We start from the raw sequence: 57,671 nt of genomic DNA, 5'->3' as shown, positions 1-57,671 counted from the left end.
AAGAAAAGGTCAACCTCAATGGTGGTGCCATCGCCCTTGGTCACCCACTAGGATGCTCCGGTGCCCGAATCTCAACCACCCTCATCAATCTGATGGAGCATCAAGATGTTCAGTTTGGTCTTGCGACCATGTGTATCGGCTTAGGTCAGGGAATCGCTACCGTCTTCGAACGGATTGAGTAAGTTCCTGTTATTATTAACAAGCCCGCATTTGCGGGCTTTTTTTGATCTATACCCACTATGCGTAATAAACATAGATAAAATGATTAACTTTCATTTTATTCATAATTGTTTCAGGTCTACACTCATAACCAATTAAGACGCTTGTATAATTTGGAGCATCCCAATGTTTAAGGCACTAGTTCTAAACCAAGAAGAGAAAAAAACCATCGCAACTATCGAGCAGTTGGACGACAGCCATCTTCCTGAAGGTGATGTTCTGATTGATGTCGATTACTCTTCCCTGAACTACAAAGACGGCTTGGCCATCACAGGTAAAGGTAAGATCATCCGTAACTTCCCTATGGTGCCGGGTATTGACCTTGCTGGTACTGTCGTCAGCTCTGAAGATAACCGCTACCAGATCGGTGACAAAGTAGTTCTGACTGGCTGGGGTGTGGGTGAAAACCATTGGGGCGGCATGGCACAACGTGCTCGCCTAAAAGCTGATTGGCTGGTTCCACTACCAACAGGTTTTGACAGTAAGAAAGCGATGATGGTAGGTACCGCTGGTTTCACCGCTATGCTATGTGTGCAAGCGCTACTTGATGCAGATGTTAAACCTGAATCAGGTGAAATTCTTGTAACCGGAGCCAGTGGTGGTGTCGGCTCAGTCGCTGTTACTCTACTCGCACAACTAGGCTACAAAGTAGCAGCGGTAACTGGCCGCATAGAGCAGAACGGTCCGCTATTAGAGAAGCTAGGTGCGAGCCGCATTATTGACCGCACCGAATTCGAAGAACCAGCCCGTCCGCTTGAAAAGCAAATTTGGGCAGGTGCCGTCGATACGGTAGGTAGCAAAGTCTTAGCGAAAGTACTGGCACAGATGGACTACAACAGCGCAGTTGCAGCATGTGGTCTAGCAGGCGGTTTTGATCTGCCAACAACGGTTATGCCATTTATCTTGCGTAATGTCCGTCTGCAGGGTATTGACTCGGTAATGTGTCCAACAGAAAAGCGTATCGCGGCTTGGGAAAAGCTGGTTGAATTGTTGCCAGAGAGTTTCTACCAGCAAGCCTGTACCGAAGTTGAACTCGACGAAGCGCCTAAATATGCTGACGATATTACCAACGGTCAAGTAACCGGTCGTGTTGTGATCAAGCTGTAATTTTCCACGACAATATCGCAAGAAAAAGCCGGGATTAATCCCGGCTTTTTTGTACCTGTTTGTATATTCAGCCCAGCCCCATGTCATCAATTCGCTTGGCGATCAAACGGCTGCACTCCTCTTTTACAATCGCCCGCAACCACTCCTGGGCAGGCGAATGCTCACAGCGAGGGTGCCAGATCATTGAATAATCAAACGGCGTAAAGGCAAACGGCAATGGTTTCACAGCCAAGTCATAACGTTCAGCAACCAAATAGGCCAAATCGGCCGGGACAGTAATGATCAGCGGCATGGTATCGACAATGGCCAAAGCTGCCTCAAGGTGGTACGCCCGCAACACCATTTTACGCTTGGGCTGCCCCACCAAGGATTGCTCTATCAATGCCTTCACACCATCACTGATCGCAATCATCGCATGGGGATACGCCAAGTAATCCGCAAGGCTCATGTCGACATTGGCTAACGGGTGTTGCTTCGAGAGCAGGCACAACACACCGACCCGGCCGAGTATTTCGCTGCGCAGCGGCTCAACGGGTCCGGTTGGTCGGCATATGGCCAAGTCTGCCCCTTCATAGGTGAGCTGATCCGCCAACCGGTCATGCTGTAGCGGCAGGAACTCGAACGATACCTCCGGTGCCTCCTCGTAAATCCGCGGCAAAGCAAACGGCAAAATGGTCTGCATCGCGTAGTCCGTTGTCGCGATAGTAAAGGTTTGATCGCAGCAACGCGGATCGAACTCAACCGGAGAGAGTAACTGCCGCAGAGACTCCAGCGGATCACCCAATGCCCGATCAAACTCCAATGCCTTTTCGGTCGGGATCAAATGCTGGCCCTGACGGGTAAACAGCGGATCACCCAATAAATCACGCAACCGGCCCAGCACCCGGCTCATCGCCGACTGACTGAGGTTCAAACGGCTTGCGGCCTTGCTGACACTGCTTTCTTCTATCAGTACCCGCAACGCCACTAGCAAATTCAAATCACGGCGATAGATGTCTTCTAATTCCACAATGCGCTACCTTGGGAGGAGGTTTGGTATTATTCTATCGTGCAGATAAAAAAAATCCCGCTATAAAAGCGGGGAAGCCCAAGAAAACTGGGGGAGTGTAGTAGATATGCAATGTTAGCGTTCTTCTTCCTCGAGCTCGGGAGAATTGGTTAGCTCGAGCCAAAGTCCTAGCGCGGCGGCAATCAAACCTCCAAGCGCCATAAAGCTGGTGTTATCGGGCGCACGTAGCATCAGTGAGCAAAACGTGATGAAGCACAGTACGCTGTAAATAGTCAGGCGATCCATCTGAGTCAACATAAGTCCCTCCTAATCCTTCAGAAGATAAACGTTAATGACTTGTTAATCACGTTACACGTTTTGTTTTGATTTGCCAACACTTATTGATTAATTCTTGCCCATAAGTATGATCACAGTCTTCAACAGAAAATGTAGATGCTATGACCGCTATTTTTGACAATCCCACCCACAGTTTGGAAGCAGAAGGGCTTCGCTGCCCAGAGCCTGTGATGATGGTGCGTAAAACCGTAAGGAAAATGGCCGAAGGCGATACCCTGCTCGTCACTGCCGATGACCCTTCAACAACAAGGGATATTCCCAGTTTTTGCCGATTCATGGATCACACCTTAATCGCAGCCGAAACAGAAAGCCTTCCTTACCGTTATCTGATCAGAAAAGGCACCAACTGACCCCGATTAAAAAAGGCAGCTCGATGAGCTGCCTTTTTACTATTCAGATACCAGCTAATCGCTAATCATCATTTCGGTAAGAGTCACGCAATTGTCGGTTGGCCTTCTCAAGCTCGTGGCGCAAATCGCGGATCTCCTTTTTCATCGGTAACACATAGCGCAAGCGCACCAAAGCATCCACCGACAGGTAAGTCGTCACAATAGCTCCGACCACCATCGGTACCCACATGTCAGTCAGCACCATACCAAGAATGTTCAGCGCCAACGCAAAGTTGAATAACCAGAATTGACTCTGGGGTGATATTGCAAGAAAACGGTTCATAACCCCCTCCTGTACAGCGACAACCGTCCATAAGTTCTGATTTCAACATATCACGCTAACGTTCCCGACTCTGCTGCTAGGTTCACACTTTAATCCCTTGCTATCAAAGCGTCATATGGGCTTGTGAATAAGAACATAGATCCCGTCCGTTTCACGTGAAACACGCATTTGCCCGTTACATGCCAAACGCTGCAGCCAGTGCCAAGCCGAAAAACAAGGATGCAGTAATTTTACGGATCAGGCCCAACGGCATGCGCTCTGCAGACAGTTTACCGATCAACACCACTGGTACATTCGCCAACAACATACCTATGGTCGTTCCCAGTACAACCCACACCAGAGCATCGCTGTATTTGGCTCCCAGCATGGTGGTCGCCACTTGGGTTTTGTCACCAATTTCAGCAATAAAGAACGCAATAAAGCTGGCCACGAACGGGCCACGGTTCGACACGGCTTCGTCGTCATCCAATTTATCGGGGATCAGAATCCAACCGGCCATGGCGACAAAGCTCACCACCAAGACCCACTTGAGCACTTCAGGGGTTAGATAATCTGCCACTACAACGCCAAGCCAAGCGGCCAAGGCATGATTGGCAATGGTAGCAAAGAAAATTGCTAGAATGATGGGAATAGGTTTACGGTAGCGACTGGCCAGCAGCAATGACAACAATTGGGTTTTATCACCAATTTCCGCCAAGGCAACAGAAGTAATAGAGATAGCTAAAACACTCACGACATGCTCTTTGGGGCGAGGAAAATAACAAAAAACCACAGGTAAACGTGCACGCCCCACCCCGGTTCATGCTGGTTTACCGATGGTCTCGCCAAACTCACTAGTAGGATATACGTGAGTCACAAACGCCATGAAGATTTTGCTTCAATTATGTTGACGTTTATCTTGTCAGAACAAGAGGCTACTCCCCAAAGGAGCAGCAATTCTACACACAGTCCTTTGTAATCACAAGGCGCAAAAAAGGAGCCGCATGGGCTCCTTTTTTGCCAATCACTAAATGACCAGATATTAACCTTGCGGTGATAAAACGATCTCTACACGGCGATTTTGTGCACGGCCCTGCTCATTATCATTCGACGCAATAGGGTGCGACTCACCCATACCTTTGGTCACGAGACGATTGCTTGCTACACCGCCACGCAGTAGCTCATTGCTTACTTCACTGGCACGTACCTGTGAAAGACGAAGGTTATAAGAGGCAGCACCAGTGCTATCGGTAAAACCATACACGTTAAGCATGGTTTCATCATATTCTTTAGCAACTAACGCCACATTAGACAACGCCGTCTTTGCTTGGCCACTTAATGCCGTGTCATCTACACCAAAGGTGATAGTGTTTGGCATGTTAAGTACAATGTTATCGCCATCACGAGTTACGCTGATCCCGGTTGATTGCAATTGCTTACGCAGTTCAGCTTCCTGCACATCCATGTAGTAACCAATTCCGCCACCCAGCGCAGCACCCGAAGCTGCACCGATCAGGGCACCTTTCCCTCGGTCACTCTTGCTAGAAGAAGCCACGCCGATCGCCGCACCGGCAACAGCGCCAATGAGAGAGCCACTGGTCGCTTTTGCTGTTTGCTCTTCACCGGTATACGGGTTAGTCGTTGAACACCCAGTCGCCACCACAGCAGTTGCCGTAGCAAACACCAAGTTACGCATCCACTTGCTAGACTTAGCGCGATTAGTCAAATCCATATTGTTTACCTTTAGTCTTCTCGGCTATATGCCGATGTAATTGTGTGCAGCTTCTTTATAGCTCAAAGCTATTTCATTGGCGCCAGCATTGTATCTGTCTGCCAGCAGCAGATATCAGAACAATGTCAAAAAATCCGTTTGCCCTATCAGATCAGGCCTATTAATTTAAGCAAATTAAACAAAGATGACCAAAAAATATGCACTAGCCCTACTCGCTTAAGTGCTGCCGAGGTATACTGGATAGTTACTAAAAATCTCTCAATCCATTAATCACGCGAAGCTGACAATGCAGAAATACGATATTAAAACCTTTCAGGGCATGATCCTCGCGCTGCAGGATTACTGGGGCCAACAAGGTTGTACTATTGTGCAACCTCTGGACATGGAAGTCGGTGCAGGTACCTCTCACCCAATGACATGTCTTCGTGCTTTGGGTCCAGAACCAATTGCAGCGGCGTATGTACAGCCATCTCGCCGTCCTACCGACGGTCGCTACGGCGAAAACCCAAACCGCCTTCAGCACTACTACCAGTTCCAGGTGATCATCAAACCATCACCGGATAACATCCAGGAGCTATACCTAGGCTCGCTGGAAGCATTGGGCATCGACACCCAAATTCACGATATCCGCTTTGTAGAAGATAACTGGGAAAACCCAACATTGGGTGCCTGGGGTCTTGGCTGGGAAGTGTGGTTGAACGGTATGGAAGTGACTCAGTTTACTTACTTCCAACAAGTCGGCGGCCTTGAGTGTAAGCCGGTAACCGGTGAGATCACTTACGGTATCGAACGCTTGGCGATGTACATCCAGGGCGTTGACTCTGTGTACGATTTGGTTTGGACCGACGGCCCGCTAGGTAAAGTTACCTACGGTGACATCTTCCACCAGAACGAGGTGGAACAGTCTACATACAACTTCGAACATGCTGATGTTGATTTCCTATTCACCTTCTTCGACCAGTGCGAAAAAGAGTGTAAAGAACTGCTAGAGCTTGAGACGCCACTGTCGCTACCAGCATACGAGCGAATTCTGAAAGCCGGTCATGCCTTCAACTTACTTGATGCGCGTAAAGCCATCTCGGTTACCGAGCGCCAGCGCTACATCCTGCGTATTCGTAACCTGACCAAACAAGTTGCAGAAGCCTACTACGCATCTCGTGAAGCCCTAGGCTTCCCTATGTGTAAAACAAACAAGTAAGGATACGGCATGAGCGATATGAATTTCCTGATTGAACTCGGTACCGAAGAGCTACCACCAACGGCTCTACGTACCCTTGCCGAAGCGTTTGCAACTAACTTCGAATCTGAGCTACAAACTGCCGACCTTGCTCACCAAGGTGTGAAATGGTTTGCCGCTCCTCGCCGCTTGGCACTGAAGGTTTCAGCGCTAGCCGCTGGGCAGCCGGATAAAGTCGTCGAAAAACGTGGTCCTGCAGTTACAGCGGCATTCGATGCTGACGGTAACCCGACCAAAGCCGCTCAAGGTTGGGCGCGCGGTAATGGGATCACTGTTGACCAAGCTGAACGCTTGAAGACCGATAAAGGTGAATGGCTACTTTACAAGCAAGAAGTCAAAGGCAAGCCAGCGCAACAGTTGCTTTGCGATCTTGCTGCTGCAGCCCTGTCCAAGCTTCCTATCCCTAAACCGATGCGCTGGGGTGACAAAGAAACCCAGTTTATCCGTCCGGTTAAAACACTCACCATGCTGTTGGGAGAAGAGCTGATCCCTGGCACGATTCTGGGTGTTGAGTCTGCACGCGTGATCCGCGGTCACCGCTTCATGGGTGAGGCTGAGTTTACTATCGACAATGCTGACCAATACCCAGCGCTTCTTGAAGAGCGCGGTATGGTGATGGCTGATTACGAAGCGCGTAAAGCTATCATCCTTGAGGGTGCACAAAAAGCCGCTGAAGAAGTTGGTGGTATTGCCGATCTCGAAAACGACCTGGTTGAAGAAGTCACTTCTTTGGTTGAATGGCCAGTGGTTCTGACTGCCTCGTTCGAACAAGACTTTTTGAATGTACCTTCTGAAGCCTTGGTTTACACCATGAAAGGTGATCAGAAGTACTTCCCGGTCTACGATGCAGACGGTAACCTTCTACCGAAGTTTATCTTCGTGTCGAATATCATTTCGAAAGACCCAAGCCAGATCATCAGCGGTAACGAGAAAGTGGTTCGCCCTCGCCTAGCGGATGCAGAGTTCTTCTTCAATACTGACCGTAAGCGACCGTTGATCGAACGCCTGTCTGAACTTGACGGTGTTTTGTTCCAGAAGCAACTAGGCTCTCTGCGCGACAAGACAGACCGTATCACCGCCCTGGCTGGCTACATTGCCCAGCAAATCGGTGGTGATGTCGAGCATGCTGAACGTGCAGGCTTGCTGTCTAAATGTGACTTGATGACCTCAATGGTATTTGAGTTCACCGACACCCAAGGTGTGATGGGCATGCACTATGCACGCCACGACGGTGAAGCGGAAGAAGTCGCTGTTGCACTGAATGAACAGTACATGCCTCGCTTTGCCGGTGATGACCTACCAAGCAGTAATGTCTCTGCTGCCGTTGCGATGGCTGATAAGCTAGATACCTTAGTGGGTATCTTCGGTATCGGTCAGGCACCAAAAGGGAGTGACCCATTTGCCCTTCGCCGTGCCGCATTGGGTATCCTGCGTATCATCGTAGAAAAAGGTTACAACCTCGACCTTATCGATCTGATTGGTAAAGCGCGCGAACTGCTGGCTGACAAACTTACCAACCAAAACGTCGAAGCTGAAGTTATCGACTTCATGCTTGGCCGTTTCCGTGCTTGGTACCAAGACGAAGGCCACAGTGTTGATGTGATCCAGGCAGTATTGGCACGACGCCCTACCCAGCCGGCTGACTTCGACAAGCGTGTTAAAGCCGTTAGCCACTTCCGTTCGCTTGATGCCGCAGAGTCACTGGCAGCAGCAAACAAGCGTGTAGGCAATATCCTGGCGAAGTTCGATGGCGAATTATCCGCTGAAATCAACCGTGAGCTTTTGGTTGAAGACGCTGAAAAAGCATTGGCAGAAAACGTTGAAACCATGCTGGCTTCACTAACGCCAATCTTCGACAACGGTGACTATCAGCAAGCACTATCTGAACTAGCGACCCTACGTGAAGCCGTGGATGCTTTCTTTGATAACGTTATGGTTATGGCTGATGATGAGCAACTGAAAGTGAACCGCCTAACGATGCTTAACCTGCTTCGTAACGAGTTCCTTAAAGTCGCAGATATCTCGCTTCTGCAAAAGTAATATCGCTTTACCAACAGATATTCTTTGCTAGAGCCCCAGTTTCTACTGGGGCTTTTTTTATGTCGGTTTCAAAACAAGATTGTGCTTATCTCCCCGCCATCTCATCCACAAATAAAGACCTCCAGCCAATCCCATCGTTGCTGCAACTTGGTGGTTTCACGTGAAACAGGCTTCACCACAAAATGAAAATCAAATACTCCCTCTTTGTTTCACGTGGAACATTAAACTAATACCATCAGTTCAACTTCCCCAACTACCGCGTATAAACAAGCGTCAGTAAAGGTTATATGAGTGATTAAGCTAGAGCAGGAAAATCAGGTATTACAAAGGGTTTAATAAAATACGTTGTTAAGGTATGTTGACGAACAGCACAACATAAACCATAACCATATCGAATAAGATAAATACAGCACACCGAGGTCAGACGTAAAGATGGAGTTTTCTACATTTGGTGACAAGTTCGCCCGCTACTCAGGTATCACCCAGTTGATGGATGATTTGAACGACGGATTACGCAACCCCGATGCCATCATGCTCGGCGGGGGTAACCCAGCCCAGATCCCTGAAATGGTAGAGTACTTCAACCAGCTCTGTAGCCAAATGGCCACCACCGGTGAGCTTACCCAGGCACTGACCAATTACGACGGACCACAAGGCAAAAATGTATTCATCAACGCCCTCGCCAAATTGCTCAGCTCACGCTATGGCTGGGACATCAGCGCCAAAAATATTGCCCTGACCAACGGTAGCCAAAGTGCCTTCTTTAACTTGTTCAATCTACTCGCTGGTAAATTCGAGAACGGTAAAAAGAAAAAAATCTTATTGCCACTGGCACCGGAATACATCGGTTACGGTGACTCCGGCCTGAGTGATGATATGTTTATTTCATACAAACCGGAAATCAGCCTGCTTGATAACGGATTGTTCAAATACCATGTCGACTTCAACCACTTGGTGGTCGATGACAGTATTGGGGCTATCTGTGCCTCACGTCCTACCAACCCTACCGGCAATGTCTTGACCGACGGTGAAATCCAGCACCTAGATCAGCTTGCACGCGAGCATGACATCCCACTGATCATTGACAATGCCTATGGCATGCCATTTCCCGATATCATTTTTGAAGAGGTCACCCCACTTTGGAATGACAACACTATCTTGTGTATGAGCCTGTCCAAGCTTGGGTTGCCCGGTGTACGTTGCGGTATTGTGGTCGCCAAAGAAGAGATAGCGACGGCTATTGCCAATATGAACGGAGTGCTCAGCCTAGCACCTGGTAGCGTCGGCCCTGCCCTTGGCTATAAGATGATTGAGCAGAACGATTTGATGCGACTAAGTGAAGACGTCATAAAACCTTTCTACTTACGTAAGTCCAAGCATGCCGTGGAAATGCTGCAACAAGCCATTACTGACCCTAGATTCAGGATCCACAAACCGGAAGGGGCAATGTTCCTGTGGCTATGGTTCGAGGATTTGCCCATCAATACCATTGAACTATACCGCCGACTCAAGGCCCGTGGTGTGCTGATTGTTCCCGGCGAGTACTTCTTTATTGGCTTGGATGAAGACTGGCAACATGGCCATGAATGCCTGCGGATGAATTATGTTCAAGAAGATGATGTGATGCGAAGAGGCATCGACATTATTGCTGAAGAAGTAGAAAAAGCGTATCAAGGACTCTGATGAGCTAGCCCTCCCTCTCGAGGAATACTCACACAAGACAGGCTACCTAAGGTAGCCTGTTTTTATTTATCCGTCCGTATCAACAAGACCGCGTTAGACCATCAGCTTGTAACACCCTACCCATAAGCTATCGCCTACGTTCAAACTTTAATTGATATGGTTTTATCAGAGAGGTAACAGGCTGGATGCCAACACAGTTTCACGTGAAACATAGAAAGGCTGGTTCGCTACCGATTCAATGCAGGATAAGTTGTCACTAACAAGGAATACAAAAAAGGCCAGCACCATGGCTGACCTTTCACTTCTCTATGGGCTAATCAGGAGCAGTCCCGATCACTCGCCTTCTAACAGACGGCTGCCGTTAATCGCTATCTTGCGAGGCTTTTGCTCTTCAGGGATCTCACGTTCGAGGTCAATATGAAGTAGGCCATTTTCCATTTCGGCTCCAACGACTTTTACGTAGTCGGCCAACTGGAATTTACGCTCAAAGTCGCGCTCGGCGATACCTTGATAAAGGTACTGACGCTCAGTATCACCTGTGGCTTCACGGGTACCACGGACAATCAGTTTGTTTTGTTGCTGGGTGATATCCAGATGCTCATCAGCAAAGCCGGCCACTGCCATAGTAATGCGGTAATGGTTCTCGTCTTGTTGCTCAATGTTATACGGTGGGTAGCCAGCGTTGGCATTCGTTGCTGATTTTTCCATTTGGTTGAACAGACGATCAAAGCCGATAGCAGAGCGGTATAGAGGAGTGAAATCTAGGTTTCGCATATAGTTTATCCTTCTTTAGAAGCAATAGAATTTACGATTGAATTGTCGAAGTGGCTTTCCTTTTGCGGACAAGCCGGTTGCAGGCCCAACCTGTGGCACCATGCTCTTCATTAATAGATATAGGGGTGACCAAATGTCATTCCAACCCCTATCGCAAAAATTATTTTTGTTTCCTCTCCGCCTCGCCTAAACACTAACCTTGGACGTATATCGGCCACTATGTACTTACCACGCAACCAGAGTTCCAAAAAAAACGCCGCACGAATGTGCGGCGCTTTCAATCTTGCTCATGCGAGTGGATATTAGATATCCAAGTTTGCATTCAGGGCGTTAGCTTCAATAAAGTTACGACGAGGCTCTACATGATCACCCATCAAAGTCGTAAACAATTCATCGGCTGCAACCGCATCGTTGATGTTTACCTGCATCATGCGACGGGTTTCTGGATCCATAGTGGTTTCCCACAACTGATCTGGGTTCATCTCGCCTAGACCTTTGTATCGCTGTAGAGAAAGACCACGGCGTGACTCTTTTATCAACCAGTCTAGCGCTTCTTTGAAGCTGGTGACCGGCTGCTTGCGTTCACCACGCTGAACATAGGCAGACTCGTCAAGTAACTCAAACAACGCTTCAGATAAATCCGCTAGCTTGCTGTACTCTTTCGAGTTAAGCAAATCAGCACTCAGCAAGTATTCATGTTCAACACCATGGGTACGAACGATAACTTTCGGCAACCACAGGCCGCTTTCCTCATCGCGCACAACCTCGAAGCTGTACTGGCTCTCACCAGATTGCTTAGCATTCAGTGCAAGGATCAGTGCTTTCACCCAACCTTCAACATCGCTTTCGCTGTTAAGCATCTCGGCAGACAAACGTGGTTGATAGATAAACTCATTGAGCATCAGTATCGGGTAGCGACGGCTCATGCGCTCAACCAGTTTGGTGGCACCGTTGAATTGCTTAACCAACGTTTCAAGAGCTTCACCAGAAATCGCAGGTGCATCTTCTGAAGTAAACAGTGCTGCGTTGTCCAATGCCAGGGTCACCTGGTACTGACCCATATCTTCGTCATCCTGGATGTATTGCTCTTGCTTACCCTTCTTCACTTTGTACAGTGGAGGCTGGGCAATATAGATGTGGCCACGCTCGATAAGCTCTGGCATTTGACGATAGAAGAACGTCAGCAACAGCGTACGGATGTGGGAACCATCGACATCAGCATCTGTCATGATGATGATGTTGTGGTAACGCAGTTTATCCGGGTTGTACTCGTCGCGACCGATACCACAGCCCATTGCCGTAATGAGCGTTGCAACTTCCTGAGAAGACAGCATCTTATCGAAGCGTGCTTTCTCAACGTTCAGGATCTTACCTTTAAGCGGTAGGATAGCCTGGTTCTTACGGTTACGACCCTGCTTGGCACTACCGCCCGCAGAGTCACCCTCCACTATGTATAGTTCAGAGAGGGCTGGATCTTTTTCCTGACAATCGGCTAGTTTGCCCGGTAGGCCGGCGAGATCGAGCGCGCCTTTACGACGAGTCATTTCACGCGCTTTACGCGCCGCTTCACGGGCACGAGAGGCGTCGATAATCTTAGAACAAACGGTCTTGGCATCTGCTGGGTTTTCCAGAAGGAATTCACTCAGCTTCTCACCCATGGTTGATTCAACGGCCGGCTTAACTTCACTCGATACCAGCTTGTCTTTGGTCTGGCTTGAGAACTTAGGATCCGGCACTTTCACCGACACAACCGCCGTCAGGCCTTCACGGGCATCGTCACCCGATGTCGCCGTTTTGGCTTTCTTCGAATAACCTTCTTTGTCCATGAAGTTATTCAAGGTACGGGTCAACGCACCACGGAAACCTGCCAGGTGGGTACCACCATCACGCTGTGGGATATTGTTGGTGAAACAGTAAATGTTTTCCTGGAAGCCATCATTCCACTGCATCGCCACTTCAACACCGATACCGTCTTCACGGGTGAAATCAAAGTGGAATACTTTCGGGTGGATAGGCGTTTTATTGCGGTTCAAGTGCTCAACAAAGGCACGGATACCACCTTCGTACATGAAGTGATCTTGCTTGTCTTCTTCACGCTCGTCGATCAGACGGATAGACACACCTGAATTCAGGAAAGACAGTTCACGTAGGCGTTTGGCCAGAATTTCATAATGGAATTCGATGTTTGTGAAGGTTTCAGCACTTGGCCAGAAACGGATGCGGGTACCGGTTTTGTCGGTATCGGCAATCACACCTAGAGGTGCTTCAGGCTCACCATGACGGTAAATCTGCTGGTGTACAGCACCACCGCGGTTAATCGTCAGTTCCACTTTTTCAGACAGGGCGTTCACCACTGACACACCTACCCCGTGCAGACCACCGGATACCTTGTAGGAGTTGTCATCGAACTTACCACCGGCGTGAAGTACCGTCATGATAACTTCCGCTGCCGACACGCCTTCTTCAGGGTGCAATTCAGTCGGGATACCACGACCATCATCACTGACAGATACAGATCCATCTTCGTGGATGGTGACAATGATATCTTCACAGTGGCCAGCAAGAGCTTCATCGATAGAGTTATCGACTACCTCAAATACCATGTGGTGCAAGCCTGTACCGTCATCGGTATCGCCAATATACATCCCTGGGCGCTTACGTACCGCATCAAGGCCCTTAAGTACCTTGATACTTGATGAATCGTAGTTGTTGGACATTGAGTTACTCTCGCTTAAATTATCCTGCGGTTATTTTACCGTGTTCCACATGAAACATCTTGCCATTTTCATCATGCATTTCTGCTATTTGCTCAATGCTGATTGCACTGATAAAAACTTGCGCCCCGGTCTCTTTCAACCGCTGCGCCAACAGTGCCCGACGATGGCTATCCAGCTCGGAAGCAAAATCATCAATTAAATATATACACTGCTTACCCGTTGCTTCGGTCAGGTGCAATCCTTGCGCGAGGCGCAAAGCACACACCATCAGCTTGAGCTGACCTCGGGAAAGCACATCCTCTACTGGGGTGCCGGCCACTTTCACTCGCAAGTCCGCTTTGTGCGGCCCGCTGGCGGTGTAACCCAATTGGCTATCCCGTTCAAAATTACGCTGAAGCAGTTCAGCATAAGGGGTGTCTTTTTCCCAACCTCGGTAGTACCCGAGTTGGATATCAAATTCCGGCAAAAAGATTTCGCAGATCTCTTTGGCTTTGAGCTTTACGGCATCAAGATAGTCATGGCGCCATTGCGAAATCTGTTCCGCCAAAACACTGAGCTCCTGATCCCAGTAGCTCAATTCACGATAATACCGAGCGGTTTTGAGCAAGGCATTGCGCTGTTTGGTTAACCGTTTTACTCGCATCCAGGCATGGTAGAACTGCGGTTCCACGTGAAACACGCCCCAATCAATAAAGGCGCGGCGGAACTTCGGTCCACCAATCAATAAGTCAAAGCCTTCCGGCGTGATTAGTTGCAAAGGCAGCAGTTGGGCCAATTGGGCTAACTTTTGGTTCCCTTCACCACCAATTTTAAGCTCGGTGGTGCCATCACGCTTCTTGTTGATGCCAACAGGTAGTTCGATAGCTGAAGGGGATTGCAACCGGCCATGGACAAACAGCTGTTGCTGCTCATGACGGATCACCCTGCCTGTCAGGTGACTGCGGAACGAACGGCCATGGCCGAGGTAGTGGATCGCTTCTAAAACACTGGTCTTGCCGCTGCCATTGGCCCCAACAAGAAAATTGAAGCCTGGCGACAACAACAAGTCACAGGCTTCAATGTTTCGAAAATCTTTGACGATCAGGCGTGTTAGCGACATGACCCTACAGCCTAATTGGCATCACCACATACATGGCTTCGCCGCTGGCACTGTCTTCCAGCAAGGCACTGGCATTGGCATCGGTCAGCGACCAGCGTACCTGCTCACATTTAAGAGTATTAAGTACATCAAGCACATAACTAACGTTGAAACCAATTTCGAGTGCTTCGCCCTGGTAGTCGACGTCCAAAAACTCTTCGGCTTCTTCCTGCTCAGGGTTATTGGCAGTAATGCGCATCTCACCCGGAGAAAGGTTCACTCTCACGCCGCGGAACTTTTCATTCGATAAGATAGCAGCACGGGAGAAAGCCTTACGCAATTCGTCACAGCTCGCCTCGACCACCTTATTGCTGTTCTGCGGCATCACGCGGCGGTAATCAGGGAAGCGACCATCAACCAGCTTGGAAGTGAAGATATAGTTATTCACTTCGGCACGGATATTGGAATGACCAATTTGCAGACGGATCTCTTCATCAGGGCTATCGAGCAGACGCATCAGCTCCATGACCCCTTTACGTGGGACAATGATCTGCTTGGCTGGCAACACATCATTTGTCGCCACTGCACACACTGCCATTCGGTGGCCATCGGTAGCTACCGAACGCAATTGCTGGCCATCTGTTTCAAACAGCATACCATTTAGATAGTAACGGACATCCTGATGAGCCATCGAAAATTGGGTGCTATCGATAAGCTGCCGCATCTGGCCTTGAGGCAGGGTAATTTCTACTTCACTCTGCCAATCTTCGATATTTGGAAAATCTGCCGCAGGCAGTACTGATAGCGTATAGCGGCTACGGCCAGAGCGGATGATGGCGCGATCACCTTCGAGGGAGACAGAGATATTGGCACTGTCTGGCAAGCCACGGCAAATATCTAGGAATTTGCGCGACGGGACGGTTACAGCCCCCTCTTCAACATCCCCTTCCAGGGCCAGCTTGGCAATCATCTCAACTTCAAGGTCGGTACCCGTCATAGACAGGCAACCCTGCTCAACAACCAACAGAATATTACCGAGGATAGGCAATGAAGGGCGGCTCCCCAATGCACCAGAGACCTGCTGCAGGGGTTTTAATAGCTGTTCGCGTGCAACTGTAAATTTCATATTAAGATGACAGTGTTCTTATTAGGTTAGAATAATCTTCTTTGATGTCATGGCTTTCCTCACGCAGCTGCTCAATCTTGCGGCATGCGTGTAGCACCGTTGTATGATCCCGGCCACCAAAGGCATCACCGATCTCCGGCAAGCTATGGTTGGTCAACTCTTTTGCCAAAGCCATCGCCATCTGGCGCGGGCGTGCAACCGAGCGGGAGCGGCGCTTGGATAGCATATCAGCCATCTTAATTTTATAGTACTCGGCCACGGTCTTTTGAATATTATCGATCGTGACCAGTTTTTCCTGCAAGGCCAGCAAATCTCGCAGCGCCTCACGGACAAAATCAATCGTGATTGCACGGCCGGTAAAGTTGGCATTGGCGATCACGCGGTTTAGAGCCCCTTCCAACTCACGGACATTGGAGCGCAGACGTTTGGCAATGAAGAATGCAACTTCATCCGCCAACCGGATATTGTGGTCTTCAGCCTTTTTCATCAAGATCGCGACGCGGGTTTCCAACTCCGGTGGCTCAATAGCGACCGTCAGGCCCCAGCCAAAACGCGATTTAAGGCGATCCTCAACCCCGTTAATCTCACGCGGGTAACGGTCAGAGGTCAGGATAATCTGCTGGTTACCTTCTAGTAGTGCATTAAAGGTGTGGAAGAACTCTTCCTGCGAACGCTCCTTGTTAGCAAAGAACTGAATATCATCGATTAAAAGTGCATCGACGCTACGGTAGTAACGCTTGAATTCTTCGATGGCATTGTTCTGCAGCGCCTTAACCATATCCTGAACAAAACGCTCAGAGTGCATGTACACCACTTTGGCGTTGGGCTTACGGTCGGCAATGGCATTGCCAACGGCATGCAACAAGTGGGTTTTACCCAAACCGGTTCCACCGTAGAGGAACAGCGGGTTGTACGCAGCCCCCGGATTATCAGCCACCTGTCGACAAGCAGCCAAACCCAACTGATTCGATTTACCCTCAACAAAGTTGTTGAAATTATGCTTAGGGTTCACGTTTGAACGGTAACCAGACTGCGACTCGGGCTGCACCGGCGACGGCGCAGGCTCCCAGGTACGCGAAGGCGTATCGTCTACAACTTTCGGCGCCGGTGCCGCTACGACAGCAGCAGGAGCCGGTGTCAGGGTCGGCGGAGGCGAAACCCGCTGTGGCGACGGCGCGATAACACGGCGGCTACCCACCTCAAACCGCAGGATCGGCAAATCGTTACCGCAGAACTCATTGAGCAGGCGGTTGATGTTGTTGAGGTACTTATCACGGACCCAATCCAGCACGAAGCGGTTGGGCGCAAACAAGGTCAACGTATTGTCGCTCAACTCGGCTTGAAGCGGTCGAACCCACATACTGAATTCTGTTGCAGGGAGTTCTTCTTGAAGGCGTTGAAGGCACTGCAACCAAAGCGAAGATGACAAGCTCGACTCCACACTGAATAACTAAACACTAAAAGGGATGCAATTTTATACCTGCTGGCTCAGGATCGCCAGCAAAGAGATCGCAGATCAAGTGAATAAGATCTGACTTATTCACATGGATCGCACAATTATACTCGCGATCACCACAATTTTACCCCTGCTTACCCACAAATCCATAAACAATGCCCATTCACAGGCATTACGAAAGGTTATTTAAAATAACCCTAAGTTATTTAAAGAAACCTATTATTAACAGATAGGATAATTCCCACAGAACATCATCACAGCAACCTGAGGAGTAAACAGGATGAAAAGCTGGGTAACAACTTCATTGACTGCAATCGCCCTAACCTTGTCGGTTAGCCAAGCCGCGATGGCTGCCACCGATGTAAAAGTAGGAATGTCAGGACGCTATTTCCCTTTTACTTTTGTTAAGCAAGATCAGCTACAAGGCTTTGAGGTCGATCTGTGGAACGAGATCGGCAAACGCAATGACTACAATGTCGAGTTTGTTACCGCTAACTTCTCTGGTTTGTTCGGATTATTAGAAACAGGTCGAATCGACACTATCTCCAATCAAATCACTATGACCGATGAGCGTAAGGCTAAGTATCTGTTCTCGCAGCCTTATGTCGTCGATGGGGCACAGTTAGTCGTGCGTAAGGGCAATGACGCCATCTCTGGCACAGCCGACCTATCCGGCAAAACCGTTGGGGTAAACCTGGGCTCAAACTATGAGCAGCTCCTGCGCAAACTGGATATCGATGGCAACATCAAGATAAAAACCTACGACACCGGCATCGAACACGACGTCGCCCTGGGCCGCACTGATGCCTTCGTGATGGACCGTCTGTCATCGCTTGAACTCATCAAGAAGGCTAACCTACCACTGGAATTGGCCGGTGAACCGTTCGAGACCATCGAGAATGCCTGGCCGTTCGTACAAGGTGAGAAAGGTGAAAAGCTGCGTGACGAAGTGAACGTAGCACTCGATGCGATGCGCGAAGACGGTACCCTCGCCGAGATTTCGATCAAGTGGTTTGATGCCGACATCACCCACTAGTCACACCTGCTATTCTTCATAACAAAAGGCTCACCCTCGGGTGGGTCTTTGTCGCTGAAAAACCACCGTAAAAAGAAGACACCATATGGGTTTTGATTTTGACTACATGCTTTCCCTGATGCCGATCTTGTTCAAATACCTCGGCACCACGATGGGAATGGCACTCTGGGGCTTAGTTTTCGCTCTGATCATCGCATTGGTACTGGCGTTGCTGCGAACTTACCGCATTCCGGTACTCGATCAACTCAGCCAGCTCTATATCAGCTTTTTCCGCGGTACTCCGCTGCTGGTACAGCTCTTCCTGCTCTATTACGGTCTGCCGCAAGTAATGCCGGTCTTTGTTGGTCTCGATGCCTTTACTGCCTCGGTCATTGGCTTGAGCCTGCATTTTGCCGCCTACATGGCCGAAAGTATCCGCGCAGCTATCCTTGGTGTCGACCGCAGTCAACGCGAAGCCAGCCTGTCCATTGGGATGACCGAACTGCAGGCCATGCGCCGGATCATCCTGCCACAGGCTGCACGGGTTGCACTGCCATCATTGATGAACTATTTCATCGACATGATCAAATCAACCTCGTTAGCTTTCACCCTCGGGGTAGCTGAAATCATGGCGATGGCCCAGATGGAGGCCTCTTCCAGTTTTAAGTTTTTCGAGGCATTCCTTGCCGTTGCCCTTATTTACTGGGGTATAGTGCTTGTCCTGACCCGGGTTCAAAACTGGGCAGAAGCCAAACTCAACAGGGCTTATACACGATGATAAAGATTGAAAACCTGACCAAGCGCTTTGGTGATGCAACCATCTTTTCCGGTCTAGATTTAACTATCAGCAAAGGTGAAATCGTCGTCGTGATCGGCCCATCAGGGACCGGCAAGTCGACACTGCTGCGCTGTGTCAATTTTCTTGAAACCGCCGATGAGGGACACCTCACCCTTGGCGATGTCTCGGTCGACAGCCAGCAGGCCGGCCAAAAAGAGGTGCTGGCACTGCGCCGCAAGACCGGGTTTGTATTCCAGAATTACGCCCTCTTTGCTCACCTGACAGCACGACAAAATATCGCAGAGGGCCTGATCACCGTCAAAGGCTGGAACAAACAGGAAGCTCACCAGAAAGCTCAGCAGATCCTTGACGACATTGGCCTTGGCGATAAGGGCGATCATTACCCAGCCGCTCTGTCTGGCGGCCAACAACAACGGGTCGGGATCGGCCGTGCAATGGCACTCGAAGCCGAACTACTGCTGTTTGACGAACCGACATCGGCACTGGATCCCGAGTGGGTCGGTGAGGTATTGAGCTTGATGCAAAAACTAGCCACCCGGCACCAGACGATGCTGGTGGTTACCCACGAAATGCAATTTGCCCGCGAAGTGGCCGATCGGGTGATCTTTATGGCCGATGGCGGCTTTGTCGAACAAGGCACTCCGGATCAGATCTTCGGTAACCCGCAAGATCCGAGGCTGAAGAAGTTCCTGAGCCAAGTTGGGATCCGTTAAGGATCCTTGCACTCTGGTAAATAGGAAGTATAATTCAGCGCCCGTAGTTTCTACGGGCATAATTATTGACTATTTAAGAGTCAGTGATTACAATTCCGCCTCTTTGATTAGAGGCAACGACTGAAATCAGTCGCTAAACTCTAACCAAACTTAAAAACTGATCAGTTAATTTAAGGTAAAACCCATGAAACGCACTTTTCAACCTTCAGTTCTAAAGCGCAAGCGTAGCCACGGTTTCCGTGCACGCATGGCTACTAAGAACGGTCGCGCAACAATCAACGCTCGTCGCGCTAAAGGCCGTAAGCGTCTTTCTAAGTAATCATCAGATTATTTTGAGTAAGAACGCTTTCTCTCGGGAGTTACGTCTGTTAACTCCCGAACATTACAAAAAAGTCTTCCAGCAAGCTCATCGTGCTGGCTCTCCCCATTTAACTATTCTTGCCCGTAATAACAACCTTGACCATCCGCGTCTTGGCTTGGCTGTCCCGAAGAAACAGATCAAAACTGCCGTTGGCCGTAACAAATTCAAGCGTATCGTGCGCGAGAGTTTCCGCCTGAAGCAACACGATCTGCCTGCTAAGGATTTTGTCGTTATCGCCAAGAAGAGTGCCAGTGAGCTGAGCAACGAAGAACTTTTCAAGCTTTTAGAGAAATTATGGCATCGCCTGTCTCGCCCTTCGCGTGGCTAGTCATCAGACTAGTCCGCTTTTACCAACTAGCAATAAGTCCGCTTATTGGCCCCCGCTGTCGCTTTACCCCTACATGTTCCCAATACGCTATCGAGGCGATAAAAACGCATGGAGCGATAAAAGGTGGTTGGTTCGCAGCGAAACGTCTATTAAGATGTCATCCTTTAACCGACGGTGGTTATGACCCCGTTCCGCCAACCAAGCATAACGACAGAGATAATTAACGATGGATTCCCAACGCAATATTCTGTTAATTGCCCTACTGTTTGTCTCTTTCCTACTGTTCCAACAGTGGAATACTGACAGCAACCCGCAAACGCAGGGTGTAGCGCAACAAGTCAACAACAGTGGTGATGTGCCTTCGCATTCCGCTGATGGTCAGCCTATCACTGACCAAAGCACGTCAAACAACCTAATCACCATTAATACAGATGTACTGGCGCTTACTGTCGATACGCTTGGTGGTGACATCATTGAAGCCAAACTACTGGCCTACGACAACGAATTGGAATCGGAAGACCCATTCGTTCTACTGAAAAACGACCAGAGCCACAGCTACACGGCTCAATCAGGTCTAATTGGTGCCCAGGGTATCGATACATCAGCCGGCCGCGCCCAGCTACAAGCAAGCGCTGACAGCTTCACCCTTAGCGACGACCAAGACGAATTGCGTGTACCGCTAACGTACGAGCAAGATGGTATCAGCTACACCAAAACCTTCATCGTTAAGCGTGACAGCTATGCTGTTGATGTCGAATACAGCATCAACAACCAATCAGACAAGCCAGCCAGCGTGCAAATGTATGCTCAGCTAAAGCAAAACCTGATGGATGACGGTGGTAGTCTAACCATGCCTACCTACCGCGGCGGCGCATACTCAGCTGACAGCGTGAAGTACAAAAAATACAGCTTTGACGATATGCAGGATAAGAACCTTAACCTGACTATCGCCAATCAAGGCTGGGCGGCGATGATGCAGCACTACTTCGTGACAGCATGGATCCCGCGTACAGAAGAAGCCACCAACCTATACACCCGCACCAGTAATGGTCAGGGTTACATTGGTGTGCGTATGCCAACGGCTAACATAGCTCCGGGTAGTGAGCAGTCACTAACGGCTACGCTATGGGTTGGTCCTAAGCTACAAGACCAAATGGCAGCGACAGCTTCTAACCTGAACCTGACTGTCGACTACGGTTGGCTATGGTTTATTGCTAGCCCGCTGCACAGCCTTCTATCATTCATCCAAGGCATTGTGGTGAACTGGGGTCTGGCAATCATTATCCTGACTTTCATTGTTCGTGGTGCGATGTACCCGCTGACTAAAGCGCAGTACACCTCAATGGCGAAAATGCGTATGCTGCAGCCAAAGCTGCAAGCAATGCGTGAACGTCTGGGCGACGACCGCCAGCGCATGAGCCAGGAAATGATGGAACTGTACAAGAAAGAGAAAGTGAACCCGCTGGGTGGCTGTCTACCAATCTTGCTACAGATGCCTATCTTCATTGCGCTTTACTGGTCACTGATGGAATCAGTTGAACTACGTCATACGCCATTCTTCGGTTGGATCCACGACCTATCAGCTCAGGACCCGTACTACATCCTGCCGATCCTGATGGGTGCGACCATGTTCATGATCCAGAAGATGAGCCCGACGACGGTTACTGATCCGATGCAGCAGAAGATCATGACCTTCATGCCGGTGATGTTCACCTTCTTCTTCCTGTTCTTCCCATCGGGTCTAGTTCTTTACTGGCTAGTATCTAACGTCGTAACGCTTATCCAGCAGACGTTGATTTACCGCTCGCTGGAGAAGAAAGGCCTGCATAGCAAATAATGCAGCTCTGATGAGAAGGAAAAGGCGGCCTACGGGCCGCCTTTTTTATTATCCCAATTCCAAACGCTTGCCATTGCTGGGCAATCGCCACTACTCTGTTTACAATTGCAACGTATTTATCAAGCTAAGCCAAAATTATGACTGAACATACAGATACCATTGTTGCCCAAGCCACCCCTCCGGGACGTGGCGGCGTCGGGATCATCCGCGTCTCGGGCCCGAAAGCCAAAGAGGTCACCCTTGCCGTTGCCGGCCGTGAGCTCAAACCGCGCTATGCCGAATACCTATCGTTCAAAAATGAAGATGGCACAGCATTGGATCAGGGTATAGCTTTGTTCTTCAAGGGCCCGAATTCCTTTACCGGTGAAGATGTCCTTGAGCTTCAGGGCCATGGCGGTCCGGTACTGATGGATATGATGATCCGCCGTATCTTGGAAGTCGATGGCATCCGTGCCGCGCGCCCGGGGGAATTCTCCGAGCGTGCGTTCATGAATGACAAACTCGACCTGGCGCAAGCTGAGGCGATTGCCGACCTGATTGATGCAAGTTCAGAGGAAGCGGCAAAAAGTGCCTTTAAATCGCTTCAGGGTGCCTTCTCGGCCCGCGTTAATGAATTAGTTGAAGCCCTTATCCACCTGCGCATCTACGTCGAAGCTGCGATTGACTTCCCGGAAGAAGAAATCGACTTCCTGTCCGACGGCAAGGTCTCCGGTGATCTAAATGGCATTATCAGCCGATTAGATGCAGTAAGACGCGAAGCCAACCAGGGCGCAATTATGCGTGAAGGGATGAAGGTCGTGATTGCAGGCCGTCCAAACGCCGGTAAATCAAGCCTGCTTAACGCCCTTTCGGGCAAGGACAGCGCCATTGTTACCGATATTGCCGGTACGACCCGCGACGTACTGCGCGAGCACATCCACATCGATGGCATGCCACTGCATATCATCGATACCGCCGGCTTGCGTGAGGCCTCTGACGAGGTAGAGCGCATTGGTATTGAGCGGGCCTGGGAAGAAATCCAGCAGGCCGACCGCGTGCTGTTCATGGTCGATAGCACCACCACTGATGCCACTGACCCGGCGGAGATCTGGCCGGAGTTCGTCGAACGTTTACCGCAAGGATTGGGCATTACCGTGATCCGTAACAAGGCTGAGCTGACCGGGGAAAACACCGGGATCTGCCACGTTAACAATCCTACCCTTATCCGCCTGTCTGCCCGTACCGGTGAAGGGGTTGATCCGCTACGTGAACACCTCAAGGAGTGCATGGGCTTTGCCGGTACGACCGAAGGTGGCTTTATGGCCCGCCGTCGCCACCTTGACGCCCTGGAGCGCGCTGCCAACAACCTGGAAACAGGCAAAGAGCAGTTGGAAGGTTTCATGGCTGGAGAAATCCTTGCTGAGGAACTCCGCCTTGCCCAGCAGCACCTGAGTGAAATTACCGGTGAATTTACTTCCGATGATCTACTCGGCAGGATCTTCACCTCGTTCTGTATCGGCAAATAGCCGATCCCCACTCGCGATCATTTCCACAGCCTGTTTCGGATCCTCGTGACAGGCTGTGTATAAACTGCCGATAAAAGATCCCCTCCACAATAAGATCAAGCTTCCTTCCTACGTCCAAGCCAGTACAATGCTGTGTATAAACCCTTTGTGAATATCTACATGGATTTGAGGACATGAGCCACATAACCCTGATCACCGGCAGCACCCTTGGCGGCGCCGAATACGTTGCCGACCACTTGAGCGATCTGCTGGAACAAGCCGGCCATAGTACCGATATCACCAACCAGCCCGATTTCGGGCAGCTGTCTACCGGTAATATCTGGCTAGTGGTCTGCTCTACCCACGGCGCAGGTGAATATCCCGACAATTTCCAGCCCTTCGCCGAACAACTGCTCAGCCAGCAACCGGATCTCGCCACTTTACACTATGCGGTGATCGGTTTGGGTGATTCTAGCTACGATACCTTCTGTGCAGCAGCCAGGAAAATAGATCAGCAGTTGACAAACCTGGGAGCGATCCGCCTTGGGGAAAGGCTCGAAATTGATGTATCACAGGATCCAGTACCAGAGGATCCTGCAGAACGATGGCTGGAAAACTGGAAAAACAACCTGATTTGAGCAAAAAATAGACAATTTTTTACCCAATTTTTGCCGATCTTTAAACTTTTTTCTGTGGATAACTATAGATCTAAACGGTGATCAACCCATAGTTATCCATTTAATAACTTATCTTCAGATATTCAGCTGTTGATAACTAGCGTTTTTGATCCCAGCTAATCCTTGCGTTGATCCATGCCACTCCACAGCAAATGATCCTACATAACACCATGATCATTAGGATCATTTATCACTTATCCACACGATCGGCGGATCTATATAATAGATCTAACAGAAGATCTATTTAAAAGATCTTATCTATATTCAAAAGCGGTATCCTCCAAGGATCAAATGATCTTCAGGAAAGATTCTCTCCACGACTGAAACAGGATAGAATATTGCTCCTTCGCTCAAAGATAACTCACTGCCAATTTTGAATATCCGAGGTAGTTTCATGTTTTACCAGGAAAATTTTGATGTCATCGTCGTAGGTGGCGGCCATGCAGGGACTGAAGCTGCACTGGCGGCAGCCCGTATGGGACAAAAAACCCTACTGCTGACACACAACATCGATACGTTGGGACAGATGTCATGCAACCCAGCAATCGGCGGGATCGGGAAAGGACACCTGGTTAAAGAAGTTGACGCTCTTGGTGGTTTAATGGCCCGGGCGATCGACAAAGGCGGGATCCAATTCCGCACTTTGAACTCGTCAAAAGGCCCTGCGGTGAGGGCAACACGCGCTCAGGCAGACCGCGCCTTGTACAAGGCTGCTGTGCGTGAAGTGCTGGAAAACCAGCCGAATCTAAAACTATTCCAACAGGCGGTTGATGATCTGATCATCGAAAATGATCGAGTCGTCGGCGCCGTAACCGAAATGGGACTGAAGTTCCGTGCCAAAGCGGTCGTTTTGACCGTAGGGACGTTCCTCGGTGGTAAGATCCACATCGGTCTGGAAAACTACAACGGCGGGCGCGCTGGGGATCCACCGTCGATCACTTTGGCATCACGTTTGCGTGAAATGCCATTCCGTGTTGATCGTCTTAAAACCGGTACACCCCCACGTATTGATGCGCGTAGTGTCGATTTCAGTCAGCTGCAGGCCCAGCATGGTGACAACCCAACACCGCTGTTCTCATTTATGGGGAAAGCCTCGGATCATCCACGCCAGATCCCATGCTTTATTACCCACACCAACGAGAAAACCCACGATGTGATCCGTAATAACCTGGATCGCAGTCCGATGTATTCCGGAGTGATCGAGGGGATCGGCCCGCGTTACTGTCCATCGATCGAAGACAAAGTGATGCGTTTTGCCGACAAGGACAGCCATCAGATCTTCATCGAGCCTGAAGGCCTGACCACCCATGAGCTTTATCCGAACGGTATTTCCACCAGTTTGCCGTTTGATGTTCAGATGCAGATTGTCCGTTCGATGAAAGGCTTCGAGAATGCCGATATCGTCCGTCCGGGTTATGCCATTGAGTATGATTTCTTCGATCCGCGTGATTTGAAGCAGACGTTCGAAACTAAGTTTATCAATGGCTTGTTCTTTGCCGGCCAGATCAACGGCACCACCGGTTATGAAGAGGCAGCGGCTCAAGGCTTGTTGGCCGGGATGAACGCTGCTCTGCTGGCTCAGGATCGTGAAGGTTGGAGCCCGCGTCGTGATCAGGCCTACATGGGCGTATTGATTGACGATTTGTCGACCATGGGGACCAAAGAACCGTACCGTATGTTCACATCTCGTGCTGAATACCGCTTGCTGTTGCGTGAAGACAACGCTGATTTGCGTTTGACTGAAATTGGCCGCGAGTTTGGCCTGGTTGATGATGAGCGCTGGGCGCGTTTCAATCAGAAGCTGGAAAACATCGAACAGGAACGCCAGCGCCTGAAAAATATTTGGGTGAACCCGACTTCGGAAGACGTTGAGTCGGTCAATCAAATCCTCAAGACGCCAATCGCTCGCGAGGCGAGTGGTGAGGACTTGCTGCGTCGTCCGGAAGTGACTTACAACCAGCTTACCGACATTGCGTTGTTTGGTCCGGCCCACGAAGATAGCCAGGCCAGCGAGCAGGTGGAAACCCAAGTTAAGTACCAAGGGTATATCGACCGTCAAAAAGACGAAGTGGAAAAATCTCTGCGCCATGAGAAAACCAAGCTACCGCTGGATGTCGATTACAGCGTAGTCAAAGGCTTGTCGAACGAAGTGATTGCCAAGCTCAATGATGCCAAGCCGGAAACTATCGGTATGGCTTCACGTATTTCAGGCATCACCCCGGCAGCGATTTCTCTGCTTTTGGTATATCTCAAGAAGCAAGGCCTGCTGAAAAAAGGCGAATAGGAGTAATTTGTGAAACAACGTCTGGTGCAACTGATAGCGCAAACTGATCTCACAGTCACAGATCAGCAAATTGACCAGCTAGTCGGCTATGTAGCCATGCTGGATAAATGGAATAAGGCGTATAATCTGACATCGGTACGAGATCCGTATGAGATGTTGGTGAAACATATTATGGATAGTATTGTGGTAAGCCCTCACCTTGTCGGTGAGCGGTTTATCGATGTAGGTACTGGTCCGGGCCTGCCAGGGATCCCTTTGGCGATCATGAACCCGGACAAGCAGTTCACATTATTGGACAGCTTGGGCAAGCGGATCCGTTTCATCCGTCAGGTGATCCATGAACTGAAGATCGACAATGTCACCCCGGTTCAAAGCCGGGTTGAGGAATTCCAGCCTGAAATCGGTTTTGATGCCGTACTCAGCCGTGCCTTTGCCTCAATGAATGATATGGTATCTTGGTGCCACCACCTCCCTGCCAGCAACGGGTGTTTCCTGGCGCTGAAAGGGCAATTCAATCAGCAGGAAGTGACAGAACTACCTGAATGGTGTTCTGTGACGGAAGTCAAATCTTTGCACGTTCCTGAGCTGGAAGGCGAACGCCATCTAGTAGTCTTGACGGCAAAGGATTAAAGGATGAGGTTTTTTTGTGGGAAGAGTCATAGCGGTAGCCAACCAGAAGGGAGGCGTGGGTAAAACCACAACATGTGTCAACTTGGCAGCGTCATTGGCGGCCACGCAACGTAAGGTCTTGGTCATTGACTTGGATCCCCAAGGCAACGCCACCATGGCCAGCGGCGTGGATAAATACCAAGTCGATGCAACGGCTTATGAGCTTCTTGTCGAAGAAACCCCGTTCGACGATGTCGTGATCACCGACACCACTGGCGGCTATCATCTGATAGCTGCTAACGGTGATGTTACGGCGGCAGAAATCAAGTTGATGGAAGTCTTTGCCCGCGAAGTTCGGCTGCGTACAGCCCTCGAAAATGTTCGTGGTAACTATGATTTCATCTTTATTGATTGTCCTCCTGCCTTAAACCTTCTTACAATCAATGCAATGACAGCATCAGATTCTGTTCTGGTACCTATGCAGTGTGAATATTTCGCGCTCGAGGGGCTGACGGCATTGATGGATACCATCAGTAAACTCACCGCTGTCGTCAACAGTGAACTGAAAATTGAGGGATTGCTGCGGACCATGTATGACCCGCGCAACCGGCTGGCGAACGAAGTGTCCCAGCAGCTCAAGAAGCACTTTGGCGACAAGGTCTATCGTACCGTTATCCCGCGCAATGTCCGTCTTGCCGAAGCACCGAGCCATGGTCGACCGGCCATGTACTACGACAAGTATTCGAGCGGTGCCAAAGCCTACTTGGCCTTGGCCGGTGAAATTATCCGCCGTGACGAGCTGGCAGCGAATGCCAGCGCGGTCGATGCATAAAGGTTAACCATGAACATGAATAAACGAGGCTTGGGAAAAGGTCTTGATGCCCTACTGGCCACTAGCTCTGTTGCGGCCACCAAGCTGCAGCAGGCTGATAAAGCACAAACATTGTCGGCTGACGGTAGCCTCAAAGAGTTGGCTATCAGCCAGCTGGTACCAGGCCGCTACCAGCCACGCAAAGATATGTCGGAAGAGGCGCTGGCGGAGCTGGCAGAGTCGATCCGCGCCCAAGGAGTGATCCAGCCGATTGTGGTTAGAGAAACGGCTCCGCAGCAGTACGAGATCATTGCTGGTGAGCGGCGCTGGCGTGCTTCGCGTCAAGCGGGCCTTCAGAAAGTCCCTTGTATTATCAAGGATGTTAACGACAGGGCCACCGTGGCCATTGCCTTGATTGAGAATATCCAACGTGAAGATCTCAACGCGATAGAAGAAGCGCAGGCACTGGAACGGCTGCAGAGTGAGTTTTCACTTACTCACCAGCAGGTCGCCGAAGCGGTGGGCAAGTCCCGTGCAGCGGTATCTAACCTGTTGCGTTTGAACCAGCTAGAAGCGCCGGTTAAGCGCATGGTAGAGCAAAAACAGCTGGAAATGGGCCATGCCCGCGCCATGCTGGCTTTGCCTAATGAGCGCCAACTGGAAGCGGCACAAATAGTTGTAGCCAAGATGTTAACGGTTCGTGATGCCGAACGCTTGGTGAAGAAGATGCTGACGCCGGAACCTGAGCCCAAAGTGGCGGTTGCCAACCCAAAAATCGAAGCGGTAGAAAACCAGCTAAGTGAGCAGTTTGGCACCCAGGTGGCGATTAATCAGCAGAAAAACGGTAAAGGAAAGATCGTTATCAGTTTTGAACAGGCTGACAAACTCCAGCAAATTATTGCAATGTTAGGTCACGAAATGTGATATAAAACGTGCATATTTTGTTGCAAAAATTACAACGACGTGATCAAGTTATTGTGTTGTAAAATCTAACATCTTTTTTTGCTGCGATTAGATTGCATTCAATCTAATGAGCCGTATAATTTTCGCTGTTTTCCCAGCACGTCGTAAGTGCAGTGGAACGTACTCGAGGAACGAATACATGGTATCGGCGCTAGTTCGACCGGGACGCCATTTGGCGAAACGGTTGCTGTTACTACAATCTGGCGTCGTTTTGATAACGGCAATCATGGCAGTTTTTGCTGTCAGTGTTGACTGGGGAATATCTGCATTAATCGGTGGCGGCATCTTTGTGATCGCTAATGCTGTCTTTGCGACCTGTGCGTTTTTGTTCAGCGGTGCCCGTAAGGCCCGGCTGGTCATGGCGTCATTTTTTGGTGGCGAAGTGTTGAAAATCCTCATCACGGTCATCTTGTTTGCCATTGTTTACCTGTATGTCGAGGTGGAACTTGTTCCCCTCAAACTGACCTATTTGCTGGCTCTCGGAGTTAATATCTTTGGGCCGGTTTTATTCATTAACAACAACAAATAGGATGAGTTATGGCTGCGCCAGGTGAAGCGCTAACGCCGTCAGGCTACATCACTCACCACCTGACAAATTTGTCGATTGGTGATGGTGGTTTCTGGACGGTACATATAGATAGCCTGTTTTTCTCAGCCCTGACCGGTCTACTCTTTCTTTGGGTATTCCGTAAGGCTGCGAAAACAGCGACATCAGGAGTTCCTGGGAAACTACAGTGTTTTGTGGAAATGGTAGTAGAGTTCGTTGACGACAACGTCAAGGAAACCTTCCATGGCCGCAACCCGCTGATAGCTCCTTTGGCTCTTACCATTTTCTGCTGGATTTTGCTGATGAACATCATGGACTTAGTGCCAATTGATTTTCTTCCGTATCCTGCTGAACATTGGTTGGGTATTCCTTACCTTAAGGTGGTACCGAGTGCTGATGTCAACATCACCATGTCAATGGCGCTGGGCGTTTTTGCCTTGATGATTTACTACAGCATCAAAGTAAAAGGTCTCGGTGGCTTTGCGAAAGAACTGGCTCTTCACCCGTTCAATCACCCGGTCATGATCCCGTTCAACCTGCTTCTTGAAATTGTTTCGCTACTGGCGAAGCCGCTTTCATTGGGTATGCGTCTGTTCGGTAACATGTTCGCTGGTGAGGTGGTGTTTATCCTAATCGCGGCACTTATGCCGTGGTGGGCACAATGGCTGGGTTCGGTACCGTGGGCAATATTCCACGTTCTAGTCATTACAATTCAAGCATTCGTGTTTATGATGTTGACTATTGTGTACCTGTCTCAGGCACATGAAGACAATCATTAACGATTATTTGTAAATTATTCAATTTTTTACTGGCACTTTAGCCGACAACTATAAACTGGAGATAGTGATGGAAACTTTACTAAGCTTTTCTGCAATTGCCGTGGGCATCATTGTAGGTCTTGCTGCACTGGGTACAGCGATCGGCTTCGCCCTTCTTGGTGGTAAATTCCTTGAAGGTGCTGCACGCCAGCCTGAAATGGCTCCAATGCTACAGGTTAAGATGTTCATCATTGCTGGTCTGCTTGATGCGGTTCCAATGATCGGTATCGTAATCGCTCTACTATTCACATTCGCAAACCCATTCGTTGGCCAGCTAGCTGGTTAATAACACAAAACGAACGGACCCATAGCAACCCTTTTTAAGGAGATGCGTTGTGAATATGAATGCAACTTTGCTGGGTCAGGCTATCGCCTTCTTTATGTTTGTCGTGTTCTGCATGAAATATGTATGGCCACCAATCATGGAAGCGATTGAAGAGCGTCAGAAAAAAATTGCTGACGGTTTGGCAGCCGCTGATCGCGCTGCCAAAGACCTGAACCTAGCGCAGTCAAATGCTTCTGACCAACTGAAAGAAGCAAAACGCACTGCAACTGAAATTGTAGAGCAAGCTAACAAGCGCAAAGCTCAGATTGTCGACGAAGCGAAGGCTGAAGCCCTCGTTGAGCGTGAAAAAATTCTGTCTCAAGGTCTTGCTGAGATCGAGGCAGAACGTAACCGCGCACGCGATGAACTAAGAAAACAAGTTGCAACTCTGGCTGTGATTGGTGCTGAGAAAATCATTGAGCGTACTATCGATAAAGATGCGCACGCTGATCTTCTTAACAAAGTCACTGCAGAACTGTAATTAAAGGGGCAAGCACATGTCGGATATGACTACTATCGCACGCCCCTACGCTAAAGCAGCCTTTGACCTTGCGGTTGAGAAAGGTGAGCTGGCCCAATGGGCGGAAATGCTCTCCTTTGCTGCCGAAGTTACCCGTAATGAAACTATCCAGGATATCTTGGATAGCGGTTACGCGGCGAACAAGCTGACGGAAATTTTCCTGTCGGTATGCGGCGAGCAACTCAACGAAGCCGGCCAGAACCTGATTAAGGTAATGGCCGAGAACGGACGCCTAAAAGCACTTCCTGCTGTATGCAGCGAGTTCCTGCTCTTTAAGAGTGAGCTGGAAAAAACTATCGATGCCACCGTGATTTCTGCGGTTGCCTTGGATGATAGTCAACTTGTTGCCATCAGTGAGAAGCTGGAACAGCGTTTGAGCCGTAAGGTTAAGCTGAATTGCAGTGTAGACGAGACCCTGATTGCTGGGGTCGTGATTAGAGCTGGAGACTTAGTCATCGATAACTCAGTACGCGGCAAGTTAGACCGCCTGAGCGATACTTTGCAGTCTTGATTTGGGGAATTGGAGCATGCAACTTAATTCCACGGAAATTAGCGAACTGATCAAGCAACGTATTGAAAATTTCAACGTTGTAAGTGAAGCGCGTAACGAAGGTACTATCGTGTCGGTAAGCGACGGTATCATTCGTATCCATGGCCTTGCTGATGTGATGCAAGGTGAAATGATTGAATTACCTGGTGGCCGTTATGCACTAGCACTTAACCTTGAGCGTGACTCGGTTGGTGCGGTTGTAATGGGCCCATATGCTGACCTTCAGGAAGGCATGAAAGTAACGGGTACTGGTCGTATTCTTGAAGTACCAGTAGGCCCTGCACTTCTAGGCCGCGTAGTGAATACACTGGGTGAGCCTATTGATGGTAAAGGTCCAATCGAAGCAGAGGTTTACTCTCCTGTTGAAGTGATTGCTCCGGGTGTTATCGACCGTAAATCTGTTGATCAGCCAGTTCAGACTGGTTACAAGGCAGTTGACTCGATGATCCCTATCGGCCGTGGCCAGCGTGAGCTGATCATCGGTGACCGCCAGACGGGTAAAACCGCGATGGCGATCGATGCCATCATCAACCAGAAAAACTCTGGTATTTATTCTGTATATGTCGCTATCGGCCAGAAAGCTTCTACTATCGCAAACGTAGTACGTAAGCTGGAAGAGCACGGTGCACTGGAAAACACTATCATTGTTGTTGCGTCAGCTTCTGAATCAGCAGCACTGCAATACCTAGCGCCTTACGCTGGTTGTGCAATGGGTGAATACTTCCGTGACCGTGGTGAAGATGCACTGATCGTATACGATGACCTGTCTAAGCAGGCTGTTGCTTACCGTCAAATTTCACTATTGCTTAAGCGTCCACCGGGCCGTGAAGCATTCCCTGGTGATGTTTTCTACTTACACTCTCGTCTTCTAGAGCGTGCGTCTCGCGTCAGTGAGCACTACGTAGAAAAATTCACAAACGGTGAAGTGAAAGGTAAAACAGGTTCACTGACTGCGCTTCCAATTATCGAAACGCAAGCAGGTGACGTATCGGCATTCGTACCGACTAACGTTATCTCTATCACCGATGGTCAGATCTTCCTGCAAACAGAGCTGTTCAATGCTGGTATTCGTCCAGCGGTTGATCCAGGTATCTCTGTATCGCGTGTAGGTGGTTCTGCTCAAACTAAAATCATCAAGAAACTGTCTGGTGGTATTCGTACCGCACTGGCACAGTACCGTGAACTTGCAGCATTTGCACAGTTCTCGTCTGACCTTGATGAAGCAACTAAGAAACAGCTTGATCACGGTCAGAAAGTAACTGAGCTGATGAAGCAGAAGCAGTACTCACCGATGTCTGTGTTTGAACAGGCTGTGGTTATCTTTGCTGCGGAAAAAGGCTATTTGAATGATGTTGAGCTGACTAAGCTTGCTGACTTTGAAGCTGCGTTGCTTTCATATGCCAAAGGTCAATTCGCTGAGCTTGTGTCTCAGGTTGATGAAACGGGTGCGTGGAACGATGAAATCGAAGCTCAGTTTGTAAAACTGGTTGAAGATTTCAAAGCGACCCAGACTTGGTAATTGGTTGGTGGTCGCTTGCGATCACCTACTAACGGAGAGTAACGATGGCCGGCGCAAAAGAGATTCGTAACAAGATCGGTAGTGTTAAAAACACTCAGAAGATCACTAAAGCGATGGAGATGGTTGCTGCTTCTAAGATGCGTAAAACGCAAGAAGCAATGGAATCATCACGTCCATACGCACAAACTATGCGCAAAGTGATCGGTCATATCGCCCTTGGTAGTCTTGAGTATAAGCACCCTTATCTCGAGGAGCGTGAAGCCAAGCGCGTGGGTTACATCATTGTTTCTACTGACCGTGGTCTGTGTGGCGGTTTGAACATTAACCTGTTCAAGCAAGTGATGACAGACATTCAAGGTTGGAATGAAAAAGGCGCAGATATTGACCTTGCACTGGTTGGTGCAAAGGCAACTGGCTTTTTCAATAGCTACGGCGGTAACGTACTGGCTCAGGTATCCGGTTTGGGTGACAACCCATCGGTAGATGAGCTGATTGGTACTGTTGGTGTCATGCTGAAGAAATATGATGAAGGCCAACTGGATCGCTTGTACCTGGTGTACAACAAGTTTGTAAACACCATGGTCCAAGAACCAGTGATCGATCAATTGCTGCCTTTGCCTAAGTCAGAAGACGAAGAAATGCAGCGTAACCATTCTTGGGATTACATTTATGAGCCCGAGCCGAAAGCCCTGCTGGATACCCTATTGGTTCGCTATGTCGAATCACAGGTATACCAGGGTGTTGTCGAAAACCTTGCCAGTGAGCAAGCGGCACGAATGGTTGCGATGAAAGCAGCAACAGATAATGCAGGAAATCTGATTGATGAATTGCAGCTTGTGTATAACAAAGCCCGTCAGGCGGCGATTACACAAGAACTGTCAGAAATCGTTTCTGGTGCATCTGCTGTTTAAGGCAAAGAATTAATAAGTTTAGAGGATTAACGATGGCTACAGGTAAGATCGTACAGATCATCGGTGCGGTAGTCGACGTAGAGTTTCCACAGGACTCTGTACCACAGGTATACGACGCCCTACACGTTGATGCGAAAGAAAACGGTACGCTAGTACTGGAAGTTCAGCAGCAGCTTGGTGGTGGTGTTGTTCGTGGTATCGCTATGGGTACTTCTGATGGCTTACGTCGTGGTTTGTCTGTTGAAAATACAGGCCGCCCAATTGAGGTTCCAGTTGGTACTGCAACACTAGGACGTATCATGAACGTTCTGGGTCAGCCAATTGATGAGTGTGGTGAGATCGGTGAGAAAGAGCGCTACTCTATCCACCGTGAAGCACCTAGCTACGAAGATCAATCAAACGAAACCGCACTTCTAGAAACCGGCGTTAAAGTAATCGACTTGATTTGTCCGTTCGCTAAGGGTGGTAAAATCGGTCTATTCGGTGGTGCTGGTGTTGGTAAGACCGTTAACATGATGGAACTTATCAACAACATCGCCCTACAGCACTCTGGCCTATCTGTATTTGCTGGTGTTGGTGAGCGTACGCGTGAAGGTAACGATTTCTACTTTGAGATGCAGGAAGCCGGTGTTGTTAACATCGAGAAACCTGAAGAGTCAAAAGTAGCGATGGTTTACGGTCAGATGAACGAGCCACCAGGTAACCGTCTACGTGTTGCCCTGACTGGTCTAACAATGGCAGAGCGCTTCCGTGATGAAGGCCGTGATGTCCTATTGTTCATCGATAACATCTACCGTTATACCCTTGCAGGTACAGAGGTATCGGCACTACTAGGTCGTATGCCATCTGCGGTAGGTTACCAGCCTACGCTTGCAGAAGAGATGGGTGTACTTCAGGAACGTATCACATCGACCAAATCAGGCTCTATCACGTCTGTTCAGGCCGTTTACGTACCTGCGGATGACTTGACGGATCCATCGCCAGCAACGACGTTTGCTCACTTGGATGCAACGGTTGTACTTTCTCGTCAAATCGCATCGCTTGGTCTATACCCTGCGATCGATCCACTAGACTCAACATCTCGTATGCTTGATCCTCTAGTGGTTGGCCAAGAGCACTACGATATTGCTCGTGGCGTTCAGAGCTTGCTACAGCGTTACAAAGAGCTGAAAGATATCATTGCAATCCTAGGTATGGACGAGCTATCTGAAGAAGATAAGCAGGCTGTATCTCGTGCACGTAAGATTGAGCGTTTCCTAACTCAGCCTTACCACGTTGCTGAAGTCTTTACTGGTGACCCTGGCATCTACGTATCTCTTAAAGAGACGCTACGTAGTTTCAAAGGCATTCTAGCGGGCGAATACGACGATATCCCAGAGCAGGCATTTATGTACTGTGGTGCGATTGAAGACGTGTTGGAAAACGCGAAGAAGCTTTAAGCTGAGTAGGAGGCGACATGGCAGCGATAACCTTCCATCTGGACGTAGTAAGCGCAGAGAAGAAATTATTCTCTGGTCGTGCTGAAGACATTCAGGTGACCGGTAGCGAAGGTGAACTGGGTATTCACGCAGGACACACACCGCTGCTGACCGCTATTACGCCGGGCATGATTCGGATCACTAAACAACATGGCGAGGAAGAAGTTATCTATCTTTCTGGTGGTATGTTGGAAGTTCAGCCTAATACAGTGACTGTATTAGCTGATACCGCGATTCGCGGTGAAGATTTGGATTCAGCGAAAGCGCAAGAAGCGAAACGTCAGGCTGAGGAGCGAATCCATAATCAGCATGGCGATATCGACTTTGCTCAAGCGGCCAGTGACCTAGCTAAAGCGATTGCTCAGCTTCGAGTTATCGAGTTGACGAGAAAAGCGCGCTAAGTAGGCGCATGATGTAAAAAGGCGACCTGAGGGTCGCTTTTTTTATACCTGCTACCCCGGCTGGCGATATGGGCGACGGTTATTTGCCGTGGCAAGAGTGAGTTATTACTCGTAAAAAATTATCTATTTTTCCTGCCGCCTTTGCTGTTGCCATTATACAATGCCCCAAGGTAACTTATTTTATATGCACCAAGAGGACTAATTCATGAGCTTCAGTGCCGTGATTCTCGCCGCGGGAAAGGGAACCCGCATGTACTCCAACCTGCCTAAAGTGCTGCACACTCTAGCGGGCAAACCTATGGCTAAACACGTTATTGATACCTGTGCCGGCCTTGGCGCCAATAATATTCATCTGGTCTATGGCCACGGTGGCGACCAGATGCAGGCTGCCTTGAGCGCAGAGCCGGTTAATTGGGTACTGCAGGCCGAGCAGCTGGGTACGGGTCACGCGGTTAACCAGGCTTGCCCTGGTTTGGCGGACAACGAGAAGGTGCTTATCCTTTACGGCGATGTACCGCTGATCAGCAATGAAACGCTAGAAAATCTGCTTGATGCCCAGCCTGACGGTGGTATCGCCCTGTTGACAGTGGTGCTTGATGACCCGACTGGTTATGGCCGTATCGTGCGTCGCAATGGCCCTGTGGTCGCGATTGTCGAGCAGAAAGATGCATCGGAAGAGCAAAAGCTGATCAAGGAAATCAATACCGGTGTAATGGTTGCCAATGGCGGTGATCTCAAGCGTTGGTTGTCAGCTCTGAAGAATGATAACGCTCAGGGTGAATACTACCTGACCGATATTATCGAGATTGCCCATAACGAAGGCCGCGCGGTAGAAGCGGTACACCCGGTGCGTGCTATCGAAGTTGAAGGCGTCAACAACCGCGTTCAGCTGGCCAGGCTGGAGCGCGCGTTCCAAAGCATGCAAGCAGAACGCTTGCTGGAGCAAGGTGTAATGCTGCGCGATCCGGCCCGTTTTGATTTGCGTGGTGAACTGCAGTGCGGTACTGATATTGAAATAGATGTTAATGTCATTATCGAAGGCAGTGTTTCTCTGGGTAACAACGTGATGATTGGTGCCGGCTCCATCCTTAAAGACTGTGAAATTGATGACAACACCATTATCCGCCCTTATAGCGTGATTGAAGGTGCGACGGTAGGTGAAGACTGTACTGTCGGTCCATTTACCCGTCTGCGTCCAGGTGCTGAGCTGGTGGGTGACTCGCACGTCGGTAACTTCGTTGAAATGAAGAAGTCCCGTTTGGGCAAGGGCTCGAAGGCTAATCACCTGACTTACCTTGGGGATGCTGAGATTGGCGACCGTGTAAACATTGGTGCTGGTACCATTACCTGCAACTATGACGGTGCCAACAAGTTCAAGACCGAGATTGCCGATGACGTGTTTGTTGGCTCAGATACCCAGCTGATTGCCCCGGTAAAAGTGGGTAAAGGCGCCACGATTGGTGCTGGTGCCACAATTAACCGCAATGTTGGTGAAGGCGAGTTGGTGATCACCCGTGCTCCTGCCCGAACCGTTAAAGGCTGGAAGCGTCCAGAGAAGAAGTAATTCTTCCCATCCTCCGATCTGAATGCTCAAAGGCAAGGCTCTGACCTTGCCTTTTTCATGCCTGTAGCGAATATATCTAAAATCTCCCTCTCTTCTTTCGAATAAAAAATTAATTGCACATGGTTGATCAAAAAAGTTTTGATCTGCTAGTATTCCTTTCAAATCGAAACTTATGGTTATCAGTTCGTAAATTCATGTCTAAGCGAAATACCCAACAGCGCCGTCATGCCATTCTCTCTATGGTCAATGAACAGGGCGAAATCAGTGTTGATACACTGGCGAAGCACTTTGCTACTTCAGAAGTCACAGTTCGTAAAGACCTGGCTGCATTGGAAAAGAACGGCCTGCTATTACGACGGTACGGTGGTGCAGTGTCTATTCCTACCGAAATGGTCTGTGAGCCTGAAGAGCAAGTTTCGGTTCGAAAGATGGCGATCGCCAAGGCGGCTGCTTCACGGATCCGTGACCATAACCGAATTATTATCGACAGCGGCAGTACCACAGCCAGCCTGATCAGCCTGCTTAATGATAAGCATGGCCTGATTGTTATGACCAATTCTCTCAATGTAGCCAATGCACTGAACAGCTTGGAAAACGAGCCGACCCTGCTGATGACAGGAGGCACATGGGATCCGCATTCCGAGGCATTCCAAGGCCAAGTGGCTGAATCAGTTTTGCGCTCGTATGACTTTGATCAGCTCTTTATTGGGGCCGATGGCATAGATACTGCACGGGGTACAACTACGTTTAATGAATTGGTGGGCTTGAGCCGGGTAATGGCCGAGGTATCGCGCGAAGTCGTCGTGATGGTTGAGTCGAGCAAGATCGGCCGCAAGATCCCCAACCTTGAGTTGCCGTGGAGCAACATCAGTACATTGATCACTGATGATGGCTTGGACATGGAAGCCAAACAACAGATTGAACAGCATGGCGTGCAGGTGATTTGCGCGGCGGCGGAATAAATTTAGGAGCAAGAAACTATGTGTGGAATTGTTGGTGCAGTAGCACAGCGTGATGTGGCAGAAATTCTGGTTGAAGGGCTACGTCGCCTTGAGTACCGCGGCTATGATTCAGCCGGTGTTGCGGTTGTCGATGGCGAGTCTAACCTGACTCGAGTCCGTCGCTTGGGCAAAGTGCAAGAACTCGCAGATGCCGTTAATTCCCAAGATGTACTGGGCGGTACTGGTATCGCACATACTCGTTGGGCTACTCACGGTGAACCGTCTGAAGCGAATGCCCACCCACACATGTCTGGTGATATCGCTGTTGTACATAACGGAATTATCGAAAACCACGAAGAGCTTCGCGCTACCCTACAAGCACGTGGCTACGTATTTACTTCACAAACAGATACTGAGGTTATTGCTCACCTTGTTGAATGGGAACTTCGTACTTCAGAGTCTCTCGTTGAAGCGCTACAGAAAACCGCGAAGCAACTTGACGGCGCATACGGTACCGTTGCTGTTGATCGTAAAGATCCAAGTCGTATTGTGGTGGCCCGCTCTGGTAGCCCTATCGTAATTGGTTTTGGCGTTGGTGAGAACTTCCTTGCTTCTGACCAACTCGCGTTACTTAGTGTAACGCGTCGCTTTATGTACTTGGAAGAAGGTGATGTTGCTGAGATCACCCGCCGTGACGTCACTGTTTTTGACGCCACTGGTGAGCGTATCGAGCGCGAAATCGTTGAATCAAATGCTGAACACGATGCGGGTGATAAAGGTAAATACCGTCACTTCATGCAGAAAGAGATTTTCGAGCAACCGACGGCCTTGATCAACACCATGGAAGGTCGTATCTCAGAAACGGCGGTGATCACCAATGCGATTGGCGTTAAAGCAGAAGAGATCCTACGTAAAGTTGAACACGTTCAAATTATCGCTTGTGGTACGTCTTACAACTCAGGTATGGCTGCTCGCTACTGGTTCGAATCGCTCGCAGGCGTTAGCTGTGACGTAGAAATCGCATCTGAGTTCCGCTACCGAGATTTTGTCGTTCGTCCAAACAGCCTACTTGTGACTCTTTCCCAATCGGGTGAAACAGCCGATACACTGGCCGCACTTCGCCTAGCGAAAGAGAAAGGTTACATGTCAGCAATGACTATCTGTAATGTTGCTGGCTCTTCTTTGGTTCGTGAATCGGATTTTGCCTTCATGACCCGTGCAGGAACCGAGATCGGCGTTGCGTCAACCAAAGCCTTCACTACCCAACTTGCAGCAATGCTAATGATGGTAACGTCAATGGGTCGCTTACAAGGTCGCATCAATGAAGATAAAGAGGCAGAAATCGTTAAAGCACTGCATGAACTGCCAGCGCATATCGAACAAGCCCTGACGCTTGATAAAGAGATTGAAGCACTGGCACCTGATTTTGCGGACAAACACCACACTCTATTCTTAGGTCGTGGCGAGTTCTACCCTATTGCAATGGAAGCCTCTCTAAAACTGAAAGAGATCTCTTACATCCACGCAGAAGCTTATGCAGCGGGTGAGCTTAAACATGGCCCGTTAGCACTGATTGACGCTGATATGCCGGTTGTTGTTGTTGCCCCAAGCAATGACCTACTAGAAAAGCTAAAATCGAACGTTGAAGAAGTACGTGCACGTGGTGGTCTACTTTACGTCTTCGCCGACCAAGATGCAGGGTTTGAAGCCGATGAAGGTATGAAGATTATCACCATGCCTCACATCAGTGAAATCACTGCACCTATCTATTACACCGTTCCAATGCAGTTGCTGTCTTATCATGTTGCACTGATCAAAGGTACTGATGTCGATCAGCCACGAAACTTAGCTAAGGCTGTCACAGTCGAATAAAAATCAGTCTGTTAGATGACAGCTTAGCTGTTTGTATCAAAAGTGAGAAAAGGCACCTTAGCAGGTGCCTTTTTTATTGGGTCAAGAATGGAGGGTCTACTATCTAGACAGGGCTGATTGATTTCTTTGCGAATTAAAAAAATCAGGCAGTCTGGTTACTATTTGCAAACCAAATTACAACAACACAAATAGTACTTGAACTTAACTTGTTGTTACTTAAGTGATTGTTAAAATTATTTCAAGTTGGCTTATGTTGTGCAATCCAGTAATGAAAGCTAGGCATTATTCATTGTGTGTATTGGAGGTGTGACATGACAGATCCGAAAGCTCAAATCGCTGCCCGTATTAAAGAAGCCAGGGAATGGAAAGGCTTAACCCAGGTCCACATGGCCCAGCAACTCAAGGTCGCACGGCAAACCTATCTGGATTTGGAGACGGGTAAAACCGAGCCCAAGGTGAGGATGCTGTCGGAAATTTCAGCGATCACCGAGCGGCCATTGACTTGGTTCGTGTACGGTGATGAAGGTATTGAAATACTGGAAAGCGAGTATAAAGAAGAGATTGATCGTCTGTTGCAGTATTTTAGTCGTTTACCCCACTCTGCTAGGAACGTTATTTTGCAGCAAAGCATTAATTTGGCGGGATTTATGGCGGAGTATACCCGTGCTCTCACCCAGCGAGATAAGTCGTAATGTGGTCAGTTGTGTGTCGGCGTATGCCGACATAATTGATCAATCAATGTCTTAATTGTTGGTCAGTGAAGGGAGGGAGTCACAGTTTATAAACTTGCCTATTATGTAAACCATTGTTCCTAATGAATAATCATCACATGAATGACATTATGCTCATTAAGGAAGTGAGATACTCCTCCCAGATGTCCCTGCACATCATGAGGAGGTATAGGTATAGGTGAAAAGCTATGGAACAGGCAAAATCGTGGATTGCACAAAGAATTAAGGATGCGCGGGAGTGGAAAGGGATCTCCCAGGTTGCGATGGCTAAGCATCTGGATGTTGCCAGACAAACTTATTTGGATCTCGAGTCGGGAAAAACAGAGCCGAGGATTTCCACTTTGGTGAGAATTGCTGAATTGACCGATCAACCGCTCGGGTGGTTTGTGTTTGATATCCAGCGCCCAGAGATGCAGCATGAGCAGCTAAAATCAGAGTTAATCCAGCTCTCTGCGCTTTATGAAAAACTCTCTGAGCCATTACGCAGTAAACTTTTGGCTTGCCATATTAATCAGCTCAAGATTGTTATTGAACAACTTGCAATGGAAGGTGACAGGAAAAATAAAGCAGCCACGGAGGCTGCCTAGTCATCGTGTTGGATTACCCGTACTTGGTTGCTACTGAGCGAGGAAAAATTGGTAAGCCGGATTGTCTGTTTCGTCTTTCCAACTGTAACCGAGCTCACGCAGGTGGCTGGTAAAGGACAACAAGTCATGCTCTTCCAACTCAAATCCACACAGTACCCTGCCATAATCAGCGCCATGGTTGCGGTAGTTGAACAGGCTGATATTCCAGTGAGTACCCAAGGTATTGAGAAACTTGAGCAGGGCACCGGGATATTCCGGAAACTCAAAACTGTATAGCCGCTCTTTCAATGGCTTGGAAGGCCGGCCTCCAATCATGTAGCGGACATGGACCTTGGCCATTTCGTCATCGGATAAATCGACCACTGGATAGCCGCCCTTGCGTAGGTCGGTAATGATATTGTCGAGTTCTTCTTGTCCTTGTATCAACCTTACCCCGACAAACACATTGGCCAAGCTGTCGTTGTTGTAACGGTAGTTGAACTCGGTAACCGCACGGCCGCCGAGGATGTGGCAGAAATCAAGAAACGCCCCCGGACGCTCGGGGATGGTTACCGCCAGTAAGCCTTCCCGCTTTTCACCCAGTTCGCAACGCTCTGAGACATAGCGTAAGCCGTGGAAGTTGAGGTTGGCCCCTGATAGTACTGCGGCGAGTTGCTTGTTCTTGACCTGGTGGCGTTCGGCAAACTTCTTCAGACCGGCAAGGGACAAGGCGCCAGAAGGTTCGGCGATTGCCCGGGTGTCTTCGAAGATATCTTTGACCGCCGAGCAGATTTCATCGCTGCTGACAGTGATGGTGTCATCGAGGTACTGCTGGCATAGACGGAAGGTCTCATCTCCGATGCGTTTTACCGCAACACCATCGGCAAACATACCGACTTGATCTAGGGTTACCGGCTCTCCGGCATCTAGTGCTGCACGTAGGCAGGCAGAATCTTCAGCTTCGACCCCGATAACTTTGATTTGCGGCATCAGCTGTTTGATCAGTACTGCGACGCCTGCTGCAATCCCCCCGCCACCAACAGGGACAAAGATATAGTCGAGATGACCATTTTGTTGGACCAGCTCAACGCCAATCGTGCCCTGCCCGGCAATCACTGAAGGGTGATCGAAAGGCGGAATGAAGGTATAACCGTGCTGGCTGGCAAGCATTTCTGCATGGGCTTTTGCTTCGTCGAAATTACCGCCGTGCAATACGACCTTTCCGCCGAAACTGCGGACCGCATCCACCTTGATATCTGGGGTGGTGCGCGGCATGACAATCGTCGCCTGTACCCCAAGGTGTTTGCCTGACATCGCTAGACCCTGAGCATGGTTACCTGCCGAAGCGGCAATCACCCCGGCTTGACGCTGGGCCTCAGTAAGTTGGGACATCATGTTATAGGCACCACGTAGCTTAAACGAGTGGACCGGTTGGCGGTCTTCTCGCTTAAGTTGTACGTGGTTGCCGATCCGTGCTGCCAGACGATCCATCGTTTGTAGCGGGGTGACTTGCGCCACCTCATACACAGGAGCACGGAGAATATCGCGAAGGTAATCGGCTCCGCTTAACAGCTCTACATCCTTGGCCTGGGTTACTTCGCTCATCATGTTTTATCCTTCTAGTTTCGATTTATCACGCACAGCCCCTTGGTCGGCGCTGGTGGCGAGGTTGGCGTAGGCACGTAGGGCAAAAGAGACTTCGCGCTGGCGATCTAGCGGCTTCCAACCTCGTTTATCTGTTTGCGCACGGCGACTGGCCAGTGTTGCCTCATCAACCTGGAGGTCGATACTGCGGTTCGGGATATCAATGGCAATGGTGTCGCCATTTTCAATCAAACCGATAGTGCCGCCGCTGGCTGCTTCTGGTGATACGTGGCCGATCGACAAGCCGCTGGTACCGCCGGAGAAACGTCCGTCGGTGATCAGGGCACACTCTTTGCCCAGGCCCATTGATTTGAGGTAAGTGGTTGGGTAGAGCATTTCTTGCATGCCCGGGCCGCCTTTCGGTCCTTCGTAGCGAATAACGACGACATCGCCGGCTTTCACTTTGCCAGCTAAGATGCCTTCCACTGCGGTTTCTTGGCTCTCGAAGACAACAGCCGGGCCGGTAAAGGTCAGGCAGCTCTCATCCACGCCAGCGGTTTTTACGATACAGCCGTTGAGTGCCATGTTGCCGGAAAGCACGGCCAGGCCACCGTCTTGGCTGAAGGCATGTTCTTTGTTGCGGATACAGCCATTTTCGCGGTCGTCATCCAGGCTGTCCCAGCGGCAGTCTTGCGAGAACGCTTGGGTGGTACGGATCCCAGCAGGTCCAGCGCGGAAGAAGGATTTCACTTCCTCTGACTGGGTCTGGACGATATCGTAATGCTTGAAGCTTTCCGAGAATTGCTCACCTAGGATGTTGTAGCAATTATTGTGGAATAAATTGGCGCGATCGAGCTCGGCAAGAATACTGTATACCCCACCCGCACGGTGGACATCTTCCATATGGTATTTCTGGGTTGATGGCGCAACTTTACATAGGTGTGGTACGCGGCGTGACATGCGATCGATGTCTTCCATGGTAAAGTCAATTTCACCTTCCTGTGCAGCCGCTAAGAGATGGAGCACGGTATTGGTCGAGCCGCCCATGGCAATATCGAGGGCCATGGCGTTTTCGAAGGCTTGCTTGGTCGCAATGTTGCGAGGCAATGCGCTTTCATCATCTTGTTCATAGTAGCGTTTGGTAAGCTCAACCACACGTTTACCGGCGTTAATGAACAGCTGCTCGCGATCGGCATGGGTCGCCAGCATCGAGCCATTGCCCGGTTGGCTTAGACCCAGAGCTTCAGTCAGGCAGTTCATCGAGTTAGCAGTGAACATCCCCGAGCATGACCCACAAGTCGGGCAAGCTGAGCGTTCGATCTGCTCGCTTTGCTCGTCAGACACATTAGGATCGGCACCTTGGATCATTGCATCAACCAGATCAAGCTTGAGGATCTGATCCGACAGCTTGGTCTTGCCAGCTTCCATCGGGCCGCCGGAAACAAAGATCACTGGAATATTGAGGCGCAGCGAGGCCATCAGCATCCCGGGGGTGATTTTGTCGCAGTTCGAGATACACACCATGGCATCGGCGCAGTGGGCATTGACCATGTATTCGACCGAGTCGGCGATCAGCTCACGTGACGGCAGCGAGTACAGCATCCCGCCATGGCCCATGGCAATACCATCATCCACAGCAATGGTGTTGAATTCTTTGGCTATACCGCCCGCCGCTTCAATTTCCTTCGCGACTAGCTGGCCCAGATCCTTGAGGTGGACGTGGCCCGGTACAAATTGGGTAAATGAGTTCACCACCGCAATGATCGGCTTGCCGAAATCTTCATCTTTTACGCCGGTGGCACGCCATAGGGCACGGGCACCAGCCATATTGCGGCCGTGGGTGGTGGTGGCGGAACGGTACTTGGGCATAACTAAAATCCTTTTGCTGTATTGCATGGCCGGTGCGGTTTGGTCACCGGCCGCTAAATCAGTATTTACTGGTCGGCAGGGTAAACGTAATCAAGCCAACCCCACTTGTCTTCAGTGGTGCCGTTGAACAGGCCGAAGTAGGCTTCCTGCAGCACCTTGGTCACTGGACCGCGCTTGCCTTCACCTACCGTGATCTGATCGACACTGCGGACCGGGACGATTTCGGCCGCAGTACCCGTCATGAAGATTTCGTCTGCGAGGTATAGGGCTTCGCGGGCAATGTTTTCTTCACGAACTTCATAGCCACGCTCTTTGGCTAGGATCATGATGGTATCGCGGGTGATACCCGGTAAGATCGCACTGGTCGCCGGTGGCGTTGACAAGATACCGTTACGGATGACAAACAGGTTTTCGCCAGCCCCTTCAGACAGGTAGCCATCAACACTTAGAGCGATCCCTTCGGCATAGCCATGGCGACGGGCTTCACCGCCAACCAAGAGGGATGATAGGTAGTTACCGCCGGCTTTTGCCGCGGTTGGGATAGTATTCGGCGCAGCACGGTTCCAGCTTGAAATCATCGCATCGACCCCGTTTTCCAACGCTTCTTCACCTAGGTATGAACCCCAAGGGAAAGCAGCAACCATGACATCCATTTCAGTATCCACCGGTGGGCAGACACCCAGGCCAACATTACCGACATAGGCGAGTGGGCGGATATAAGCGGAATCGAGCTTATTTACCCGCAATGTTTCACGGCATACTTCCATGAGCTCATCGGCGCTATATGGGATTGGGAAGCGGTAGATTTTGGCTGAGTTCTTCAGACGAACCATATGTTCTTTGTGACGGAAGATCGCTGGACCTTTCGGGGTGTTGTAGCAGCGAATACCTTCGAAGACCGAGGTACCGTAGTGCATGGCATGCGTTAGCACATGTACCTTGGCATCACCCCAAGGCATCATTTCACCGTTGAACCAAATAAAATCCGCTGTGTTGGCCATGTTTGTTCCTTCCTTAAAATCTAATCTCGGTTAGCTACGAGTGTGGTTTCTACGGTACGAATATCCCAAAGTTTTTCGATTTGGTTGATCAGCGTCGTTATAGGGCGGTCGCTGTCGACAAGGATTTCGATACTGGCTATTTTGCTTGCGTGGTTTTGGGTTGCATTCACTTGTTTTATCACAAAACCACGGTGACGGATCACACGCAAGATACGTTCTAGTAATACTGGCTTATCATCTGCTTTGATGTCGAGTAAATATCTGTCCATTAAGTATTCTCCAGCATATCTTGATTTGCCGCGCCAGGTGGTACGAGGGGCCACACATTGTCTTCTTCAGAAATCAATACATGGAGTAAGTAAGCTGTCTTGCTAGCCATCATTTCCTTCAGTGCCGGCTCCACATCTTCTTTGCGGGTGATGGTTTTTCCTGGAATATCGAAGGCTTTTGCCAGCATCACAAAGTCAGGGTTGTCATCGAGAATGGTTTCGCTGTGGCGGCCATCAAAGAATAGAGACTGCCACTGGCGCACCATACCCAGACGCTGATTGTTGATCAGTACCATCTTGACTGGGATCTGGCGACGTTTGAGGGTACCTAGTTCCTGGATATTCATCATGAACGAGCCATCGCCAGTGATCAGGATGGATTCATCATCCGGGCGAGATACCTTGGCGCCCATAGCTGCTGGCAGGCCGAATCCCATGGTGCCGAGGCCGGCTGAAGTGATGTAATTCTGTGGCTCTCGGGGCTGCATATGCTGGGCTGCCCACATTTGGTGCTGGCCAACGTCGGTCGAGATCATGGCACTGTCAGGCATCATGTCAGACAGTTGTTTCATGAGCAGCGGGGCATAGATTAAATCGCCAGGATGGTCATAGCGCCACTTGTTTTGTTGGCGCAGGCTGGCGGTATAGTCAACCCAGTCAGTGATATCTTGGCTCAGCTCCAGTTGCGGCAGGATGATATTGATATCACCGCGCAGCGGGGCGTGGGCATGACGTAATTTGTTGAATTCGGCGGCATCGATATCGATATGAATAACCTTGGCGTGAGGTGCAAAGGTATCCAGCTTACCAGTCACCCGGTCATCAAAGCGGGCACCGACGACGATCAGCAGGTCACATTCTTGAACGACCAAGTTGGCGGTTTTGGTGCCGTGCATACCCAGCATGCCTAAGTAGTGCGGGTCGTGGCGCTCAATCGTGCCAAGCCCTTTGAGGGTGCTGACCGACGGCATTGGGTTCATGGTAAGGAAAGTGCGCACGGTGCTGGTGGCTTTGGCTAACTGGACTCCCCCGCCGACGTAAAGGACCGGGTGCTGGCTGGCAGATAATAGCTGCTGGGCGGTGGCGATTTGATCGGCTGAAGCCACTGGGAGTGCTGGAGGGGTGATCGGTGTCAAATCTCCATCTGGTGCCTGCGCGAGCTGGACATCTTTGGCGATATCGACCACCACCGGGCCAGGGCGACCGGCCTTGGCTACTTCAAAAGCCTCGGCAAGGGTCGGGATCAGATCGTCGATATCGGTTACCAGGTAGCTGTGCTTGGCACAGGCCAGTGACATGCCGATCACATCCATTTCCTGGAAGGCATCGGTGCCGATGTGCGAACTGGCCACCTGTCCTGTGATGGCGACAATCGGCACTGAATCTAGGAAGGCATCGGCCAGCCCTGTCATCAGGTTGGTAGCTCCGGGACCTGATGTCGCCATGCATACTGCCACGTCCTGCGTTGCCCTGGCCATACCGATAGCAGCCATGGCAGCACCTTGTTCGTGGCGGCACAGGATGTGCTCGACGCCGCCGTCATAGAGGGCATCATAGATGGGCATGATGGCACCACCTGGATAGCCAAATATCGTTTTGATCCCCTGCTTCTGCAGCGCCGTTACGACTAACTCTGCTCCCGTCATCGCTGCTCTCCCCTGTTTCCTTGCTGCGACATGCTGATTGGTTTGTTGGTTTAATCAGCATGTTTCGTTAAATAGTCCAAAAAAAAGCCCCCTGGCCTGTTGGCTTAGGGGGCTTTCTGCGTTTGTTGTGCTTGTCAGCTAATTTACGCCTGCCCGACCCCCTCGTAGTGAAATAAGCACCACGATGACGTTAATAATGAGTAGGAGGGCGTTGGCCATAAATTGCATTGACTGTCTGTCCGATTTTTATGTTTAGACGTTGTGTTGACCTAGTGGTAACACAGACATCGCTCGCATGACAAGAAAAAACTCAAAATTAATTTGCAATTCGACTGCATAAATAGGCTATTGATGAAACGTGTTTGGTGAAAACATTTAACTTTTTTGTTTGAAATAACAGCAGGATGACTACAAATGAACCTTGCCATTATTCACAGCCGTGCCAGCATCGGGGTGCAGGCCCCTGCTGTCACCGTTGAGGTGCATATCAGCAATGGTATGCCTGCCTTAACATTGGTTGGCTTGCCGGAAACCAGTGTTAAGGAAGCCAAGGACCGAGTGCGCAGTGCCATCGTCAATGCCGGGTTCGAGTTTCCGTCAAGACGGATCACGGTCAATTTGGCACCGGCTGATTTGCCCAAGGAAGGTGGTCGGTTCGATTTGCCTATCGCGCTGGGGATCCTTGCCGCTTCGGAGCAAATACCGGCCAATAAGCTACAAAAATTTGAATTTTTAGGGGAGTTGGCGTTGTCCGGTGAGTTGAGACCAGTCAAGGGCGCCCTGCCCGCGGCCTTGGCTGCCGGGCAGGCCAAGCGTTGCTTGGTAGTACCCGATGGCAATGGCGATCAAGTCGCCTTGGTCGGCAAAGAGTGCCATAAATCGGCACCGAGCTTATTGGCTGTTTGTGCCCATTTGCATGGTCAAGGTGAGCTCGTTCTGGCACAGTCAGCAACCCTCGATGTGGAAGATAGGGGGGTACCAGAGCGGGATATGCAAGATATTATTGGCCAGCAACAGGGCAAGCGAGCACTAGAAATTGCGGCAGCCGGTGGCCATAACTTACTGTTTATTGGTCCGCCAGGGACCGGGAAAACCATGCTGGCCTCCAGGCTATGTGATTTGTTGCCTGCGATGTCTATCGAGGAGGCGATGGAAACGGCGGCGGTGGCTTCGCTGACTCAGCAGCAAATCCATGAAGGTAACTGGCGGCAGCGGCCCTTTCGTACTCCCCATCATTCCAGTTCGATGGCAGCCTTGGTCGGCGGCGGCTCGGTGCCCCGCCCCGGAGAGATCTCCCTTGCCCACAACGGTATCTTATTTTTGGATGAAATGCCGGAATTCGAGCGTAAGGTGCTGGACTCGCTGCGTGAGCCGTTGGAATCCGGTGAGATCGTGATTTCCCGCGCCACCAGTAAGACCAATTTCCCGGCTCGGTTTCAGTTGATTGGTGCCCTGAACCCTAGCCCTACTGGGTTTTATGAAGGTAACCAGTCTCGCACCAATCCCCAAGCCATATTGCGTTACCTCAGCCGGTTGTCAGGCCCGTTGCTGGATCGCTTTGATATGTCGATTGAGATCCCGGCTTTGCCGAGGGGAACCTTAGCCGATGGTGGTGATCGGGGTGAGCCCAGTTCGGTTATCCGTGAGCGGGTGCAAGAAGCGCGTGAGATCATGTTGCAGCGTAATGGTCGGGTCAATGCCTTACTGGGCACCCGCGATCTGGATAAGTTCTGCAAGCTTGAACGGCAAGACGCCGAATTCCTCGAAACAGCCCTGCATCAGCTCGGGTTATCTATTCGTGCCTATCACCGGATCATCAAGGTGGCGAGAACCATCGCCGATCTATCAGGGTGTGAGGTTATTGAGCGTAAGCACCTTGCCGAAGCGTTGGGTTACCGATCGATGGACAGGTTATTGCGTCAGTTGACGGCACAGGCGGTGTAGCGGGAAAGGTGTATCGTTGCAAGGAGGATAGAAAGTAAAAAAGGCCCGTAGGCCTTTTCTTTCATCTATCTGTATGTGCTGGCTTATTTGGTCAGCAGGTAGTTCACCAGTTCGAAGTACTCATCGATAGATTTGACCTTTCCGGCCTCAACCAAGTACTTGTTGTTGACGATGATGGCTGGAACACCGGTCAGGCCGCTGTCCTGGAAGGCTTTGTTGAAGCGGTTTACCATCGAGTTCACGGCAAAGCTGTTGAAAGCGCCATCGAAGTCTTCTGCGCTGACACCTTCATCCAAGAAGATCTGGCGAAGTTCGTTGTCGTTGCGTGGTGGCTTTTGCATGTCATGGACGCGGGCAAATAGCACTGGCGTTATTTTGTCTTCCACACCGAGTACTACAGAGGTGGCGTAGGCCTTGCTCATCGACTTACCCATGTTGCCACCCATGAATGACACATGGTTCTTCTGTAGCTTGGCATTATCCGGCAGGTTTTGTTTCAGCTGTTGGATGATAGGTTCGAAACTATTACAGTGTGGACAGTAGAACGAGAAGAATTCGGTCACGATTGGGCTGCTGGATTTTGGCAGCTCCAATACCTTGTAATATTCCCCTTCAGTAAACTTGGCTGCTTGTACGGATAGCGACAGCAGTGCCACGCTGGCAAAAGTTAGGATTTTCTTAAACATGAATCAAATTACTCCCTTAAATCAAAGCTCTGAAATAACGCGGTTATTTCTCTTATATTGTGATTAGTATTATTACCATTGTGGCATCAGTTGCAATGGCGGCTCATTGAGGGCGGCCAGCTGCTCCTTGAATGCCAAAACTTGGCCTTCCCAGTACTTGGCATCGGAAAACCACGGGAAGGCGTGTGGGAAAGCGGGATCTTCCCAGCGTCGTGCCAACCATGCCATGTAATGTACCATTCTAAGACCGCGCAAAGGCTCGATCAGTTGCAACTGTTTTTGATCAAAATCGGCAAACTCACAATAGGCTTCCAGAATGGTATCCAGCTGGGCCAGTTGGTCGTGGCGATCGCCGTTGAGTAGCATCCACAAATCCTGGACTGCCGGGCCATTGCGAGCATCATCTAAATCGACGAATAGCGGACCATCACGCCAGAGGATATTACCGGGGTGGCAGTCACCGTGCAGGCGGATTGGCTGCCAGTCGGTTTGCCACTGCTGCTCGAGTTCGCGGATCAGGGTATCGAGATCGGAGAAGAAAGCATGCTTGAGGTGATCGGGGATCATTGCCGATTGTTCGAGCACCCGACGAGGCTGATAGAGGTACTCATCAAGCCCGATAGTCGGGCGATGCTGGAATGTCGTACGCTGACCGACTTGGTGGATTCGGCCAAGGAAACGCCCGACCCACTCTAGCTGGTCAAAGTTATCTACTTCGAACTGGCGTCCGCCCACGCTTGGAAACAAGGCTAAACGGTGGTTCTGATTAAATGGATGCAGCGTACGGCCATTAATATTGATCGGTGCGGCAACGGGAATTTCCTGCTCGGCCAGCTCCAGTGTGAACTGGTGCTCTTCATCGATTTGCTCGTTGGTCCAACGCTGGGGGCGATAGAATTTTGTGACATAGCGGGCACCGTCTTCGGCGACAAACTGGTAAACCCGATTCTCATAGCTGTTAAGCGGAAGCAGGCCAGACTCAGCACGGATGCCGATGCTGTCGAGGGCATCAAGCAATAGGTCTGGGTTCAGGTCGGCAAAGTTGAAGCCGTGTTGTTGTGTCATCGTGACTATCCACTAGGTACAGAGTGTACGCAATTATAACATCATAATAAGAAAGGGCCTTTTATGGCCCTTCCTTTACACTATTTTTCATTCCTTTGTTGACGATTGCGTTAGCGCAGCTCGCCGATAAAACGGCTTTCGGTCTGGATTTGGTGACCGTCGTCCTCCCGTGTCAGGGTAAAGGTAATATCGGCAATATTGCCTTGCAGCAAGTATGGATCAATCCCGAGGCTTACTGGCAAGGTGTAAATCTCTCCGGCGGTGACACTGACTTGCTGTGGACCGTACCACTCAACCTCTTCGATACCACTGACCGTGAGTGTATAGCGGGTATCTTGTTGGGTTTTGTTGAGGATTTTGAGGGTATAGGTATTTTCCACCAAGCCTTCGTTGTTGATCCGGAATAGCTGGCTGCGGTCGCGGAGCACATCCAGCCCCATAGGTTGCACTGATGCGAATAGATAGAAGAACAGGCCGATCATCGCCACCATCACACCGCCATAGCCGAGCAACTTTGGTCGCATAACATGGGTGCTATGCCCTTCTAGTTTATGCTCGGTGGTATAGCTGATTAAGCGTTTGTCATAGCCCATCCGCGTCATGGTTTCATCACAAGCATCGACACAGGCACCGCAGTTAATACATTCATATTGCAGACCGTCACGGATATCGATCCCTGTCGGGCAGACCTGTACGCAGAGGTTGCAGTCGATACAGTCACCAAGGCCGAGCGTTTTGGGATCTTTCTTGCGCGGTCTTGGCCCTCGGGATTCACCACGTGCCACATCATAGCCAACGATATAGGTATCTTTGTCGAACATCGCTGACTGGAAGCGAGCGTAGGGACACATGTGGATACAGACTATCGAGCGCATCCAACCGGCGTTAGCATAGGTACAACCGGTAAAGAACAGAACCCAGAAGCCAGCCCAGAAGCTGGTGCCGAGGGAAAAGAAGTCGATCACCAAGGATTTGATGGGCAGGAAATAGCCAACAAAGGTTAGACCGGTCGCAAGGGCAACGGCCAGCCAGGCAATGTGCTTGAGGATTTTACGGCCAATGAGCTTGGCGGTGGGCTTCATGCTGTCTTGCTTGCGGCGTTTGTTTGCTGGGCCCTCGAGTTTTTCTTCGCACCAGATATAGATGAAGGTCCAGACGGTCTGAGGGCAGAAGTAGCCGCACCATACCCGCCCAAGGAAGGTGGTGACAAAAAACAGGGCAAAAGCGGCAATCATGAACAGGATGGCTAGCAAGGTCAGATCTTGGGGCCAAAGGGTGGTACCAAAAAAGTGGAATTGCTGTTGGCCTATGTCGAGCAAGATCGCCTGGCGGTCGCCGAAGGGGATCCACGGTAGCCCCATAAATAGCAGCATCAGCAGCCAGCCCATTCGACGGCGCAGTTGTTGGTATATCCCTTTGGCGGCCCGGACATAAATCCGGTTGCCGGGATTGAAGCGGTCAGCCCCCCCTTTGTGGGTCTTGGGATTAATCGTGGGCGGGGTGACATCCTTAATCTTTATTTTCTCTTGGGTCATGACATTACTTCCTTGGAGGCTGCTTCACAGGCAGCGCGCGGCCAGTACGTTGCCAGCCAATACGTTGTAATCGTAAAGTTGGAATTGGTAAATAAATGTTACCGGCAGAGTATATCCCAGCCTAGAGTATGAATACTCTAGCGAGGTCATAATTTAGGCAACGGATGCCGCAGAGTGTGAGATCTCGGGGGAGAAGTGGCTAATTTAAAGAAGGGAAAGTCTTAGTCGCAAAGAAGGCGAAAATGCTGGGCTTGAGCAGCCCAGCACTGAGATTATTTTAGGATGCCGCGAGCACGCAAGATAGCGGTCTTGAAGTCATCTTCACAATCCTTGGCGATGCCAGGGATCATGTCCTGCTTCTCGCTGTTGCGCATCTTCAGGTGATAGATAAGGATATCGTCAGTCAGATCTTCCAGTTTGCCTTCAAATTTGGCTTCTTGTGCCAGTTTCAGCAAGAATTCAATCAAGTTCATATCTGGTTCTTTGAGCCACTCTGGGTGGATGAGCTCGATCATTTCATTGACGCGATGGGTTTTCATAACAACTCCGCTTAGTAAAGGCTGGTTAACTGTATGGTTATTATTTTTAGTGGGATAACGGTATAACAAAGCACGGACGGATACAAATAGGCGGATACAAATAAAAGGGCAGCCCGAAGGCTGCCCTGAACACGAAGTGTTACTACGCTGCTTTTTCGCTGTCGCTGCTGATGATGTTGGCCTGATGAGGGGCTGGGATCACTGGCAGGGACTGAACTGCGGCTTTGGTTGTTTTGCTTTTTAGCGTTGGGGCGTGCGAGGTACTACGCAGACGGGATGGACTGCGAGGTGTGCTGTACCTGACAAACGAGGCTGGGCGCATGTTTTACCTATTGGTCAGGCGCTTCCGTGGCCAGGGTGAGTATAATATTTTCGCATTTTTATTGTTGGCAGGGCCGTTCCTGTGCGGAAATAAAATGGTGTTTAATTTTCGCGGCGAGAATAGCAACAACCTATCATTAAGTCGAGTGTTATTTGACCGCCGCTAAGATGTTTAACTCTCGTTTTTTACCGGGCCTTACAAGCGAAATGTTACCCGTCTCGTCATCTGTGAAGATAAGCCGTTTATCTGGTTTCACTTTGTGGTCTAATGCAGCCATTACTGGCAATAAGGACCTGTCTGACAAGTAAAGGCAGGACGATAACTACAGCCTCTGGAGGGAGTTAATGGATCACGATCAGCAGCGACGGGTTACCAGCCGTAATTTGTCCTATAAACTGGCAGAGTCTATCGGGCAACAGATCTTGCGCGGAGAAACCGCTCCGGGAGACATCCTACCGGGTGAAGTGGAGTTGGGCGAAATGTACGGTGTCAGCCGGACCGCTATCCGCGAAGCTATCAAAATGCTGGCGGCCAAGGGAATGGTATTGCCCCGCCCGCGTATCGGTACCCGGGTATTACCGAAGCGAAACTGGAATTATCTGGATCAAGATCTGCTGGCTTGGCTTAACTTCGAGCAGCAAAGCGATCTGGTCTCTGAGTTCCAGCGGGTAAGGATATCGCTTGAGCCAGAGGCTGCCGCCCTAACTGCCGTCAATGCCAATGAGACTGATCGTGAAGAATTATGTAGCCTGATGGCAGAGATGCATGCCTTGGGTGAAAAGTTTGACCAAGACCGCTGGGTCGAAGTTGATACTCGCTACCACCAACTGATTTATTTTGCCTCGGGTAATCATTTTATCAGCCCGTTCGGCAACTTGTTCAAAGCGGTGTTCGAAAGCTATTTCAGGGTGATCACTCGGGAGAAGCTGCTCAAGCTGGAACTGCACCAGCAAGTGGTCGACGGCATTATGGCCCACGATCCGGAAGCCGCTAGACAAGCCACCATCGAATTATTGCGCTAAACCGAGAAAACGAAGCTAAGGCTTCGTTTTTTTGTTTGTGCACCAGATCGCTAAGTCAGCCCTTGCGGCAACAGGATGTTCACTGCAATATAAGTATCATTTCATATTGATAGTGCACATTTGACTGTAAAGGTCATGTTTATGCAGCAAAGGAGATGCTCTGATGTCATTATTCCGCAAAAGCTTGGCCAGCCTTGGCATTGGCTCGGCCCGGGTCGATACTGTGCTGCCACAGGGCGTATTGATCCCTGGTGACCCCTTGGCGGTCGATGTGCTGGTACATGGCGGGAAGGTGGAGCAGCAAATCGATAATATTCTCCTGTTTTTGTGTTGCCGCTACGAAGAAGAAGTGGAAACCAGCCGGGGGGATAGTCAGCACCGCAAGGAAAAGATCACCCAAACCTGCCGTTTGGCCGAGTGGTCATTGCCCTACTCGTTCATGATTGGTGCCAATGAAGAACGCCGTTTTGATGTTAGCTTACCGCTGCCTTTCAACACCCCGATCACCATCGGTGATTCCCATGTCTGGCTTGAGACACACCTTGATATGCCGTTGGCCTTTGACGCCAAAGATAAAGATCTGCTGACGGTTAGGCCCGATCCGTTATTGGACGGTGTGTTTTCAGCGCTGGAACTGGCTGGGCTTCGGATCCGTCAGGTGGAATGTGAGGCAGCCAAAGGGTTTGCCCTACCGTTTGTCCAGGAGTTTGAATTCGTGCCGGTATCTGGGCCCTATCATGGCCGATGGCGTGAACTGGAGGTTGTGGCTTTCCGCGATGAGTCAGGCCTACAGATGTGGTTTGAAATCGACCGGCGCCAGCGTGGTTTCAATGGCATGTTGTCGGGCATGCTTGGCCGCAATGAGCTCAAACGGTACTGTGAGATCCCAGCCAGCTTGCACCCGCAGCAGGCGGGTGAGCGGGTGTTGGCATTCTTAGATCAAGCAACCTGATTGACTCTGGGGTGTGGCCTTGTCGTTAACTAAACGACATTGATGATAAATACCTATTTCAGCTTACACCTGTAAGCTAAATGTGCCATACTGCTGATCAATTGAGCATAAACTCTATATTGAGGACAGCAGCAATGGCTAAGCAGTTAGCGACTGAATCGGGGTATTCGGTCACGGAGGAAGTAGCAAATAGTATCAGCCATGGTCTTGGCATGGTGTTTGGGATCATCGGCTTGGTCTTGTTGCTGGTGCAAGCTATCAGTGCCGGGGCTGATGCATTGAGCATAACGAGCCTGAGTATCTATGGTACCAGTATGATTCTGCTCTATTTGGCATCCACCCTTTATCATGCCATTCCATTCGAGCGGGCCAAGCGGGCCAAGCGGGCCCTGAAGACCTTTGATCATTGTGCCATTTATCTATTGATTGCGGGGACTTACACTCCGTTTCTCCTCATTACCCTGCGCACCCCATTGGCGATCACCCTGATGGCGGTGATTTGGGGGATAGCCCTTATCGGTATTGTGCTGAAAATCGCCTTTGTTTATCGCTTCAAACGGCTGTCACTGGCGACCTACCTGACCATGGGGTGGCTTTCACTGATCGCGGTGTACCCTCTGGCGATGTCTTTGGCAACTGGCGGCTTGGTATTGCTGGCGGCGGGCGGGATCGTGTATTCGGTAGGGGTGGTGTTTTATGTCAATAAGCGTATTCCCTATAACCACGCAATTTGGCACTTGTTTGTGCTGGGCGGTACAGTCTGCCATTTCTTGGCGATTTACTTCTACGTTAAGCCAGTGTAAGCACACCGGTTAACAGATTACCTCCCATGTAAAAAGAGAGCCAACTGGCCCTCTTTTTTGTTTCTGACGTACTCGCCGCGAGCGTTAGTCGCGCCAGAACGCAGGGAAGAACACCACCAATACGGTCAGGATTTCCAGCCTTCCCATCAGCATACCGAAGCTCAATGTCCACTTGGCCAAATCGGGTAAGGTCGCAAAGTTGCCGGTCGGGCCAATCACATTACCCATCCCCGGGCCGACATTGGCGACCGCGGTGACGGCACCGGTGATGCTGGTGATGGCATCAAGCCCCAGCATGCTGAGAATCGCGGCAACTACCACGATAGTCAGGACAAAAGTCAGGGCGAAGGCGACCACGGAGCGGACAATACCATCGGTAACCGGACGGCCGTTGTAGCGCTGGATGAATACCCCTGACGGATGGATCAATTGCATCATCTGCTTGCGCAGTAGGGCAAAGGCAACCTGGAAGCGGAAGATTTTGATCCCGCCGGCGGTTGAGCCCGAACACCCACCGACCAGCATGATAAAGGCAAACACGATCGTCGGGAACGGCCCCCAGGCCGTAAAGTCATCCAACCCGAAGCCGGTGGTGGTAACCACCGAAATGATGTTGAACAACGAGACCCTAAACGCGTCAATGAA

Annotated in this window: 58 protein-coding genes and 1 riboswitch (1 of these 59 running past the window's edge); of the genes, 37 read left to right on the top strand and 21 right to left on the bottom strand. The window is 50.1% G+C overall.

The window, feature by feature from the left end:
* Together fadA and acuI are read left to right on the top strand one after the other, a co-directional pair.
* Positions 1–182, top strand: partial view of an acetyl-CoA C-acyltransferase FadA gene (fadA, locus tag ACVA58_RS24855; RefSeq protein WP_446512952.1) — the 3' portion only. The gene continues 985 nt to the left of window position 1, outside the view; the window shows 182 of its 1,167 coding nt (coding positions 986–1,167); the start codon falls outside the window, past its left edge; its stop codon occupies positions 180–182.
* 163 nt (positions 183–345) lie between these two features.
* Positions 346–1,326 (top strand): acrylyl-CoA reductase (NADPH), encoded by a 981-nt coding sequence (gene acuI / locus ACVA58_RS24850; protein ID WP_446512951.1) that lies wholly within the window; start codon positions 346–348, stop codon positions 1,324–1,326.
* A 67-nt stretch (positions 1,327–1,393) separates the two neighbouring features.
* Here acuI and ACVA58_RS24845 read toward each other — a convergent pair whose 3' ends face one another.
* Both ACVA58_RS24845 and ACVA58_RS24840 read right to left on the bottom strand, forming a co-directional pair.
* Complete coding sequence (locus tag ACVA58_RS24845) at positions 1,394–2,335, bottom strand: LysR family transcriptional regulator (protein WP_446512950.1); 942 nt, start codon at positions 2,333–2,335, stop codon at positions 1,394–1,396.
* A gap of 114 nt (positions 2,336–2,449) precedes the next feature.
* Complete coding sequence (locus tag ACVA58_RS24840) at positions 2,450–2,632, bottom strand: hypothetical protein (RefSeq protein WP_446512949.1); 183 nt, start codon at positions 2,630–2,632, stop codon at positions 2,450–2,452.
* A gap of 140 nt (positions 2,633–2,772) precedes the next feature.
* Here ACVA58_RS24840 and tusA point away from each other — a divergent pair, with 140 nt between their 5' ends.
* The gene (gene tusA / locus ACVA58_RS24835) at positions 2,773–3,021 is read left to right on the top strand and encodes a sulfurtransferase TusA (protein ID WP_255042792.1); all 249 of its coding nucleotides are present in this window, start codon (positions 2,773–2,775) and stop codon (positions 3,019–3,021) included.
* Positions 3,022–3,082: 61 nt separating this feature from the next.
* Here the strand turns inward: tusA and ACVA58_RS24830 are convergent, their stop codons facing one another.
* The 3 genes from ACVA58_RS24830 to ACVA58_RS24820 form a co-directional block, all read right to left on the bottom strand.
* Positions 3,083–3,343, bottom strand: coding sequence for a hypothetical protein (locus tag ACVA58_RS24830; RefSeq protein ID WP_446512948.1), 261 nt, complete (start codon positions 3,341–3,343; stop codon positions 3,083–3,085).
* 175 nt (positions 3,344–3,518) lie between these two features.
* Positions 3,519–4,076 (bottom strand): TMEM165/GDT1 family protein, encoded by a 558-nt coding sequence (locus tag ACVA58_RS24825; RefSeq protein WP_428657019.1) that lies wholly within the window; start codon positions 4,074–4,076, stop codon positions 3,519–3,521.
* 93 nt (positions 4,077–4,169) lie between these two features.
* A riboswitch (yybP-ykoY riboswitch) is annotated at positions 4,170–4,271 on the bottom strand.
* A gap of 93 nt (positions 4,272–4,364) precedes the next feature.
* Positions 4,365–5,054, bottom strand: coding sequence for an OmpA family protein (locus ACVA58_RS24820; protein ID WP_446512947.1), 690 nt, complete (start codon positions 5,052–5,054; stop codon positions 4,365–4,367).
* Positions 5,055–5,340: 286 nt separating this feature from the next.
* Between ACVA58_RS24820 and glyQ the strand changes: the two genes are divergently transcribed.
* From glyQ to ACVA58_RS24805, 3 genes are all read left to right on the top strand, one after another.
* A complete protein-coding gene (glyQ, locus tag ACVA58_RS24815; protein WP_446512946.1) occupies positions 5,341–6,252 on the top strand; it encodes a glycine--tRNA ligase subunit alpha in 912 nt (303 codons plus the stop codon).
* A gap of 9 nt (positions 6,253–6,261) precedes the next feature.
* The gene (glyS, locus tag ACVA58_RS24810; RefSeq protein WP_446512945.1) at positions 6,262–8,331 is read left to right on the top strand and encodes a glycine--tRNA ligase subunit beta; all 2,070 of its coding nucleotides are present in this window, start codon (positions 6,262–6,264) and stop codon (positions 8,329–8,331) included.
* A 432-nt stretch (positions 8,332–8,763) separates the two neighbouring features.
* Positions 8,764–10,014 (top strand): valine--pyruvate transaminase, encoded by a 1,251-nt coding sequence (locus ACVA58_RS24805; protein WP_446512944.1) that lies wholly within the window; start codon positions 8,764–8,766, stop codon positions 10,012–10,014.
* A 333-nt stretch (positions 10,015–10,347) separates the two neighbouring features.
* On the opposite strand, the gene ibpA is transcribed toward ACVA58_RS24805, so the two are convergent.
* From ibpA to dnaA, 5 genes are all read right to left on the bottom strand, one after another.
* The gene (ibpA, locus tag ACVA58_RS24800) at positions 10,348–10,788 is read right to left on the bottom strand and encodes a small heat shock chaperone IbpA (protein WP_446512943.1); all 441 of its coding nucleotides are present in this window, start codon (positions 10,786–10,788) and stop codon (positions 10,348–10,350) included.
* A 302-nt stretch (positions 10,789–11,090) separates the two neighbouring features.
* On the bottom strand, positions 11,091–13,505 hold the full coding sequence (gene gyrB / locus ACVA58_RS24795; protein WP_446512942.1) for a DNA topoisomerase (ATP-hydrolyzing) subunit B: 2,415 nt from the start codon (positions 13,503–13,505) through the stop codon (positions 11,091–11,093).
* Positions 13,506–13,524: 19 nt separating this feature from the next.
* Positions 13,525–14,604, bottom strand: coding sequence for a DNA replication/repair protein RecF (gene recF / locus ACVA58_RS24790; protein ID WP_446512941.1), 1,080 nt, complete (start codon positions 14,602–14,604; stop codon positions 13,525–13,527).
* A gap of 4 nt (positions 14,605–14,608) precedes the next feature.
* Positions 14,609–15,709, bottom strand: coding sequence for a DNA polymerase III subunit beta (gene dnaN, locus ACVA58_RS24785; protein ID WP_446512940.1), 1,101 nt, complete (start codon positions 15,707–15,709; stop codon positions 14,609–14,611).
* Position 15,710: 1 nt separating this feature from the next.
* Complete coding sequence (gene dnaA, locus ACVA58_RS24780) at positions 15,711–17,138, bottom strand: chromosomal replication initiator protein DnaA (protein WP_446512939.1); 1,428 nt, start codon at positions 17,136–17,138, stop codon at positions 15,711–15,713.
* Positions 17,139–17,445: 307 nt separating this feature from the next.
* Here dnaA and ACVA58_RS24775 point away from each other — a divergent pair, with 307 nt between their 5' ends.
* The 27 genes from ACVA58_RS24775 (at position 17,446) to ACVA58_RS24645 (ending at position 41,810) form a co-directional block, all read left to right on the top strand.
* Positions 17,446–18,201: an amino acid ABC transporter substrate-binding protein gene (locus ACVA58_RS24775; protein ID WP_446512938.1), complete on the top strand. Its 756-nt coding sequence runs from the start codon at positions 17,446–17,448 to the stop codon at positions 18,199–18,201.
* Positions 18,202–18,286: 85 nt separating this feature from the next.
* On the top strand, positions 18,287–18,958 hold the full coding sequence (locus ACVA58_RS24770; protein WP_446512937.1) for an amino acid ABC transporter permease: 672 nt from the start codon (positions 18,287–18,289) through the stop codon (positions 18,956–18,958).
* Positions 18,955–19,692, top strand: a complete 738-nt coding sequence (locus tag ACVA58_RS24765; RefSeq protein WP_446512936.1) for an amino acid ABC transporter ATP-binding protein — start codon at positions 18,955–18,957, stop codon at positions 19,690–19,692. Before ACVA58_RS24770 ends, ACVA58_RS24765 begins: the two co-directional genes overlap by 4 nt.
* A gap of 184 nt (positions 19,693–19,876) precedes the next feature.
* Complete coding sequence (gene rpmH / locus ACVA58_RS24760) at positions 19,877–20,011, top strand: 50S ribosomal protein L34 (RefSeq protein WP_006233350.1); 135 nt, start codon at positions 19,877–19,879, stop codon at positions 20,009–20,011.
* A gap of 13 nt (positions 20,012–20,024) precedes the next feature.
* The gene (gene rnpA / locus ACVA58_RS24755; RefSeq protein WP_428656988.1) at positions 20,025–20,381 is read left to right on the top strand and encodes a ribonuclease P protein component; all 357 of its coding nucleotides are present in this window, start codon (positions 20,025–20,027) and stop codon (positions 20,379–20,381) included.
* Positions 20,348–20,605 (top strand): membrane protein insertion efficiency factor YidD, encoded by a 258-nt coding sequence (gene yidD / locus ACVA58_RS24750; protein WP_107351526.1) that lies wholly within the window; start codon positions 20,348–20,350, stop codon positions 20,603–20,605. Before rnpA ends, yidD begins: the two co-directional genes overlap by 34 nt.
* A gap of 2 nt (positions 20,606–20,607) precedes the next feature.
* Positions 20,608–22,218: a membrane protein insertase YidC gene (gene yidC / locus ACVA58_RS24745; RefSeq protein WP_446512935.1), complete on the top strand. Its 1,611-nt coding sequence runs from the start codon at positions 20,608–20,610 to the stop codon at positions 22,216–22,218.
* Between the two features lie 137 nt (positions 22,219–22,355).
* Positions 22,356–23,723, top strand: a complete 1,368-nt coding sequence (gene mnmE / locus ACVA58_RS24740) for a tRNA uridine-5-carboxymethylaminomethyl(34) synthesis GTPase MnmE (protein WP_446512934.1) — start codon at positions 22,356–22,358, stop codon at positions 23,721–23,723.
* 173 nt (positions 23,724–23,896) lie between these two features.
* Complete coding sequence (gene mioC, locus ACVA58_RS24735) at positions 23,897–24,340, top strand: FMN-binding protein MioC (RefSeq protein ID WP_446512933.1); 444 nt, start codon at positions 23,897–23,899, stop codon at positions 24,338–24,340.
* A gap of 433 nt (positions 24,341–24,773) precedes the next feature.
* On the top strand, positions 24,774–26,663 hold the full coding sequence (gene mnmG, locus ACVA58_RS24730) for a tRNA uridine-5-carboxymethylaminomethyl(34) synthesis enzyme MnmG (RefSeq protein ID WP_446512932.1): 1,890 nt from the start codon (positions 24,774–24,776) through the stop codon (positions 26,661–26,663).
* Positions 26,664–26,672: 9 nt separating this feature from the next.
* Positions 26,673–27,293 (top strand): 16S rRNA (guanine(527)-N(7))-methyltransferase RsmG, encoded by a 621-nt coding sequence (rsmG, locus tag ACVA58_RS24725; protein WP_446512931.1) that lies wholly within the window; start codon positions 26,673–26,675, stop codon positions 27,291–27,293.
* A 16-nt stretch (positions 27,294–27,309) separates the two neighbouring features.
* Positions 27,310–28,104, top strand: a complete 795-nt coding sequence (locus tag ACVA58_RS24720; RefSeq protein WP_446512930.1) for a ParA family protein — start codon at positions 27,310–27,312, stop codon at positions 28,102–28,104.
* 15 nt (positions 28,105–28,119) lie between these two features.
* Positions 28,120–29,007, top strand: coding sequence for a ParB/RepB/Spo0J family partition protein (locus ACVA58_RS24715; protein ID WP_446512958.1), 888 nt, complete (start codon positions 28,120–28,122; stop codon positions 29,005–29,007).
* Positions 29,008–29,185: 178 nt separating this feature from the next.
* Complete coding sequence (locus tag ACVA58_RS24710; protein ID WP_428656965.1) at positions 29,186–29,575, top strand: F0F1 ATP synthase subunit I; 390 nt, start codon at positions 29,186–29,188, stop codon at positions 29,573–29,575.
* 8 nt (positions 29,576–29,583) lie between these two features.
* Positions 29,584–30,372: a F0F1 ATP synthase subunit A gene (atpB, locus tag ACVA58_RS24705; RefSeq protein WP_107351517.1), complete on the top strand. Its 789-nt coding sequence runs from the start codon at positions 29,584–29,586 to the stop codon at positions 30,370–30,372.
* A 67-nt stretch (positions 30,373–30,439) separates the two neighbouring features.
* Positions 30,440–30,697 carry a F0F1 ATP synthase subunit C gene (gene atpE, locus ACVA58_RS24700; protein WP_005302247.1) on the top strand — a complete coding sequence of 86 codons (258 nt, stop codon included), beginning with the start codon at positions 30,440–30,442 and terminating at the stop codon, positions 30,695–30,697.
* Positions 30,698–30,746: 49 nt separating this feature from the next.
* Positions 30,747–31,217, top strand: coding sequence for a F0F1 ATP synthase subunit B (gene atpF, locus ACVA58_RS24695; protein WP_428656961.1), 471 nt, complete (start codon positions 30,747–30,749; stop codon positions 31,215–31,217).
* A 16-nt stretch (positions 31,218–31,233) separates the two neighbouring features.
* The gene (gene atpH, locus ACVA58_RS24690) at positions 31,234–31,767 is read left to right on the top strand and encodes a F0F1 ATP synthase subunit delta (RefSeq protein WP_446512929.1); all 534 of its coding nucleotides are present in this window, start codon (positions 31,234–31,236) and stop codon (positions 31,765–31,767) included.
* Between the two features lie 16 nt (positions 31,768–31,783).
* Positions 31,784–33,325: a F0F1 ATP synthase subunit alpha gene (gene atpA, locus ACVA58_RS24685; protein ID WP_446512928.1), complete on the top strand. Its 1,542-nt coding sequence runs from the start codon at positions 31,784–31,786 to the stop codon at positions 33,323–33,325.
* A 44-nt stretch (positions 33,326–33,369) separates the two neighbouring features.
* Positions 33,370–34,236: a F0F1 ATP synthase subunit gamma gene (gene atpG / locus ACVA58_RS24680; RefSeq protein WP_428656954.1), complete on the top strand. Its 867-nt coding sequence runs from the start codon at positions 33,370–33,372 to the stop codon at positions 34,234–34,236.
* A 32-nt stretch (positions 34,237–34,268) separates the two neighbouring features.
* Entirely contained in the window at positions 34,269–35,675 is a 1,407-nt protein-coding gene (gene atpD, locus ACVA58_RS24675; RefSeq protein ID WP_446512927.1) for a F0F1 ATP synthase subunit beta, read from the top strand.
* Positions 35,676–35,692: 17 nt separating this feature from the next.
* Complete coding sequence (locus ACVA58_RS24670) at positions 35,693–36,115, top strand: F0F1 ATP synthase subunit epsilon (protein WP_446512926.1); 423 nt, start codon at positions 35,693–35,695, stop codon at positions 36,113–36,115.
* Between the two features lie 205 nt (positions 36,116–36,320).
* Positions 36,321–37,679: a bifunctional UDP-N-acetylglucosamine diphosphorylase/glucosamine-1-phosphate N-acetyltransferase GlmU gene (glmU, locus tag ACVA58_RS24665; protein WP_446512925.1), complete on the top strand. Its 1,359-nt coding sequence runs from the start codon at positions 36,321–36,323 to the stop codon at positions 37,677–37,679.
* 194 nt (positions 37,680–37,873) lie between these two features.
* Entirely contained in the window at positions 37,874–38,641 is a 768-nt protein-coding gene (locus tag ACVA58_RS24660; protein WP_446512924.1) for a DeoR/GlpR family DNA-binding transcription regulator, read from the top strand.
* Positions 38,642–38,659: 18 nt separating this feature from the next.
* Positions 38,660–40,492 (top strand): glutamine--fructose-6-phosphate transaminase (isomerizing), encoded by a 1,833-nt coding sequence (gene glmS / locus ACVA58_RS24655; protein WP_446512923.1) that lies wholly within the window; start codon positions 38,660–38,662, stop codon positions 40,490–40,492.
* A 311-nt stretch (positions 40,493–40,803) separates the two neighbouring features.
* Complete coding sequence (locus tag ACVA58_RS24650; protein ID WP_255042829.1) at positions 40,804–41,184, top strand: helix-turn-helix transcriptional regulator; 381 nt, start codon at positions 40,804–40,806, stop codon at positions 41,182–41,184.
* A gap of 227 nt (positions 41,185–41,411) precedes the next feature.
* Positions 41,412–41,810, top strand: coding sequence for a helix-turn-helix transcriptional regulator (locus ACVA58_RS24645; protein ID WP_446512922.1), 399 nt, complete (start codon positions 41,412–41,414; stop codon positions 41,808–41,810).
* A 30-nt stretch (positions 41,811–41,840) separates the two neighbouring features.
* On the opposite strand, the gene ilvA is transcribed toward ACVA58_RS24645, so the two are convergent.
* The 5 genes from ilvA to ilvG form a co-directional block, all read right to left on the bottom strand.
* Complete coding sequence (gene ilvA, locus ACVA58_RS24640; RefSeq protein WP_446512957.1) at positions 41,841–43,394, bottom strand: threonine ammonia-lyase, biosynthetic; 1,554 nt, start codon at positions 43,392–43,394, stop codon at positions 41,841–41,843.
* A gap of 6 nt (positions 43,395–43,400) precedes the next feature.
* Positions 43,401–45,242, bottom strand: a complete 1,842-nt coding sequence (ilvD, locus tag ACVA58_RS24635; protein ID WP_446512921.1) for a dihydroxy-acid dehydratase — start codon at positions 45,240–45,242, stop codon at positions 43,401–43,403.
* 65 nt (positions 45,243–45,307) lie between these two features.
* Entirely contained in the window at positions 45,308–46,243 is a 936-nt protein-coding gene (gene ilvE, locus ACVA58_RS24630; RefSeq protein ID WP_446512920.1) for a branched-chain-amino-acid transaminase, read from the bottom strand.
* A gap of 20 nt (positions 46,244–46,263) precedes the next feature.
* Complete coding sequence (ilvM, locus tag ACVA58_RS24625; RefSeq protein ID WP_428656930.1) at positions 46,264–46,512, bottom strand: acetolactate synthase 2 small subunit; 249 nt, start codon at positions 46,510–46,512, stop codon at positions 46,264–46,266.
* Positions 46,512–48,158, bottom strand: a complete 1,647-nt coding sequence (ilvG, locus tag ACVA58_RS24620; RefSeq protein WP_446512919.1) for an acetolactate synthase 2 catalytic subunit — start codon at positions 48,156–48,158, stop codon at positions 46,512–46,514. The genes ilvM and ilvG overlap by 1 nt, the downstream gene beginning before the upstream one ends.
* Before the next feature lie 414 nt (positions 48,159–48,572).
* Between ilvG and ACVA58_RS24615 the strand changes: the two genes are divergently transcribed.
* The gene (locus ACVA58_RS24615; protein WP_446512918.1) at positions 48,573–50,102 is read left to right on the top strand and encodes a YifB family Mg chelatase-like AAA ATPase; all 1,530 of its coding nucleotides are present in this window, start codon (positions 48,573–48,575) and stop codon (positions 50,100–50,102) included.
* An 83-nt stretch (positions 50,103–50,185) separates the two neighbouring features.
* On the opposite strand, the gene ACVA58_RS24610 is transcribed toward ACVA58_RS24615, so the two are convergent.
* The 5 genes from ACVA58_RS24610 to ACVA58_RS24590 form a co-directional block, all read right to left on the bottom strand.
* Positions 50,186–50,788: a DsbA family protein gene (locus ACVA58_RS24610; protein WP_446512917.1), complete on the bottom strand. Its 603-nt coding sequence runs from the start codon at positions 50,786–50,788 to the stop codon at positions 50,186–50,188.
* 72 nt (positions 50,789–50,860) lie between these two features.
* A complete protein-coding gene (locus tag ACVA58_RS24605; RefSeq protein WP_446512916.1) occupies positions 50,861–51,853 on the bottom strand; it encodes a serine/threonine protein kinase in 993 nt (330 codons plus the stop codon).
* A gap of 110 nt (positions 51,854–51,963) precedes the next feature.
* Entirely contained in the window at positions 51,964–53,388 is a 1,425-nt protein-coding gene (ccoG, locus tag ACVA58_RS24600) for a cytochrome c oxidase accessory protein CcoG (RefSeq protein WP_446512915.1), read from the bottom strand.
* A gap of 272 nt (positions 53,389–53,660) precedes the next feature.
* The gene (locus tag ACVA58_RS24595; protein ID WP_446512914.1) at positions 53,661–53,927 is read right to left on the bottom strand and encodes a YihD family protein; all 267 of its coding nucleotides are present in this window, start codon (positions 53,925–53,927) and stop codon (positions 53,661–53,663) included.
* Positions 53,928–54,069: 142 nt separating this feature from the next.
* Entirely contained in the window at positions 54,070–54,249 is a 180-nt protein-coding gene (locus ACVA58_RS24590) for a hypothetical protein (protein ID WP_446512913.1), read from the bottom strand.
* A 344-nt stretch (positions 54,250–54,593) separates the two neighbouring features.
* On the opposite strand from ACVA58_RS24590, the gene ACVA58_RS24585 reads away from it, so the two are divergent.
* The 3 genes from ACVA58_RS24585 (at position 54,594) to trhA (ending at position 57,026) form a co-directional block, all read left to right on the top strand.
* The gene (locus tag ACVA58_RS24585; RefSeq protein WP_446512912.1) at positions 54,594–55,271 is read left to right on the top strand and encodes a FadR/GntR family transcriptional regulator; all 678 of its coding nucleotides are present in this window, start codon (positions 54,594–54,596) and stop codon (positions 55,269–55,271) included.
* Positions 55,272–55,434: 163 nt separating this feature from the next.
* Complete coding sequence (locus tag ACVA58_RS24580) at positions 55,435–56,223, top strand: sporulation protein (RefSeq protein ID WP_446512911.1); 789 nt, start codon at positions 55,435–55,437, stop codon at positions 56,221–56,223.
* A gap of 134 nt (positions 56,224–56,357) precedes the next feature.
* Positions 56,358–57,026: a PAQR family membrane homeostasis protein TrhA gene (trhA, locus tag ACVA58_RS24575; protein ID WP_446512910.1), complete on the top strand. Its 669-nt coding sequence runs from the start codon at positions 56,358–56,360 to the stop codon at positions 57,024–57,026.
* Positions 57,027–57,110: 84 nt separating this feature from the next.
* Here the strand turns inward: trhA and ACVA58_RS24570 are convergent.
* Positions 57,111–57,671: potassium transporter TrkG (locus tag ACVA58_RS24570; RefSeq protein ID WP_446512909.1), on the bottom strand; the 561-nt coding region annotated here is incomplete at its 5' end.

The organism is Photobacterium sp. DNB22_13_2 (assembly GCF_052873915.1).
The sequence above is the reverse complement of the archived record's forward strand: the minus strand, read 5'-3'. Positions and strand labels throughout refer to the sequence as shown.

Bases quoted from the DNA above. Each gene is read 5' to 3' on its own strand.
- acuI (WP_446512951.1), top strand. From the start codon at position 346: ATGTTTAAGGCACTAGTTCTAAACCAAGAAGAGAAAAAAACCATCGCA.
- ACVA58_RS24840 (WP_446512949.1), bottom strand. From the start codon at position 2,632: ATGTTGACTCAGATGGATCGCCTGACTATTTACAGCGTACTGTGCTTC.
- tusA (WP_255042792.1), top strand. From the start codon at position 2,773: ATGACCGCTATTTTTGACAATCCCACCCACAGTTTGGAAGCAGAAGGG.
- ACVA58_RS24830 (WP_446512948.1), bottom strand. From the start codon at position 3,343: ATGAACCGTTTTCTTGCAATATCACCCCAGAGTCAATTCTGGTTATTC.
- ACVA58_RS24820 (WP_446512947.1), bottom strand. From the start codon at position 5,054: ATGGATTTGACTAATCGCGCTAAGTCTAGCAAGTGGATGCGTAACTTG.
- glyQ (WP_446512946.1), top strand. From the start codon at position 5,341: ATGCAGAAATACGATATTAAAACCTTTCAGGGCATGATCCTCGCGCTG.
- glyS (WP_446512945.1), top strand. From the start codon at position 6,262: ATGAGCGATATGAATTTCCTGATTGAACTCGGTACCGAAGAGCTACCA.
- ACVA58_RS24805 (WP_446512944.1), top strand. From the start codon at position 8,764: ATGGAGTTTTCTACATTTGGTGACAAGTTCGCCCGCTACTCAGGTATC.
- ibpA (WP_446512943.1), bottom strand. From the start codon at position 10,788: ATGCGAAACCTAGATTTCACTCCTCTATACCGCTCTGCTATCGGCTTT.
- gyrB (WP_446512942.1), bottom strand. From the start codon at position 13,505: ATGTCCAACAACTACGATTCATCAAGTATCAAGGTACTTAAGGGCCTT.
- recF (WP_446512941.1), bottom strand. From the start codon at position 14,604: ATGTCGCTAACACGCCTGATCGTCAAAGATTTTCGAAACATTGAAGCC.
- dnaN (WP_446512940.1), bottom strand. From the start codon at position 15,709: ATGAAATTTACAGTTGCACGCGAACAGCTATTAAAACCCCTGCAGCAG.
- ACVA58_RS24775 (WP_446512938.1), top strand. From the start codon at position 17,446: ATGAAAAGCTGGGTAACAACTTCATTGACTGCAATCGCCCTAACCTTG.
- ACVA58_RS24770 (WP_446512937.1), top strand. From the start codon at position 18,287: ATGGGTTTTGATTTTGACTACATGCTTTCCCTGATGCCGATCTTGTTC.
- ACVA58_RS24765 (WP_446512936.1), top strand. From the start codon at position 18,955: ATGATAAAGATTGAAAACCTGACCAAGCGCTTTGGTGATGCAACCATC.
- rpmH (WP_006233350.1), top strand. From the start codon at position 19,877: ATGAAACGCACTTTTCAACCTTCAGTTCTAAAGCGCAAGCGTAGCCAC.
- yidD (WP_107351526.1), top strand. From the start codon at position 20,348: ATGGCATCGCCTGTCTCGCCCTTCGCGTGGCTAGTCATCAGACTAGTC.
- yidC (WP_446512935.1), top strand. From the start codon at position 20,608: ATGGATTCCCAACGCAATATTCTGTTAATTGCCCTACTGTTTGTCTCT.
- mnmE (WP_446512934.1), top strand. From the start codon at position 22,356: ATGACTGAACATACAGATACCATTGTTGCCCAAGCCACCCCTCCGGGA.
- mioC (WP_446512933.1), top strand. From the start codon at position 23,897: ATGAGCCACATAACCCTGATCACCGGCAGCACCCTTGGCGGCGCCGAA.
- mnmG (WP_446512932.1), top strand. From the start codon at position 24,774: ATGTTTTACCAGGAAAATTTTGATGTCATCGTCGTAGGTGGCGGCCAT.
- ACVA58_RS24715 (WP_446512958.1), top strand. From the start codon at position 28,120: ATGAATAAACGAGGCTTGGGAAAAGGTCTTGATGCCCTACTGGCCACT.
- ACVA58_RS24710 (WP_428656965.1), top strand. From the start codon at position 29,186: ATGGTATCGGCGCTAGTTCGACCGGGACGCCATTTGGCGAAACGGTTG.
- atpB (WP_107351517.1), top strand. From the start codon at position 29,584: ATGGCTGCGCCAGGTGAAGCGCTAACGCCGTCAGGCTACATCACTCAC.
- atpE (WP_005302247.1), top strand. From the start codon at position 30,440: ATGGAAACTTTACTAAGCTTTTCTGCAATTGCCGTGGGCATCATTGTA.
- atpH (WP_446512929.1), top strand. From the start codon at position 31,234: ATGTCGGATATGACTACTATCGCACGCCCCTACGCTAAAGCAGCCTTT.
- atpA (WP_446512928.1), top strand. From the start codon at position 31,784: ATGCAACTTAATTCCACGGAAATTAGCGAACTGATCAAGCAACGTATT.
- atpG (WP_428656954.1), top strand. From the start codon at position 33,370: ATGGCCGGCGCAAAAGAGATTCGTAACAAGATCGGTAGTGTTAAAAAC.
- atpD (WP_446512927.1), top strand. From the start codon at position 34,269: ATGGCTACAGGTAAGATCGTACAGATCATCGGTGCGGTAGTCGACGTA.
- ACVA58_RS24670 (WP_446512926.1), top strand. From the start codon at position 35,693: ATGGCAGCGATAACCTTCCATCTGGACGTAGTAAGCGCAGAGAAGAAA.
- glmU (WP_446512925.1), top strand. From the start codon at position 36,321: ATGAGCTTCAGTGCCGTGATTCTCGCCGCGGGAAAGGGAACCCGCATG.
- ACVA58_RS24660 (WP_446512924.1), top strand. From the start codon at position 37,874: ATGTCTAAGCGAAATACCCAACAGCGCCGTCATGCCATTCTCTCTATG.
- glmS (WP_446512923.1), top strand. From the start codon at position 38,660: ATGTGTGGAATTGTTGGTGCAGTAGCACAGCGTGATGTGGCAGAAATT.
- ACVA58_RS24650 (WP_255042829.1), top strand. From the start codon at position 40,804: ATGACAGATCCGAAAGCTCAAATCGCTGCCCGTATTAAAGAAGCCAGG.
- ACVA58_RS24645 (WP_446512922.1), top strand. From the start codon at position 41,412: ATGGAACAGGCAAAATCGTGGATTGCACAAAGAATTAAGGATGCGCGG.
- ilvA (WP_446512957.1), bottom strand. From the start codon at position 43,394: ATGAGCGAAGTAACCCAGGCCAAGGATGTAGAGCTGTTAAGCGGAGCC.
- ilvD (WP_446512921.1), bottom strand. From the start codon at position 45,242: ATGCCCAAGTACCGTTCCGCCACCACCACCCACGGCCGCAATATGGCT.
- ilvE (WP_446512920.1), bottom strand. From the start codon at position 46,243: ATGGCCAACACAGCGGATTTTATTTGGTTCAACGGTGAAATGATGCCT.
- ilvM (WP_428656930.1), bottom strand. From the start codon at position 46,512: ATGGACAGATATTTACTCGACATCAAAGCAGATGATAAGCCAGTATTA.
- ilvG (WP_446512919.1), bottom strand. From the start codon at position 48,158: ATGACGGGAGCAGAGTTAGTCGTAACGGCGCTGCAGAAGCAGGGGATC.
- ACVA58_RS24615 (WP_446512918.1), top strand. From the start codon at position 48,573: ATGAACCTTGCCATTATTCACAGCCGTGCCAGCATCGGGGTGCAGGCC.
- ACVA58_RS24610 (WP_446512917.1), bottom strand. From the start codon at position 50,788: ATGTTTAAGAAAATCCTAACTTTTGCCAGCGTGGCACTGCTGTCGCTA.
- ACVA58_RS24605 (WP_446512916.1), bottom strand. From the start codon at position 51,853: ATGACACAACAACACGGCTTCAACTTTGCCGACCTGAACCCAGACCTA.
- ccoG (WP_446512915.1), bottom strand. From the start codon at position 53,388: ATGACCCAAGAGAAAATAAAGATTAAGGATGTCACCCCGCCCACGATT.
- ACVA58_RS24595 (WP_446512914.1), bottom strand. From the start codon at position 53,927: ATGAAAACCCATCGCGTCAATGAAATGATCGAGCTCATCCACCCAGAG.
- ACVA58_RS24590 (WP_446512913.1), bottom strand. From the start codon at position 54,249: ATGCGCCCAGCCTCGTTTGTCAGGTACAGCACACCTCGCAGTCCATCC.
- ACVA58_RS24585 (WP_446512912.1), top strand. From the start codon at position 54,594: ATGGATCACGATCAGCAGCGACGGGTTACCAGCCGTAATTTGTCCTAT.
- ACVA58_RS24580 (WP_446512911.1), top strand. From the start codon at position 55,435: ATGTCATTATTCCGCAAAAGCTTGGCCAGCCTTGGCATTGGCTCGGCC.
- trhA (WP_446512910.1), top strand. From the start codon at position 56,358: ATGGCTAAGCAGTTAGCGACTGAATCGGGGTATTCGGTCACGGAGGAA.